The organism is Paraburkholderia sp. MPAMCS5, from assembly GCF_036016995.1.
GTDB lineage: Bacteria > Pseudomonadota > Gammaproteobacteria > Burkholderiales > Burkholderiaceae > Paraburkholderia.
The window spans coordinates 401,434-457,744 of record NZ_JAYXBK010000003.1 but is presented as its reverse complement, the minus strand read 5'-3'; the positions used below and the strand labels follow the sequence as shown (position 1 = coordinate 457,744).

At 62.6% G+C, this 56,311-nt stretch carries 51 protein-coding genes and 3 pseudogenes (2 of these 54 running past the window's edge); 38 read left to right on the top strand and 16 right to left on the bottom strand.

Annotated elements, in window-relative coordinates:
• The 4 genes from hscB to iscX all read left to right on the top strand — a co-directional run.
• Positions 1–399: the 3' portion of a Fe-S protein assembly co-chaperone HscB gene (gene hscB / locus VOM14_RS09600; RefSeq protein WP_327628464.1), read on the top strand. 129 nt of this gene lie to the left of the window's left edge; 399 of the gene's 528 nt are visible here — the last part of the coding sequence; its start codon lies beyond the left edge, outside the window; it ends in the stop codon at positions 397–399.
• A 103-nt stretch (positions 400–502) separates the two neighbouring features.
• Complete coding sequence (hscA, locus tag VOM14_RS09595; protein ID WP_327628463.1) at positions 503–2,374, top strand: Fe-S protein assembly chaperone HscA; 1,872 nt, start codon at positions 503–505, stop codon at positions 2,372–2,374.
• Between the two features lie 117 nt (positions 2,375–2,491).
• Positions 2,492–2,833, top strand: a complete 342-nt coding sequence (gene fdx / locus VOM14_RS09590; RefSeq protein ID WP_175160925.1) for an ISC system 2Fe-2S type ferredoxin — start codon at positions 2,492–2,494, stop codon at positions 2,831–2,833.
• 15 nt (positions 2,834–2,848) lie between these two features.
• Positions 2,849–3,046 carry a Fe-S cluster assembly protein IscX gene (gene iscX / locus VOM14_RS09585; RefSeq protein WP_013588918.1) on the top strand — a complete coding sequence of 66 codons (198 nt, stop codon included), beginning with the start codon at positions 2,849–2,851 and terminating at the stop codon, positions 3,044–3,046.
• Between the two features lie 102 nt (positions 3,047–3,148).
• On the opposite strand, the gene VOM14_RS09580 is transcribed toward iscX, so the two are convergent.
• From VOM14_RS09580 to VOM14_RS09560, 5 genes are all read right to left on the bottom strand, one after another.
• Positions 3,149–3,964 carry a glycine zipper 2TM domain-containing protein gene (locus VOM14_RS09580; protein ID WP_327628462.1) on the bottom strand — a complete coding sequence of 272 codons (816 nt, stop codon included), beginning with the start codon at positions 3,962–3,964 and terminating at the stop codon, positions 3,149–3,151.
• A gap of 242 nt (positions 3,965–4,206) precedes the next feature.
• Complete coding sequence (gene lysS / locus VOM14_RS09575) at positions 4,207–5,733, bottom strand: lysine--tRNA ligase (protein WP_327628461.1); 1,527 nt, start codon at positions 5,731–5,733, stop codon at positions 4,207–4,209.
• Between the two features lie 118 nt (positions 5,734–5,851).
• A protein-coding gene (gene prfB / locus VOM14_RS09570; protein WP_327628460.1) for a peptide chain release factor 2 occupies positions 5,852–6,956 on the bottom strand; the annotation gives its coding sequence in 2 pieces (ribosomal slippage) (positions 5,852–6,874 and positions 6,876–6,956; 1,104 coding nt in all).
• 170 nt (positions 6,957–7,126) lie between these two features.
• A complete protein-coding gene (gene recJ, locus VOM14_RS09565; protein ID WP_327628459.1) occupies positions 7,127–8,833 on the bottom strand; it encodes a single-stranded-DNA-specific exonuclease RecJ in 1,707 nt (568 codons plus the stop codon).
• A gap of 28 nt (positions 8,834–8,861) precedes the next feature.
• A complete protein-coding gene (locus VOM14_RS09560; protein ID WP_327628458.1) occupies positions 8,862–10,031 on the bottom strand; it encodes a regulator in 1,170 nt (389 codons plus the stop codon).
• A gap of 475 nt (positions 10,032–10,506) precedes the next feature.
• Between VOM14_RS09560 and VOM14_RS09555 the strand changes: the two genes are divergently transcribed.
• The 6 genes and pseudogenes from VOM14_RS09555 (at position 10,507) to VOM14_RS09530 (ending at position 18,173) form a co-directional block, all read left to right on the top strand.
• Positions 10,507–11,760 (top strand): lipoprotein-releasing ABC transporter permease subunit, encoded by a 1,254-nt coding sequence (locus VOM14_RS09555; protein ID WP_327628457.1) that lies wholly within the window; start codon positions 10,507–10,509, stop codon positions 11,758–11,760.
• Positions 11,753–12,496, top strand: coding sequence for a lipoprotein-releasing ABC transporter ATP-binding protein LolD (gene lolD, locus VOM14_RS09550; RefSeq protein WP_327628456.1), 744 nt, complete (start codon positions 11,753–11,755; stop codon positions 12,494–12,496). Before VOM14_RS09555 ends, lolD begins: the two co-directional genes overlap by 8 nt.
• 48 nt (positions 12,497–12,544) lie before the next feature.
• Positions 12,545–13,333: a TatD family hydrolase gene (locus VOM14_RS09545; protein ID WP_327628455.1), complete on the top strand. Its 789-nt coding sequence runs from the start codon at positions 12,545–12,547 to the stop codon at positions 13,331–13,333.
• Between the two features lie 113 nt (positions 13,334–13,446).
• Positions 13,447–14,310, top strand: a pseudogene (locus tag VOM14_RS09540) (ComEC/Rec2 family competence protein); the annotation flags it as partial.
• 130 nt (positions 14,311–14,440) lie between these two features.
• Positions 14,441–16,198 (top strand): restriction endonuclease, encoded by a 1,758-nt coding sequence (locus VOM14_RS09535; protein WP_327628454.1) that lies wholly within the window; start codon positions 14,441–14,443, stop codon positions 16,196–16,198.
• On the top strand, positions 16,104–18,173 hold the full coding sequence (locus VOM14_RS09530) for a type ISP restriction/modification enzyme (RefSeq protein WP_327628453.1): 2,070 nt from the start codon (positions 16,104–16,106) through the stop codon (positions 18,171–18,173). The genes VOM14_RS09535 and VOM14_RS09530 overlap by 95 nt, the downstream gene beginning before the upstream one ends.
• A gap of 329 nt (positions 18,174–18,502) precedes the next feature.
• Here the strand turns inward: VOM14_RS09530 and VOM14_RS09525 are convergent, their stop codons facing one another.
• Positions 18,503–19,243, bottom strand: a complete 741-nt coding sequence (locus VOM14_RS09525; protein ID WP_327628452.1) for a hypothetical protein — start codon at positions 19,241–19,243, stop codon at positions 18,503–18,505.
• Between the two features lie 784 nt (positions 19,244–20,027).
• Here VOM14_RS09525 and VOM14_RS09520 point away from each other — a divergent pair.
• Positions 20,028–20,201 carry a hypothetical protein gene (locus tag VOM14_RS09520; protein WP_327628451.1) on the top strand — a complete coding sequence of 58 codons (174 nt, stop codon included), beginning with the start codon at positions 20,028–20,030 and terminating at the stop codon, positions 20,199–20,201.
• Between the two features lie 341 nt (positions 20,202–20,542).
• On the opposite strand, the gene VOM14_RS09515 is transcribed toward VOM14_RS09520, so the two are convergent.
• The 4 genes from VOM14_RS09515 to VOM14_RS09500 all read right to left on the bottom strand — a co-directional run bounded on the left by VOM14_RS09515 (position 20,543) and on the right by VOM14_RS09500 (position 24,162).
• Entirely contained in the window at positions 20,543–21,262 is a 720-nt protein-coding gene (locus tag VOM14_RS09515) for a hypothetical protein (protein WP_327628450.1), read from the bottom strand.
• Positions 21,263–21,283: 21 nt separating this feature from the next.
• Complete coding sequence (locus VOM14_RS09510; protein ID WP_327628449.1) at positions 21,284–22,306, bottom strand: hypothetical protein; 1,023 nt, start codon at positions 22,304–22,306, stop codon at positions 21,284–21,286.
• Positions 22,307–22,534: 228 nt separating this feature from the next.
• Positions 22,535–23,200, bottom strand: coding sequence for a hypothetical protein (locus VOM14_RS09505; protein WP_327628448.1), 666 nt, complete (start codon positions 23,198–23,200; stop codon positions 22,535–22,537).
• Positions 23,201–23,250: 50 nt separating this feature from the next.
• A complete protein-coding gene (locus tag VOM14_RS09500) occupies positions 23,251–24,162 on the bottom strand; it encodes a restriction endonuclease (RefSeq protein ID WP_327628447.1) in 912 nt (303 codons plus the stop codon).
• A 224-nt stretch (positions 24,163–24,386) separates the two neighbouring features.
• On the opposite strand from VOM14_RS09500, the pseudogene VOM14_RS09495 reads away from it, so the two are divergent.
• Positions 24,387–24,950 (top strand): annotated as a pseudogene (locus tag VOM14_RS09495) (recombinase family protein); the annotation flags it as partial.
• Positions 24,951–25,139: 189 nt separating this feature from the next.
• Here VOM14_RS09495 and VOM14_RS09490 read toward each other — a convergent pair.
• Together VOM14_RS09490 and VOM14_RS09485 are read right to left on the bottom strand one after the other, a co-directional pair.
• Positions 25,140–25,334, bottom strand: coding sequence for a helix-turn-helix domain-containing protein (locus tag VOM14_RS09490; RefSeq protein WP_327628446.1), 195 nt, complete (start codon positions 25,332–25,334; stop codon positions 25,140–25,142).
• Positions 25,331–25,561 carry a recombinase family protein gene (locus VOM14_RS09485; RefSeq protein WP_327628445.1) on the bottom strand — a complete coding sequence of 77 codons (231 nt, stop codon included), beginning with the start codon at positions 25,559–25,561 and terminating at the stop codon, positions 25,331–25,333. The genes VOM14_RS09490 and VOM14_RS09485 overlap by 4 nt, the downstream gene beginning before the upstream one ends.
• A 73-nt stretch (positions 25,562–25,634) precedes the next feature.
• Here VOM14_RS09485 and VOM14_RS09480 point away from each other — a divergent pair.
• From VOM14_RS09480 to ftsB, 6 genes and pseudogenes are all read left to right on the top strand, one after another.
• Positions 25,635–27,464: pseudogene (locus VOM14_RS09480) on the top strand (DNA internalization-related competence protein ComEC/Rec2); the annotation flags it as partial.
• A 192-nt stretch (positions 27,465–27,656) separates the two neighbouring features.
• Positions 27,657–28,460 (top strand): alpha/beta fold hydrolase, encoded by an 804-nt coding sequence (locus VOM14_RS09475; RefSeq protein ID WP_327628444.1) that lies wholly within the window; start codon positions 27,657–27,659, stop codon positions 28,458–28,460.
• A 120-nt stretch (positions 28,461–28,580) separates the two neighbouring features.
• On the top strand, positions 28,581–30,254 hold the full coding sequence (locus VOM14_RS09470) for a CTP synthase (protein WP_327628443.1): 1,674 nt from the start codon (positions 28,581–28,583) through the stop codon (positions 30,252–30,254).
• Positions 30,251–31,105: a 3-deoxy-8-phosphooctulonate synthase gene (gene kdsA, locus VOM14_RS09465; RefSeq protein ID WP_327628442.1), complete on the top strand. Its 855-nt coding sequence runs from the start codon at positions 30,251–30,253 to the stop codon at positions 31,103–31,105. Before VOM14_RS09470 ends, kdsA begins: the two co-directional genes overlap by 4 nt.
• 181 nt (positions 31,106–31,286) lie before the next feature.
• The gene (gene eno / locus VOM14_RS09460; RefSeq protein ID WP_327628441.1) at positions 31,287–32,570 is read left to right on the top strand and encodes a phosphopyruvate hydratase; all 1,284 of its coding nucleotides are present in this window, start codon (positions 31,287–31,289) and stop codon (positions 32,568–32,570) included.
• A gap of 115 nt (positions 32,571–32,685) precedes the next feature.
• Positions 32,686–33,117 carry a cell division protein FtsB gene (gene ftsB, locus VOM14_RS09455; RefSeq protein WP_327628440.1) on the top strand — a complete coding sequence of 144 codons (432 nt, stop codon included), beginning with the start codon at positions 32,686–32,688 and terminating at the stop codon, positions 33,115–33,117.
• Between the two features lie 111 nt (positions 33,118–33,228).
• Here ftsB and VOM14_RS09450 read toward each other — a convergent pair whose 3' ends face one another.
• From VOM14_RS09450 to VOM14_RS09440, 3 genes are all read right to left on the bottom strand, one after another.
• Complete coding sequence (locus VOM14_RS09450) at positions 33,229–33,609, bottom strand: hypothetical protein (RefSeq protein WP_327628439.1); 381 nt, start codon at positions 33,607–33,609, stop codon at positions 33,229–33,231.
• 109 nt (positions 33,610–33,718) lie between these two features.
• Positions 33,719–34,669: an Hsp33 family molecular chaperone HslO gene (gene hslO, locus VOM14_RS09445; RefSeq protein WP_327628438.1), complete on the bottom strand. Its 951-nt coding sequence runs from the start codon at positions 34,667–34,669 to the stop codon at positions 33,719–33,721.
• A gap of 74 nt (positions 34,670–34,743) precedes the next feature.
• Entirely contained in the window at positions 34,744–35,268 is a 525-nt protein-coding gene (locus VOM14_RS09440) for a gamma carbonic anhydrase family protein (RefSeq protein ID WP_327628437.1), read from the bottom strand.
• Between the two features lie 229 nt (positions 35,269–35,497).
• On the opposite strand from VOM14_RS09440, the gene VOM14_RS09435 reads away from it, so the two are divergent.
• The 10 genes from VOM14_RS09435 to VOM14_RS09390 all read left to right on the top strand — a co-directional run bounded on the left by VOM14_RS09435 (position 35,498) and on the right by VOM14_RS09390 (position 44,741).
• Complete coding sequence (locus tag VOM14_RS09435; protein WP_327628436.1) at positions 35,498–36,424, top strand: ferritin-like domain-containing protein; 927 nt, start codon at positions 35,498–35,500, stop codon at positions 36,422–36,424.
• 81 nt (positions 36,425–36,505) lie between these two features.
• Positions 36,506–37,390: an alpha/beta fold hydrolase gene (locus VOM14_RS09430; protein WP_327628435.1), complete on the top strand. Its 885-nt coding sequence runs from the start codon at positions 36,506–36,508 to the stop codon at positions 37,388–37,390.
• Positions 37,391–37,520: 130 nt separating this feature from the next.
• The gene (locus VOM14_RS09425; protein ID WP_327628434.1) at positions 37,521–38,351 is read left to right on the top strand and encodes a 3',5'-nucleoside bisphosphate phosphatase; all 831 of its coding nucleotides are present in this window, start codon (positions 37,521–37,523) and stop codon (positions 38,349–38,351) included.
• Between the two features lie 159 nt (positions 38,352–38,510).
• On the top strand, positions 38,511–39,146 hold the full coding sequence (locus tag VOM14_RS09420) for an L-threonylcarbamoyladenylate synthase (protein ID WP_327628433.1): 636 nt from the start codon (positions 38,511–38,513) through the stop codon (positions 39,144–39,146).
• Positions 39,147–39,193: 47 nt separating this feature from the next.
• A complete protein-coding gene (locus tag VOM14_RS09415) occupies positions 39,194–39,856 on the top strand; it encodes a site-2 protease family protein (protein WP_327628432.1) in 663 nt (220 codons plus the stop codon).
• Positions 39,857–39,862: 6 nt separating this feature from the next.
• Positions 39,863–41,065, top strand: coding sequence for a tryptophan--tRNA ligase (locus VOM14_RS09410; RefSeq protein WP_327628431.1), 1,203 nt, complete (start codon positions 39,863–39,865; stop codon positions 41,063–41,065).
• Between the two features lie 17 nt (positions 41,066–41,082).
• Entirely contained in the window at positions 41,083–41,694 is a 612-nt protein-coding gene (locus VOM14_RS09405; RefSeq protein ID WP_327628430.1) for a class I SAM-dependent methyltransferase, read from the top strand.
• Between the two features lie 43 nt (positions 41,695–41,737).
• Entirely contained in the window at positions 41,738–42,685 is a 948-nt protein-coding gene (gene dapA, locus VOM14_RS09400; protein ID WP_327628429.1) for a 4-hydroxy-tetrahydrodipicolinate synthase, read from the top strand.
• A 135-nt stretch (positions 42,686–42,820) separates the two neighbouring features.
• Complete coding sequence (gene bamC / locus VOM14_RS09395) at positions 42,821–43,960, top strand: outer membrane protein assembly factor BamC (RefSeq protein WP_327628428.1); 1,140 nt, start codon at positions 42,821–42,823, stop codon at positions 43,958–43,960.
• A 7-nt stretch (positions 43,961–43,967) separates the two neighbouring features.
• The gene (locus VOM14_RS09390) at positions 43,968–44,741 is read left to right on the top strand and encodes an MBL fold metallo-hydrolase (protein WP_327628427.1); all 774 of its coding nucleotides are present in this window, start codon (positions 43,968–43,970) and stop codon (positions 44,739–44,741) included.
• Positions 44,742–44,882: 141 nt separating this feature from the next.
• Here VOM14_RS09390 and VOM14_RS09385 read toward each other — a convergent pair whose 3' ends face one another.
• Complete coding sequence (locus VOM14_RS09385) at positions 44,883–45,581, bottom strand: Bax inhibitor-1/YccA family protein (protein ID WP_327628426.1); 699 nt, start codon at positions 45,579–45,581, stop codon at positions 44,883–44,885.
• A 347-nt stretch (positions 45,582–45,928) separates the two neighbouring features.
• Between VOM14_RS09385 and ndk the strand changes: the two genes are divergently transcribed.
• The 10 genes from ndk to hflX all read left to right on the top strand — a co-directional run.
• Positions 45,929–46,354: a nucleoside-diphosphate kinase gene (ndk, locus tag VOM14_RS09380; protein ID WP_134455646.1), complete on the top strand. Its 426-nt coding sequence runs from the start codon at positions 45,929–45,931 to the stop codon at positions 46,352–46,354.
• A 160-nt stretch (positions 46,355–46,514) separates the two neighbouring features.
• Positions 46,515–47,666, top strand: coding sequence for a 23S rRNA (adenine(2503)-C(2))-methyltransferase RlmN (rlmN, locus tag VOM14_RS09375; RefSeq protein ID WP_327628425.1), 1,152 nt, complete (start codon positions 46,515–46,517; stop codon positions 47,664–47,666).
• 190 nt (positions 47,667–47,856) lie between these two features.
• Positions 47,857–48,945, top strand: a complete 1,089-nt coding sequence (locus tag VOM14_RS09370; protein ID WP_327628424.1) for a helix-turn-helix domain-containing protein — start codon at positions 47,857–47,859, stop codon at positions 48,943–48,945.
• Positions 48,946–49,031: 86 nt separating this feature from the next.
• Positions 49,032–50,348, top strand: coding sequence for a flavodoxin-dependent (E)-4-hydroxy-3-methylbut-2-enyl-diphosphate synthase (gene ispG / locus VOM14_RS09365; protein WP_327628423.1), 1,317 nt, complete (start codon positions 49,032–49,034; stop codon positions 50,346–50,348).
• Positions 50,349–50,369: 21 nt separating this feature from the next.
• Positions 50,370–51,710, top strand: a complete 1,341-nt coding sequence (gene hisS / locus VOM14_RS09360; RefSeq protein WP_327628422.1) for a histidine--tRNA ligase — start codon at positions 50,370–50,372, stop codon at positions 51,708–51,710.
• Positions 51,711–51,776: 66 nt separating this feature from the next.
• Positions 51,777–52,406 carry a YfgM family protein gene (locus VOM14_RS09355; protein ID WP_327628421.1) on the top strand — a complete coding sequence of 210 codons (630 nt, stop codon included), beginning with the start codon at positions 51,777–51,779 and terminating at the stop codon, positions 52,404–52,406.
• Positions 52,407–52,482: 76 nt separating this feature from the next.
• Complete coding sequence (gene bamB, locus VOM14_RS09350) at positions 52,483–53,628, top strand: outer membrane protein assembly factor BamB (protein WP_327628420.1); 1,146 nt, start codon at positions 52,483–52,485, stop codon at positions 53,626–53,628.
• 470 nt (positions 53,629–54,098) lie between these two features.
• The gene (gene der, locus VOM14_RS09345; RefSeq protein ID WP_327628419.1) at positions 54,099–55,436 is read left to right on the top strand and encodes a ribosome biogenesis GTPase Der; all 1,338 of its coding nucleotides are present in this window, start codon (positions 54,099–54,101) and stop codon (positions 55,434–55,436) included.
• A 143-nt stretch (positions 55,437–55,579) separates the two neighbouring features.
• Positions 55,580–55,816: an RNA chaperone Hfq gene (gene hfq, locus VOM14_RS09340; protein WP_006051315.1), complete on the top strand. Its 237-nt coding sequence runs from the start codon at positions 55,580–55,582 to the stop codon at positions 55,814–55,816.
• Positions 55,817–55,873: 57 nt separating this feature from the next.
• Positions 55,874–56,311: the 5' end (the start) of a GTPase HflX gene (gene hflX / locus VOM14_RS09335; protein WP_327628418.1), read on the top strand. The gene runs 750 nt beyond the window's last position; 438 of the gene's 1,188 nt are visible here — the first part of the coding sequence; the start codon lies at positions 55,874–55,876; its stop codon lies off the right edge, out of view.

Below are 56,311 nucleotides of genomic sequence, written 5' to 3'. Positions count from 1 at the left end.
GCGGGCGACGCGCAAAAGCGCATCGCGATGCAGTGGGCGACGCGGGCGAACGAGGCGTATCAGACGCTGCGCGATCCGCTAAAGCGCGCTACATATCTGCTGCATGTGCGCGGCATCGACATCGGCGTGCACGACAACACGGCGATGGAGCCGGCGTTTCTCATGCAGCAGATGGAGTGGCGCGAAGGCATCGAAGACGCCGCGGCCGCGAAGAACGTCGACGCGCTCGACGCGCTGCTCGCCGAATTGCGGGACGAAGAGCGCGTGCGCTTCGAGAAGCTCGCCGCGTTGCTCGCGAGCGGCGCGAATCAGGCGGCGGGCGAGGCGGTGCGGCAGTTGATGTTTATCGAACGCGTGGCGGCGGAGATCGGCGCGCAGATCGAGCGGCTCGAGAACTAGCCCGGCTGGCCGCGTCGTTCGAGCACGAGTACGAGCGCGGCCCTCGCACACCATCCAGCAACGCAAATTCAGGACGGGGCCTCGCGGCCCCGAGAAGATCCAGATGGCCCTACTGCAAATTTCCGAACCCGGCATGGCGCCGGCGCCTCATCAGCGGCGTCTGGCGGTCGGTATCGACCTCGGCACGACCAACTCGCTCGTCGCCGCCGTGCGCAGCGGCGTGCCCGACGTGCTGCCTGACGAAGACGGCCACGTGCTGCTGCCGTCGGTGGTGCGTTACCTCGCCAAGGGCGGCCGTCGCATCGGCCGCACGGCCAAGGCGGAAGCGGCGACCGATCCGCGCAACACGATTGTCTCCGTCAAGCGCTTCATGGGCCGCGGCAAGGCGGAAGTGGAAGGCGCCGAAAACGCGCCCTACGATTTCATCGACGCGCCCGGCATGGTGCAGATCCGCACCGTGGACGGCGTGAAGAGCCCAGTCGAGGTGTCGGCGGAAATTCTCGCCACGCTGCGCCAGCGCGCGGAAGACACGCTCGGCGACGAGCTGGTCGGCGCGGTGATCACGGTGCCGGCTTACTTCGACGAAGCCCAGCGCCAGGCGACCAAAGATGCCGCGCGTCTCGCCGACCTGAACGTGCTGCGTCTGCTGAACGAGCCGACCGCGGCCGCGATTGCCTACGGTCTCGATAACGGCTCCGAAGGGTTGTACGCGGTCTACGATCTCGGCGGCGGCACCTTCGACCTGTCGATCCTGAAGCTCACCAAGGGCGTGTTCGAAGTGCTGGCGGCGGGCGGCGACTCCGCACTCGGCGGCGACGATTTCGATCACGCGCTGTATCGCCACGTACTGCACGAGGCGGGCATCGAGCCACATTCGCTCGCGCCCGAAGACGTGCGCCTGTTGCTCGACAGCGTGCGCTCGACCAAGGAGGCGTTGTCGGACGCGCCCGAGGCTACCCTTGCCGCGACGCTCTCCAGCGGCGCCAGGATCGATCTGACGATCGCTGAAGCCACTTTCGAGGCTATCACCCAGGCGCTCGTGCAACGCACGCTCGGCCCGACGAAGAAGGCGCTGCGCGACGCGAAGGTCACGACCAAAGAGATCAAGGGCGTGGTGCTGGTCGGCGGCGCGACGCGCATGCCGGTGATTCGCCACGCGGTCGAAGCGTTCTTCGGCCAGCCGCCGCTCACCAATCTCGATCCGGATCGGGTCGTCGCGCTGGGCGCGGCGATCCAGGCGGATCTGCTCGCGGGCAACCGCGGCGCGGAAGGCGACGACTGGTTGCTGCTCGATGTGATTCCGCTCTCGCTCGGCGTCGAGACAATGGGCGGCCTGACCGAGAAGATCATTCCGCGCAATTCGACGATTCCGGTCGCGCGCGCGCAGGATTTCACCACCTTCAAGGACGGCCAGACCGCGATGGCGATCCACGTCGTGCAAGGCGAGCGCGAGCTTGTCAGCGACTGCCGCTCGCTCGCGCGTTTCGAGCTGCGCGGCATTCCGCCCATGGCGGCGGGCGCGGCGCGCATCCGCGTGACCTATCAGGTGGACGCGGACGGCCTGTTGTCCGTGTTCGCGCGCGAGCAGGGCTCGGGCGTGGAGGCGTCGGTGGTGGTGAAGCCATCCTATGGTCTCGCCGACGACGACATCGCCCGCATGCTGGAAGATAGCTTCACGACCGCCGAAGTCGACATGCGCGCCCGCGCGCTGCGCGAGGCGCAAGTCGAAGCGCGGCGTCTCGTCGAAGCCACCGACGCGGCGCTCGCCGCCGACGCCGAACTGCTCGACGACGGCGAGCGCGCGGAACTCGACGCGCTGCTGAACGCTTTGCGCAATGTCGCGCAAAGCGACGACGTGAACGCGATCGAAGCCGCGACGAAAACGCTCGCCGAAGGCACCGACGAATTCGCCGCCCGCCGCATGAACAAGGGCATTCGCCGGGCGCTGGCCGGCCGCAAGCTGGACGAGATCTAGGCGCCGCGCCGAGCGCACGCTCTCAACGCGACGCGTGGACTTAAAAACTCCGCGCGTCGCCAGTAAAATGGTGCGTAGCCTGTTTGAGGCCGCGCCTCAGACCCAAACGGAAAATGTATGCCTCAAATCGTTGTGCTGCCTCACGTCGAACTGTGCCCCGAAGGCGCGGTGATCGATGCCGTGCCCGGCAAGAGCATTTGCGACAATCTGCTCGAGAACGGCATTGAAATCGAGCATGCCTGCGAGAAGTCGTGCGCATGCACGACCTGTCACGTGATCGTGCGTGAGGGTTTCGCCGCCTTGACGCCGTCCGAGGAAGACGAGGACGATCTGCTGGACAAGGCGTGGGGGCTCGAACCGGCTTCGCGTCTGTCGTGCCAGGCGATGGTGCCGGCGGAGCAGGATCTGGTCGTCGAAATCCCGCGTTACTCGATCAATCACGCGAAGGAAAACCACTAACAGGAGGACGCAGCCATGAAGTGGACCGATACGCAAGACATCGCGATGGCCCTGACCGACAAGCATCAGGACGTCGATCCGCAGCAGGTGCGCTTCACCGACCTGCATCGCTGGGTCACGGAACTGGAAGGATTCGACGACGATCCCAACCGGTCGAACGAAAAGATCCTGGAGGCGATTCAGGCTGCATGGATCGAAGACGCGGATTACTGAGTTGAGTTTGCTGCGGTAAAGAAAAAGGCGATTCCATTGGAATCGCCTTTTTTATTGCTCGCGGGCAATCAGAGGCTGGCAACACTTCGTTTCGGCGCGTGCTTACCCCGCGACGAGCGTGCCGCGCTCAACGTGCACGCGCTCGCCTTGCTGGAACGGCGGCGTTTCATGGTACGTGAAGTAGCGCGTCTTGCCGTTTTCCATCCGCACGCGCACCGAATACGACGTGGTGCTACGGATATGCTTTTCGACTGCATTGCCGGCCAGGCCGCCGCCGAGCGCGCCAAGCAGGGTCATCGCGGTGCGGCCGCCGCCGCTGCCGAACTGGTTGCCGACCACGCCGCCGGCCACCGCGCCGCCGACCGCGCCAATGCCGGTGCCGTGACCCTCCTGACGCACAGCGGAAATCCCGACGACCGTCCCGCACGAGGCGCAATGGGCGGGCTGCGTCGGCTGTTGCTGCGCGTATTGCGGCGTCGGTTGTGCCTGTTGCGATTGCGCCTGTTGCTGTTGCGCCGGGTAGGGCTGTTGAGCGTACTGTTGCTGGGCGAGCGTTGTGACCGGTTGCGGTTGCGGCGGTTGCGCGGCTTGCTGCGCCGCCTGTTCGGCCACTTGGGGGGAATTCTGTTGCGCCGACGGATTAGCCGGCGCCGCCGAATCGACCACGGCCGGCTGGTCCGTTTGCGGCAGGACTCGCGCGGCCTGCGTCTGATTGGTGGTCGCGCCGTTGCTGGACGCCTTCGGGAACATGCCGGTGATCGCCGCCGTCGCCACGAGGCTCGCGACGAGCACCGCACCCGCAGCAGTCGCGACAAGCGGATGAAGCCGCCGCGACGAGGTCGGCGGTACCGGCGCGGCGGGCCGAGTGGACGGCTGAGTGCCAGGCTGAGTGGCGGGTTGCGTGTCGGGGTGATCCATGTTGGCCTCCGTCTTCGGCAGAGTGACTGTTGTGAGACCCAGTCTCCTGCAAATCGATCCCGGAGACATTTCAAAATGTAACGATTTGCCGACAGCCCCACGTCGGCCGCGCGAGCGGCGCGCGGGTTTTACCGATGGTTACACCCTATTAATGCTCGCCGGCGTTTTTGCGTCGAGGAAAACAAAACGCCCGGCGGGAAAGCCGGGCGCTGATGGCATAACGTGGCGCGAACCACGCAGTTTTAGTCTTCGCGACGCAGATGCGGGAACAGAATCACGTCGCGGATGCTCGGGCTGTCGGTCAGCATCATGACCAGACGGTCGATGCCGATACCGCAGCCGCCCGCCGGCGGCATGCCGTATTCGAGCGCGCGAATGTAGTCGGCGTCGTAGAACATGGCTTCTTCGTCGCCGGCGTCTTTCTGGTCGACCTGCTTCTTGAAGCGCGCGGCCTGATCTTCCGGATCGTTCAGCTCCGAAAAGCCGTTGGCGATCTCGCGGCCGGTAATGAACAGCTCGAAACGCTCGGTGATGCCGTCCACCTTGTCCGACGCGCGCGCGAGCGGCGACACCTCGACCGGATAGTCGATGATGTACGTCGGCTCCCACAGTTGCGACTCGGCGGTTTCTTCGAACAGCGCGAGTTGCAGCGAGCCCACGCCCGCGTTCAGGAACTGCGGCTGCGACGCATCGACGCCGAACTTTTTCAGCTCGGTGCGCAGGAACGCGCTGTCGGCGAGCTGCTCGTTCGTGTATTGCGGCGCGTACTTCTGGATGGCTTGAGTAATCGTCAGGCGGTGGAACGGCTTGGCGAGATCCAGCTCGCGGCCCTGATACGTGATCGTGGCGGTGCCCAGCGCGTCGATCGCGGCCTGACGGATAAGCTGCTCGGTGAAGTCCATCAGCCACTTGTAGTCGGTGTAGGCCGCGTAGAACTCGATCATCGTGAATTCCGGATTGTGACGCACGGAGACGCCCTCATTGCGGAAGTTACGGTTGATCTCGAACACGCGCTCGAAGCCGCCCACTACCAGCCGCTTCAGATACAGCTCCGGCGCGATGCGCAGGAACATCTGCATATCGAGTGCGTTGTGATGCGTGGTGAACGGCTTGGCCGCCGCGCCGCCCGGAATGGGGTGCAGCATCGGCGTTTCGACTTCCATGAAGTTGGCGTCGGACATGAATTTGCGGATCGACGAAATCGCCTTCGTGCGCGCGACGAAAGTCTTGCGCGTTTCCGGCGTGACGATCAGATCCACATAGCGCTGGCGATACTTCATTTCCTGGTCCGACAGACCATGGAATTTGTCCGGCAGCGGACGCAGCGACTTCGACAACAGCCGCAGTTCGGTGCAACGCACCGACAGTTCGCCCTTGTTCGTGCGAAACAGCACGCCGCGCGCCGCGACGATATCGCCCATGTCCCACTTCTTGAAGGCGTCGTACGTTTCCTGACCGACATCGGCCGGCGTGATGAAGAACTGGATCTGACCCGAGCCGTCGCGCACGGTCGCAAAGCTCGCCTTGCCCATCACGCGTTTGAGCATCATGCGGCCGGCGAGGGCGACTTCGAGCGGATTGGCTTCGAGCGCTTCCTTGTCGGCGTGTTCGTACTGCTCCTGCAGATCTTCCGCGTGATGCGTGGGACGGAAATCGTTCGGATAGGCGACGCCTTGCTCGCGCAACTCGCGCAGCTTTTCGCGGCGCTCGGTCATGATCTTGTTGTCGTCCACCTCGGGCACGACGGGCGATTGGATCGGTTCGTTCATGATGGTTTTGGTGTTCTTGGTCCGCGCGGGTTGATCCGTTCGCGAACAGCCAGTCGGTGAAAAACCTCAGGCAATAAAAAAGATGCGGCGCGGCTTTGCTTGCCGCGCCGATGGTCGCTTAGACGCCTTGCTTCAGGCTCGCGCTGATAAACGGATCGAGATCGCCGTCGAGCACGCTCTTCGTATTGCTGATTTCGACGTTGGTGCGCAGATCCTTGATGCGGCTGTTGTCCAGCACGTACGAGCGGATCTGATGACCCCAGCCCACATCGGTCTTGCCGGCTTCGAGCTTGTCCTGCTCTTCCTGACGCTTGCGGATTTCCGCTTCGTACAGACGCGATTTCAGCATGGCCATGGCTTCGGCGCGGTTGCGGTGCTGCGAGCGGTCGTTCTGGCACTGCACGACGATGCCCGACGGCATGTGCGTGATACGCACGGCGGAGTCGGTCTTGTTGATGTGCTGACCGCCCGCGCCGGATGCGCGGTACGTGTCGATACGCAGATCGGCCGGATTGATGTCCACTTCGATCGAATCGTCGATTTCCGGATACACGAACACCGACGAGAACGACGTATGGCGGCCGCCCGACGAATCGAACGGCGACTTGCGCACGAGCCGGTGCACGCCCGTTTCGGTGCGCAGGAAACCGTACGCGTATTCGCCCTCGATCTTGATCGTGGCGTTCTTGATGCCCGCGACGTCGCCGTCGGTCTGTTCGAGCACTTCGGTCTTGAAGCCCTTGCGTTCGCAGTAGCGCAGATATTGGCGCAGCAGCATGGACGCCCAGTCGCACGCCTCGGTGCCGCCCGCGCCCGCCTGGATGTCCAGGAACGCGTTGTTCGGGTCGGCCGGATTGGCGAACATGCGGCGAAATTCCATGTCGGCGACGCGCTGCTCCAGCCCTTGCGCGTCGGTTTCGCAGGCGATCAGCGTTTCGTCATCGCCTTCTTCGCGCGCCATCTCGAACAGGTCTTGCGCGTCACGCAAGTCGTTGCCGAGCGACGTGAGTTTGCCGACCGTGTCGTCGAGCAGCTTCTTTTCCCGGCCAAGCGCCTGGGCGTGTTTCGAGTCGTTCCAGACGTTCGGGTCTTCGAGTTCCCGGTTGACTTCGATCAGACGCAGTGATTTGTCGTCGTAGTCAAAGATACCCCCGTAGGTCGGCCGCGCGCGTGCGCAGGTCCGCCAGAGAGGCTTCGATCGCGTTGAGACGTTCCGCTTCCATGTCGATCTTTTATAGCTTCGTAAAAAGGGGAAATTATAGCCGATCGGCGTGCCGCGCCGACGCCTCTTCAGCGATCCGGCGCGGGTTTGGGATTGATTTTGCGGAGTTTTTCGCCGCTGCGGCGAGTTCGCACGCGGTTCGCGCGCGCCGCACGCAAGCTCGCGCGGGCGCTAGCCCGCCGCGTGCTCGACGATCAGCTGCACGCGCGAGACGCCGTTCCATGTGTCGCTCGCGAGCCGGTAAGCGACCGTGGTGCGCGCGGGCAGCGTGTCGGTGTGATTGAACCAGATCGCGTTGAAGCGCTGGCGGCCGCGCAGGAGTTGCAGCTTCAGGTGCTTGTCCTTCACGAGCGCCTGCGATGCCACTTCGAATTCGCCCGAGAAAACCGGCGCCGGAAAACCCTGGCCCCAGACGGCGGCGTCGAGCATTTCGACGAATTGCGGCGTGAAGTACGCGTCTTCGAGTTCGCCGTCGGTTTCGACGGTGCGCGACAGCGCGTCGTCGGTGAGCCACGCGCGGCCGACCGCTTCGAAGGCCGCCGTGAAGCGCGGCACGTCGGCGGTGGCGAGCGTGAGGCCCGCGGCCATTGCGTGTCCGCCGAATTTGACGATGAGGCCGGGCTCGCGCTTCGAGATCAGATCGAGCGCGTCGCGCAGATGAAAGCCCGCAATCGACCGTCCCGAGCCTTTGACGAGCTGGCCGCCGTCGTCGGCGAGCGCGAACGTGAACGAAGGCCGGTGGAATTTTTCCTTAAGCCGTCCCGCGACGATGCCGATCACGCCCTGATGCCAGGCCGGATTGAACAGCGTGATGGTGGTTGCGCCGTGGGGGTCGACCGCGGAAAGGCCGTCAAGCGCCTGTTGCTGCATGCCCGCTTCGATTTCGCGGCGCTCGCGGTTCATGGTGTCGAGTTGCTGCGCGAGTTCCCATGCGCGGCCGACGTCGTCGGTGGTCAGGCACTCGATGCCGAGCGACATGTCCGACAGCCGTCCCGCCGCGTTCAGCCGCGGCCCGAGCGCGAAGCCGAGGTCGAAGCCGGACGCGTTGCGGGCGTCGCGCGCGGCAGCGCGAAAGAGGGCGGCGATGCCAGGCTGCATCTTGCCTTTGCGGATGCGCTGCAAGCCTTGCGCGACCAGTACGCGGTTGTTGCCGTCGAGCTTCACGACGTCCGCGACGGTGCCGAGCGCGACCAGATCGAGCAGGCCGTCCAGACGCGGTTCGGGAAAGGCGTCGCCGAACGCGCAGCGGCGGCGCAACTCCGCGCGCAGCGCGAGCAGCACGTAGAACATCACGCCCACGCCCGCGATGCACTTGCTCGGAAACTCGCAGCCCGGCTGATTCGGATTGACGATCGCGCGCGCGGCGGGCAATTCGTCGCCGGGCAAGTGGTGATCGGTGACGAGCACGTCGATGCCGAGCGCGTTGGCCGCTTCCACGCCGTCCACGCTCGCGATGCCGTTATCGACGGTGATCAGCAGTTCCGGCTTGCCCGAGGCGCTGCGCGCGGCGAGCGCGACGATTTCCGGCGTGAGGCCGTAACCGTATTCGAAGCGGTTCGGCACCAGGTAGTCGATCCGGGCGCCGAACATGCGCAGCCCGCGCACCGCGACCGCGCAGGCGGTGGCGCCGTCGCAGTCGTAGTCGGCGACCACCAGCATGCGGCGCTTGTGCTGGATCGCGTCGGCGAGCAGCGCGGCGGCGCCGTCGCAGCCTTTCAGCGCGGCGGGCGGCACGAGGCGCGCGAGGCCGGTTTCGATTTCGTCGGGCAGACACACGCCGCGCGCCGCATACAGGCGCGCGAGCACAGGATGCAGGCCGTGGCGGACGAGGACTTCGGCGTCGGCGGGGGAACACGCGCGCGTAACGATTCGGGTCATTCGGAAAGGCCGTGGATCTTGGTACACATCATTCGATGAAGAGCGACGCGAGCACGCGCCGCCGCCAGAATTTGCGCAAATCGCCGCGCGTGATGGTGAGCGTGACCGAGCCGGTATCGCCGCACAGGGTCAGGCCGAGTTCGCCGAGCGCGCCGGATTCCAGCGCGTCGAGCGCCGGTTCGAACCAGTCGCCTTGCAGCGCGGCGAAAGCGGCGTTCCAGCGCGCCCAGTCCTGTTCGATGTAGGGCGCGGAAAACGGATCGAGCTCGACGAGCGCGGTGTCGTTCGACGCGGCGTTTGCCGACGTCCGCCGAGCGCCCGCCAGCGCGGCCAGCGCGCCGAACGACGCGGCCAGCGCGCCGAACGACGCAGGCGGCGCGGCGGTTTGAACGCCCGCCGAGATCGCGAGGCCGCGTGTCGCGGCGGCGTCCGAGAACACGCGGGCAAACGGACTGCGCACCGGCCGCGCTGCGCCCTGCGCGTGAAACCAGATCGAATTGACGGCCGGCAGGCCGCGCGACTCGCGCGCTTCGTTCACGGGATGCTCGAACCAGGCCATCTGCACTTCGTTCTGGAGTTTCATCCACGCTCGCGAGCGCTCGCCGGAATGCGCTTCGTGCGGCAGCCAGATTTCGATGTTGCGTCCGCTCGCGCGCAACGGCGACGCGCCCGCGAGCGTGCCGAAGCCTTCGCCCGACAGATACCAGCGCGCGGGTTTCGGCGCCTCGATGCGCACGCCGAGTTCCTCGATCAGCGGCCGCGCCACCGCGAGCAGCGCGGCCGCTTCCTGGTCGGAGAGTTCGAGCGATGCCGGATCGATCAGCACCAGATGGTCATGCGCGATGCGCACGTGCACCGGCTGAACGCAGGCCCACGTGGCGTCGCCGGGTTCGCCGCCGTCGGCGCGCAGCATGTAGGGCGCGAGCGGCGCTTCATCCGCGGCCGCGGTGCGAGGCGCGCGGATCGTGTCGCTCGCCGCGCTCGGGAGCGCGCCGAACTGCCGCGCGATCCAGCGCTCGTGCGGCAGTGTGCGCTGAAAATCTTCGCCGATCACACGCTCCACCAGCGTGCCGCGCGCGACCAGCCGGTCGAGCGCGGGACTGCGGATATCGTGCAAGGCGGTGGAGGCATCGGCTGCGGCGGGCAGCGCGAACGGAAGCAGAAGATGAAGTCGGTGGGCGTGCATGATGCTGCGCATTGTAGGGCAAAGCGCGGCGCGGTTTCGCCCGGATCGGCGCGGATCGCGGCGCGGCGGGACCGTTGCCGGACGCGTTCGCGGGCCAGAAACTGCCCAGCCGCCGCCGAGCAACCGCCGAGCAACCGAGCCACAATCGGCGAGCAATTGGCGACCAACCAGGCCGCAAGCTGGCCGCAACCGGCCAGCCGCCGACGATCAACCGCCCCGCACACCCGCCCATTCGGCGGCGGCGCGGCATTGTATGGCACACTTCGCGCTTGGTTGACGGTGGCGGCATCGGCAAAGCGGGGTGGATCGCGGTCAGGAAGTTCGCCCTGACCCCGGACCGGAACCATCCGGATCGCCGCGACACCAATGATCAGGACACTCGGGCCGCACGCGTGGCCGAATCGCGAACCCGGCGCCGCACCCGGCGCCGAACCCAACGGCGCGGCACGCCGGTCCGAGTGGCCGAAGAACGCAGAAAAGGACTCGCTTGAAATTTCCCTACGAATGGCAGATCGGCTGGCGCTACACACGCGCCGGCAAACGCACGACCGGCAACGGCTTCATCTCGTTCATCGCGCTGGTTTCGATGTCGGGCATCGCGCTCGGCGTCGCGGCGCTGATCGTCGTGCTGTCGGTCATGAACGGCTTCCAGAAAGAGGTGCGCGATCGGATGCTGTCCGTGCTCGCGCACGTCGAAATCTTTTCGCCGACCGGCTCGATGCCCAACTGGCAGCTCACCGCGCAGGAAGCGCGACAGAACAAGGAAGTGATCGGCGCGGCGCCCTATGTCGAAGCGCAGGCGCTGCTCACGCGCCAGGACGCCGTGAGCGGTGTGGCGCTGCGCGGCGTGGAGCCGAGCCTCGAGCCGCAGGTGTCCGACATCGGCAAGGAAATGAAGGGCGGCAAGCTGACCGACCTCGTGCCGGGTGACTTCGGCATCGTGCTAGGCGCCGACCTCGCGACCAACCTCGGCGTCGCGGTCAACGACAAGATCACGCTCGTCGCGCCCGAAGGCACCATCACGCCGGCCGGCATGCTGCCGCGCCTGAAGCAGTTCACGGTGGTGGGCATCTTCGAGTCGGGGCATTACGAGTACGACAGCACGCTCGCGCTCATCAACATCAAGGACGCGCAGGCGCTCTTCCGGCTGCCCGCGCCGACCGGCGTGCGGCTGCGCGTGACCGACATGCAGCGCGCGCCCGAAGTCGCGCATCAACTCGCGCGCAGTCTCTCCGGCGATCTGTATATCCGCGACTGGACGCAGCAGAACAAAACCTGGTTCTCGGCCGTGCAGATCGAAAAACGCATGATGTTCATCATCCTCACGCTGATCATCGCGGTGGCGGCGTTCAATCTGGTGTCGTCGCTGGTCATGACGGTGACCAACAAACAGGCCGACATCGCGATTCTCCGCACGCTCGGCGCGCAGCCCGGTTCAATCATGAAGATTTTCGTCGTGCAAGGCGTGACGATCGGATTTATCGGCACGGCGACCGGCGTCGCGCTCGGCTGCCTGATCGCGTGGAGCATCCCGTGGCTCGTGCCGATGATCGAGCATGCGTTCGGCGTGCAGTTTCTGCCGCCTTCGGTGTATTTCATCAGCGAATTGCCGTCCGAACTGATTCCCGCCGATGTCGCGCGAATCGGCGTCATCGCGTTCCTCATGTCGGCCGTCGCGACGCTTTACCCGAGCTGGCGCGGCGCCCGCGTCCGTCCGGCGGAGGCGCTGCGCTATGAATGACCGCTCCGCAAATCTATCCATGGCCGCTCAGGAAATGATGCCGCATCCCTTCGTGCTGGAAGCGACCGGCATCTCCAAGTCGTTCGTGCAGGGCGGACTGAACGTGGCGGTGCTGAACAACACCGAATTGAGCGTGCGGCGCGGCGAGAAACTCGCGATCGTCGGCGCGTCCGGTTCGGGCAAGAGCACGCTTTTGCACGTGCTCGGCGGTCTCGACGATCCGAGCGCCGGCCACGTCTCGGTCATGGGCAAGCCGTTCACGCAGCTTTCGGAACGCGAGCGCAACGACTTGCGCAATCGCGCGCTGGGTTTCGTGTACCAGTTCCATCATCTGCTGCCGGAGTTTTCGGCGCTCGATAACGTCGCGATGCCGCTGCGGATTCGCCGCATGACGACCGAAGCCGCGCGCCGCGAAGCGCTCGACGTGCTGGAGCGCGTCGGCATGGCGCATCGCGCGAAACATCGGCCGGGCGAGCTGTCGGGCGGCGAGCGTCAGCGTGTCGCGATTGCGCGCGCCCTGGTCACCAAGCCGGCCTGTGTTCTCGCCGACGAACCGACCGGAAATCTCGACGGCGGCACCGCCGACACGGTCTTCAACCTGATGCTCGAATTGTCCCGCACGCTCGAAACGAGCTTCGTGATCGTCACGCACGACCCGGAACTGGCGGGGCGGTGCGACCGCATCATGCGGCTACGCGAAGGCGTTCTGCACGAAGAGCCGCCCGTGCCGGTGTGACGGCGCGCGGCGCGACGAGCCGAAGCTAATCTCCTCGCGAGGAAAGTCATGTGGATCGACACGCATTGCCATCTCGACGCTTCCGAATTCGACGCCGACCGTCAGCATGTCGCGGCAGCCGCAAGGAGCGCGGGTGTGGAGCGTATCGTGATCCCCGCGATCGGCCGCCAGAACTTCGCGGCGGTGCGCGAGCTGGCGCACAGCTTCGAGGGCGGCGCCTACGCGCTCGGCATTCATCCGCTCTTCACGCCGTCCGCGCAGGAACACGATCTTGAACTGCTGCGCAGGGAAATTCAGGCGAGTCTTGACGATCCGCGTTTTATCGGCATCGGCGAAATCGGGCTGGATTATTTCGTCGACGGACTCGACGACGCGCAGCAGCAATTCATCTACAACGGCCAGCTGGAAATCGCGCGCGAGTTCGATCTGGCGGTGATCTGCCATGTGCGCAAGTCGCAGGATCAGGTGATCAAGGGGCTGCGCCGGCATCAGATTCATCGCGGCATCGCGCACGCATTCAATGGCAGTTTCCAGCAGGCGCAGGCTTTCATCGATCAGGGCATGCATCTCGGCTTCGGCGGCAATCTGACCTTCGAGCGCGCGCGGCAGATTCGCCGGCTCGCGGAGCAACTGCCGCTCGACGCGCTCGTCGTCGAGACCGACGCGCCGGACATTCCGCCCGCCTGGATTTACAGGCAGCGCAACTCGCCCGAGCAGATTCCCGGCATCGGCGCGGGCCTCGCGCAACTGCGCGGCCTCGCCGTCGACGAAGCCGCCCTACGCACAACGGCCAATGCGCTCGCCGCGCTGCCGCGGCTCGCTCTTTCTTCTGCATAATCAAACTGATTGATTTTCAGTGGTTCGCGCCGGGCGAGATCCACGTCCGGCGGCCTGCTGACGCCTTGCGCGCCGTGCGTCGCTTCGTCTCGCGCGCGGCGGGTGGAGGGCGGATGCGGACATGGTGGTGTGGATTTGCATTGGGCGTGATCTGGCTGCAGCAGCAGGCGGCGCTGCTGGGCTTGGGCGCGGGGTGTGCGGTGATGTCGCTGGGTTTGGCGGCGTTGGCTGTGGCGATCTGGCTGTTGCGCGACCGTTCTTCTATTGAGAGCGGCTGTCACGCGGCGCATGAAAACGACAGGGCGCATTCTCATTGGACGCCTCGACGCTTGCGTTCATTCGCGGGCTGGGGCGCGCTCTGGTGCGCGGCCCTGTGCGCCGGCTTCGTCTTTGCCGCGTGGCGCGCCGACATGCGGCTCGCGACGAGCCTGCCGCTCGAGTGGGAAGGCCGTGACGTCGAGGTCACCGGCAGCATCCAAGGCCTGCCTGCACGCGAGGACAACGGCGCGCGTTTTCTTTTCAATGTGGAGTCCGTTCACGCGCCAGGCGTCGAGCCGGACGCGCGCGGGCCGGTCAACTTTCCGCGCGTGATCCAACTGTCATGGAGCGCCGACGAAGCGCCGCCGCCGCTCGAACCTGGCGATCGCTGGCGTTTGCGTGTGCGTCTGAAGCGGCCGCACGGCAATGCGAATTTCGGCGTGCGCGACGCGGAAGCCGCCTTGCTCGCGCGCAATGTGCGAGCCACCGGTTATGTGAGCACGGCGACGCAAGGCGGGCGGCTGCGAGAAAGAGCGCACGGTCTCGGCGTGACCGTGGATCGCTGGCGCGCCGCGCTGCGCACGCGGATCGACGCGGTGCTGGCGAGCGCGCCGCATCGCGGCATCGTCGTCGCGCTGGCGATCGGCGCGCAGGACGAAGTGAGCGCCGCCGACTGGCAACTGATGCGCGCCACCGGCACGAGTCATCTGGTGGCGATAATGTGGTGAAGAACACACATATTTCGGCCCATGCTCGTCCGACTCATTCCGGTAGGTGTGAACCGATTGACCGAAAGGCATAATGTCGGCTTCGTGGCTGAAACGCCATAACCGCAAGCAACAAGCACACATGACCGCTCTCGAAAAACTACTCGATACATTCCGCCATGCCGCCGTTACGGAACGGGAGAAGGGAACGTACTTCGAAGAGTTGATCGTCACCTATTTGCGGAACGAAGCCGACTATCGTGACCGGTACAGCGACGTGTGGACCTATGCGGAATGGGCTGATCTGCAAGGGCTGGACAAGCGGGACACCGGTATCGATCTTGTAGCGAAGACGCGTGGCACGGATGAAATCCATGCGATCCAGTGCAAGCTGTATGCCCCGGACTATAAGGTCCAGAAAGGCGACATCGACAGCTTCTTCACGGCATCGGGCAAGAAGCCTTTCTCGCGGCGGATCATCGTCGCTACGACGGATCATTGGAGCGAACACGCCGAGGATGCCCTGCTGGATCAGCAGCCGCCCGTCAGCAAGATCGATCTGACCGCCCTTGAAGAGAGCCAGATCGATTGGTCGAAGTACCAACCCAAGGCCGCACCGGTCATCAAGGCGAAGAAGCAACTGCGCCCCCACCAGACCAACGCACTGAACGCGGTGGTTCATGGTCTGGCGGACGCTGACCGTGGCAAGCTGATAATGGCCTGTGGTACGGGCAAAACGATGACCGCGCTGAAGATCGCCGAAACGATGGGCGGTGCTGGAAAGCGGGTTCTGTTCCTTGTACCGAGCCTTTCACTGCTTTCCCAGACCCTTACAGAATGGACACAAGAGAGTGAAACGCCGCTTCATAGCTTCGCTGTGTGCTCGGATAGCGACGTTGGCAAGAAGCGCAAGAAAGAAGACGACATGGTGCAAACCTTCGTCCATGAACTGCGCTATCCGGCGACCACGAATTCGGCACGACTAGCGGAAGAAGTGGCGAAGCGGCACGACGCATCGCACATGAGCGTCGTTTTCAGCACCTATCACTCCCTCGATGTAATCAGCCGCGCGCAGAAGGACTTCGGACTGGCGGACTTCGACTTGATCGTCTGCGACGAAGCGCACCGCACAACCGGCGCGACCTTCGGCGACGATGACGAAAGCACCTTCGTTCGGGTCCACGATGCCGACTACATCCGCGCCGCGAAGCGCCTGTACATGACGGCGACGCCGCGTATCTACGGGGATTCAGCCAAGGCCACGGCTGAACGGGACAACGTGGCGCTTTGTTCGATGGACGACACGGCACTGTACGGTGACGAACTGTTCGTCATCACCTTCTCGGAAGCCGTGAAGCGCGGGTTGCTGGTCGATTACAAGGTGATCGTGCTGGCGGTCGAAGAGACGCACGTCAACCGGCGTCTGCAAGACCTGCTGAAGGACGATAACAACCAGTTGAAGGTGGACGATGCTGCCAAGATCGTCGGCTGCTGGAAGGCCCTATCGAAGCAGGGGTTGACCGAAGACTTGGTTGGCGACGGCGATCCCATGAGCCGTGCGGTGGCCTTCTGTCAGGTCATCGAGGTCTCGAAGGGGGCGAAGACCCACAAGGTCAGTTCGAAGCAGATCGCGGGAATGTTCCAAGCGGTCGTCGAGGCGTATCAGGAGTCTGAAGAGGCGGAAGAGTTCGAACAGGTGGCCCGACTTCACTGCGAAGCCGAACACGTTGATGGCGGCATGAACGCCAGTGAGAAGGAAGCGAAGCTGGCATGGCTATTACATTGCGTGTATCAACATCGAAGCCGTGTATCACGGGACTGTCGGCGGCAAGTATCAGCCGTTCGAAGGCATCTGTCTCGCCGATACCTTTCAGCTTTACGAAAAGGAAGACTTGGTTGATGCCTTGCAGGCAAGCAACAGCGCCCGCCGTAAGCGCCAGAAGAAGCTGGACATCCGGGTCATCTTCGGGAACCCCCCCTATTCAGTGGGTCAGGCGAGCGCCAACGACAACAACCAGAACGTCCCTTATCCGCATTTGGATAACCGGATCGCCGAAACCTACGCCGCGCAGTCGGCTATGACGTCGGTCAAAAATCTGTATGACAGTTACATTCGAGCGATTCGGTGGGCTAGCGACAGAATCGGCGACAGCGGAGTGATCGGGTTTGTCACGAATGCCGGATTCTTGGAAGCAGGTTCGTCAGATGGTCTACGGAAGTGCTTGGCGGACGAGTTTTCTAACATATATGTATTCCACTTGCGGGGTAATGCTCGTACGTCTGGCGAACAGCGTCGTAGGGAAAAAGATAATGTATTTGGTATAGGCAGCCGCGCTCCGGTAGCTATCTCGGTCTTGGTGAAAAATCCCAACGAGAAGTCACGTGGTCAGATTTATTTTCACGATATTGGTGATTATCTCAGTCGGGATGAAAAACTCGACAAGATCAGCGCGTTCGGAAGTATTGCCGGGATAGCAGCAATAGACGGCTGGCAGCCAATTACGCCTGATACCCACGGTGACTGGCTCAACCAGCGCGATGTAAGTTTCAACGACTTTGTAGTATTGGGCGACAAGAAGGGTGGTGCAGACAAGCTGTTCGCTAACTTCTCATTGGGTATCGGGACAAATCGCGACGCGTGGTGTTACAACTCGTCGAAGGCCACTGTCGCAGCGAATATGGATCGCACAATCCGTTTTTATAACGGACAGGTGCGCGGGTTTGGGTCAGCGCACGGTGGGCTGAGCAGAAAGGAGCGGGAAGCGAAAGTCGCGGGATTCATCAGCACCGATTCCACTGAAATCAGTTGGTCAAGCAGTCTCATCCCTGCCCTGATCGCCGGGAAGGAAGGGCAATTCGACGATGCACGTATTGTTCAGAGTCTGTATCGACCGTTTAACACGCAGTGGCTGTACTACGATGACATGTTCAACCACCGAGTTGGACAGATGCGGCGGATTTTCCCGCACGCGAACTCCGAGAATCTTGTCATTGGGTTTTCGGCCCCAAGCGACCGCAGCGCCATTTCTACTTTGGTGACGGACCGCGTGCCAAGTCTCCATGCTACGGATATGGTCGGGTCGCAATACTTCCCGCTTTACCTGTACGACGTGACTGACCACGCGGCTGATAGTGCTACCGTTGATCTGTTTAGTCAGTCAGTGGATAAGGAAACGCCGCGCCGTGACGCAATTACCGACGCAGGATTGGCGCACTTCCAGTCCGCGTATCCGGGTGAACAGATCAGCAAAGAAGACATCTTTTACTACATCTATGGACTGCTGCATTCGCCCGACTATCGCGAACGCTATGCGGACAATCTGTCCAAGGAGTTGCCGCGTATTCCGTGCGTGCAGACTGCTGCTGACTTCTGGGCGTTTTCGAAAGCTGGTCGGAAGCTGGCGGACCTGCATGTCAATTACGAGACGGTCGAGAAGTACCCGTTGCAGATCGAAGGCGGTGGATTGCTTTTGACCGACGCGGACCACCGTGTCGAGAAGATGAAGTACGGCAAGAACGGCAAAGGCAAGGACCTTACGACGTTGATCTACAACGACAAGATCACGGTGAAGGGCATACCCCTCGAAGCCTATGAGTATGTTGTGAACGGCAAGCCAGCATTGGATTGGGTAGTCGAGCGCCAGTGCGTCAAGGTGGACAAAGATAGCGGTATTGTCAACGACGCGAACGACTATGCCATCGAGACTATGCACAATCCGCGCTACCCACTGGAACTGTTTCAGCGGGTCGTCACTGTCAGTCTCGAAACCATGAAGATCGTGAAGTCATTGCCGAGTCTGGACATTCAGCAACCGGGACCGACTGTCGGACTGTTGGTCGGCGCGAGCGGCACGTCGGATGCGATGACTGTGTGATTGGCTTGCATTGGTCGGCGAGTGCAATCGTAAGCGCCGACCATTGTTTCATTGCTGGCTGCAATCATGCATTCCTCACATTCGGGGCTATTGCATTGCTGCTTCCAATGGCGGTAATGCTGCAATGTCCTCGACTGTAGTGCCCACGAGTGTAGCATTGCGCGTTCTGGTTCGGCGTTCTGGTTCGGCGTTCTGATTCGGACAGTCGGCAGCAACGATCCGTCCAATGGTTCAGGGCAACGGTGACGTTCGTGTCCGATACTGGTTTAACAGTGGTTGGTCAGCTATCGTCAATCGTATTTGCATGGTGACCGTTGCCGATAGGGGAGTTACTGTTGCGTTTCGTTATTCGAATGGATTTGATCCGTTTCAGTGGTTGTTTCCGTTCCTAATGAATTGGAATGGCGTTCATAACAAGGTTGGCCGGTCAATGGAAGTGCGCGGACGAACTTGAACGTTTCACCCAAGTAGTCTTTCCTTGTTGAATCTGCGATGAATTGTAGGTCTTTCGTGAAGGTTTGATTGTTTGCTAAGATGCCGCGCTCATACAGGAAATTTTCAAGCGCCTTTCGCTTTCGTGCTCGATCTGTTGAATGCATGGTGGGATTCTCGTAGTCGATCCACCGATTAAGTGCCGTTTCTAGATCAACGGCCAATCCGCCGCGCGTGTTTCGAAGCCTGAGAATGTAGCGAACGAAATCTCGCTTTCCGGGCGGGCATGACTGAATGATTGATTGGATTAGAATCATCCCCAATGATTTTGAATGGCCTACTGTGATACCGTGTTCCTGAGCTTGTTTCTGGGTGAAAAGTTCACCCGTTTTCTTGTCTACCCAGAGAGATGATTCGGGGCATGTGATTGGTGGCGCGTTTTTCGGGCGGTTCCATCCTATGAATTTCAATTCTGAATCACGGAACGGCTTGTGTTTCAACGAGAAAAGCTCAAGTTCCGGTTTCGAGTTTTTGGATTCGGGTTGTTCTTGATGTGATTCGCTTGGGGTGTTGAAATTGGTAATGGCGGTCGCTTCGGCTTCTGCCAATGCAATGAATTCGGTGGCGCTAAACTGCATGTGAGTTTGGGGCGATGAAATCATCGCCGCTAACAATGGATTATTCGTTGTAAGTTGGTGGTGGAATTGGAATCGGCTCGGATTTGGCTCCGAATGCCGAGCAATCTAGTGCAGAAAACTGCGGTAATACCGCAATTTTCTGGATAAAAAATCTTTATTAATCAGTGCCTTACTGACTTCCTTAGTAATACTTAAGCACGGTGATGAAAACCGCGCGATGATGTCGTCTAGCTGCGGTGACTGGTCTAGTTCTATTGATCTGGCGCAACCAGTTCCTCGTGATGGCCGAAGCGCAGCGAAGGCCAGCGACGACTCGGACGCGCAGCGGACGAGTGAGATTTGTTCCAGATGAAGACCAGATTGAAATGACATCCAGACCTGATGGGTGTTCATCTACCTCGGTCTGCGACCTCGGTCGAATCGCCGCCACTTCGTGCCGTCGAATTCGATAACTGGTTCAGGTGGTGAAGGAAGACGCCATTCGTTTTCTTACTTATCTCTGACCTTCATCCGTCAAGATCGGACCTCATGCAGCGACATCTCATCTACAGCAGACTTCGGCCTACGGCCTCAGTCGAATCGCCGCGACTTCGTCCCGTCGAATTCGACAACTCGTTGACCTGAAGAACAAGACCGGGTTGTTTTTTTGCTGCTTCCATCTTCATCGGCCAAGATGGGTTCTTGCTTGTCACATCCCTTCATGCAATCCGGTGCCTACGGCCCCGGTGAATCGCCGCCCCTTCGGGTCGTCGAATTCGGTAACTGGCTGATATGACATGCCGTCATGAACAAGACCCGGTGTTCCCCGCTGGTTTCCTTCATCGATGAGCCACGACCAGACCTAATCGGCTTCGTGGTGCATGACCGGGTGCGCTTGCACTCATCGCTTTGGCCTTCGGCCTTGGTGCTGGCCAGTGTCATCGCAACCAGCGACTCGTCGCTGATCGCGAACCAGTGACCTGATTGGTGACTGATCTGGACCGGTGATGACACACGAAATCCGATCAAGCGCGGTTGTGGCGCGAAGATCAGGTGACGGGTAAGGCGTCGTGGAAGACTGCGGATGTGATTGCAGCCGTGGACTACAGGCGGGTCAACTTAACGCACCAGTGAAATCTGGTAGGTCGAAATTGAGATCGCATTATATCACAAATGTCAAGTCCTTGTCCATGCCTACTTCACGGCGAGTCGATTGATCCGCCCTGATGTTCCGAGTAGCGACGCGACCTGCGGTCGCGATTCACGATGTTCAACTGGTTCTGCTTGGTCCCGCTGCCGGACGGGCGACCGGCAGCAGTGTCAGCAGTTGAGGATGTAGCCGTCAGCAATCGTCCACGCCGTTGTCAACAGCTTGACCGCATCTGCCTCAGGGACGACTTCTGGTTCTCCGTGGCGCGTTGCTTGCGCCGCCCTTTCTAGTAGCCGTGTTGCGGATTCGTCGCAACCCGCGATTTCACGAAGGGTCTTCCATTGCGTCGCCTTGTCTTTCGGGTCCAGTGATCGAGTGGCAATGCAATGCTGCCGCAGCGATTCGACAGCACGGTAGCAGTGGAATGCAACGTCGTCCGGTTCCTTCATCGCGGTGATAAGGTCGCGCAAGCAACGATGAAGGAAAACCCCAGATTCGCCCTGAAGCTTTGGGCGCATGGCCGCGATTCGTGTGTTGAGATCGACCCCGCGATGTAGTTCCGTGATACACGGCACGTTGATCCCGAAGACCTGATCGAAGCCAACCTCCGGGCAAATCGCGCGCCGGATTTCGACATCGTAGGTGTGGCCCAGAACGTAGCCCACCATGTCCATCTCCAACTGAACAAAGTACCTGACAGCGTTTCTTAGGTCTAGCGGGTTCCACTCAACGTCGGTTTCGACCCAGACGGCAACCTGATTCAGGATGATTCGAACGTCAGCTTTAGCATCGATGCCAGACGCTGCGTGCAAGAATTTCGCCGAGATGCGGTGATCCGGTATCTGGGCGCGTTCGGGATGGACCATGCCATCAAGGAAGTATCGATACATAGTTTGTGCTTCCCCGCGTCGTCATTCGGTCTTCACGGCGTCTGGTGGGGCGACCGATTCCCATTCGCACGCGCGACATACCGTTACATAGGGCGGGTCCGATTGAAGCTCGGGGGCATAGAAGCTGGCGAGTTGATAGGACGAACAACGTGGGCACCGGTCGGGCCGTGCAGATTCCTTCCTCACGACGGCAGCAGAGAACACTTCAAGCACATGATGCGTCGCGTCCATCGCCAGTTCAGCATCGATGGTGACCGCATTGGACGTGTGCGTAAGCCAGTTCACCAAGCCCCATGCCGAAGCTGACAACTGCTTCAGATACACGCGAATGTACTTCGAGTGTTCACCCGGTGCTGACCAGTTCGCGATCAATTCCGCCCACTCTTTGAAGTTCCCGCGCTGTGGAAGCGCGGCACCGTCGGGCAGTTCGACGTACTCGGGCGCACTAGCGACAAACGTCAACAGACATTCGCGGCACTTCATTCCGACCGCTTGAAGGTCTTCGGCTTCCGACGCGTTGTCGATGGCTGACGCCGCTTGTTCCCATCGTCGCCATGCTGCGGCGAATCGATCCTGAGTGGGTGTTCCGGCCTTGCGGGCGTCGCGCGATGCAACGCGGGCCATCAGGCCAATGTGGAAGGACAGCAGGTAGTCGAGACTCGGGAATTCGGTCTGCGAATACAGGTTTGTCGGGTTCGTCACGATCCACCATCGCCCATCCGTCGCGTGGACATCCCATACCGCATACTTTCGCCCGAAGACGACTTCGGTCTTCATCTTCTCCAAATGGCGCACCGTGATCGAGTCGCCGTCGTCGCGCCCCTTGTTCGACTGCCACTCGAAGTAATCGATGATCTCTGTTTCTTCGCGTTCCGACCGTCCCAAGACTGTTTCGCGCAGCTTGTCGGTGTTCGGGCGGATCGGCAATGTGCACTCGTCTGTGGATGGCATCAGTTCTTCATCGTTATTCCCGGACATGTCGGCCCCGCCTTTCGTATGCGTTGTCAGAAGAATAGCGGATCGGTTCAGCATGCGGTGGTTCACGACAGGTGTGCTGTAAGCGAACCGGTGCAGTCCCGGTTCGGAGAGCGCGATCTTTCAGCCTCAACCGAACCGGATCATGCGAACTACCCAATCAGGGATGCGACCGGTACGCCTGCGACGGGTCGTTTTGGTAGCCGGTGTTGCTGCCGCACTGTCGTGCGCCATCGACGGCGAGTAGGGACCATGCGCGCGGATTTCCTACTTCGATCTGAGCGGCTTGTTGGTTTTCTACGATTGATGCAGTGCTTGCCGAAGCGGCTGGAAGTATTTCCCGCCACCATCGCCCCGGAAGAAGCGGATGTGCTTGCAGACGTATGCATCGGCAGTTCCACCGAACCTCCAATTCACGGTCCCGAGTCTCGGTTGTTTCACCAGTTCGTTGAACGGCTGCCCGCTACGCAACTCAGGCGCATACCGCTCCGTGAATACTTCGTATGACCGTTTTCCGTGGAGAAGGACCAGCGATGGGCGGAATGCCTTCACGACTTCGTCGAACACCCACATCGACTGGTCAGTCTTCGACAGCTTCGCCCACGCGGTCTCACTCTCTGTAGGGCGGGGCGATATGTTGCTGTCCACGACAGGCGAGAAACCATGTGCCGTCAACCATGCCGAAGCCGTATCCAGCCCAATTCGTGTGTTGCTGCGTCTCGGCTTTCCACGCGCGGTCCGAACCGCATCGTAAATCGGTAGAAAGTTTTCAATGTTCAACAGGCTGGATGCGTAATCATCGAACTGGATGCCGTCCTCGGCGGTGATCGGCGTGGCCGGATTCACTCCAACGATCATCGCGCCGCCTGTGGAAAGCGGCCCGCGACACACGAACGGACGCAGATACGGGCCATCGACGTTGGTCGGCGTGCATAGGCGGATCAGTGCCTCGTTAGTAAACATGTCATTCGATCCAGCGCCAAAGGTGAAACGGTCAGTGTCGCTGAAGATAGCTACAGGGCGTCGCCTTCGAAGTAGTCGGAATCGAGCTTCTTGACGTGGAAGGTGCTTACCGTCGAGACACCGACATTGTGATCTACCATCAACTGCACCAGTTGATCGCCATCGACGAGGATGATCTTCGATGTGATCGAGTTGGCGAAGTCCTTCGCTTCGCGCGTGAACGTAGATGTAGTGATGAAAACACCCTTGTTCGCTCGCTGGCCCTGCAATGCACCGGCAAACTTCTGTATTTCCGGGCGGCCAACCGTGCCTTCCCATTTCTTAGCTTGCACGTAGATAACATCCAACCCGAGCCTGTCTTCTTTGATCGTGCCGTCGATTCCGCCGTCGCCGCTCCGTCCGATGACGCTCCCAGCATCTTGACGAGAACCGCCGTATCCCATAGCAACCAGCAGATCGATCACTAGCCGTTCGAAAAAGCTGGCTGTCGAAGCTTTGACTTGGTCTAGCAAGTCGGCTTCGAGATTGGTCCGTAGTCGCTGGTATGCCTGTGCAAACGATTCTTCGGGCGTTGATTCATCAATTTCAGGCGCGGTTACGCCGGTCAGCGCCATCGGCGTCACCGTGGCCTGCACGTCACCGGTCTTCTTCTGCCGGAATGTCGCGAATTCCGGGTATTGATCGAGCGTGCGGTTATCGATTCGGTCGGGATTTTGTGCAAGCAGGGCTTTGCCGCGTTCAGTGATATTGAAGTAGCCACGCTTTCTGGATTCAACCACGCCCGCTTGCTTCAAGTAAGTTCGCGCCCAACCTACCCGATTGTCGAATAGCGGTGCGGTGCCACTAGGGAGAAGCGTGTTCCGTTCTTCGTCGGTAAGCTGATATTGGTCCGCTAGCGTCTCGACGACATCGCGGAATCGATGTTCTTGTTCATCGGCGACAGCACGCAAGACGGGCAGCATGAGTGTCTGGTAATCCGGGATTGGCATCGCGTTGTTCTTTGCTCGATTGGTCTGCGTTGGATGCTACCGGACTACTCGCAAGATTTCACGTCTTCGGTGCTTCGGAGGTGTCCGAAATCGAGCACTGACGTACACCCCGCCATAGCGTGTACGAAAATTAGCTTGTAAACATATCGTACAGATGCTAACATCCGTACTCCCATTTCGGACATATCAAGGTGCCAATGACGAGAATCTTCGCTTACTGCCGGGTATCAACCGCCGACCAGACCACTGACAATCAAGTACAAGAAATCGAAGCAGCCGGGTTTGCAGTAACGAAGCAACGCGTCATCTGTGAAACGGTTTCCGGGTCAGTGCCAGCACTGGAACGCAAGGGCTTCGCGAAGCTGCTGGATCGTCTTGAAGACAACGACGTTTTGATCGTCACAAAAATGGATCGGCTCGGCAGAAACGCCATCGATGTGCGGTCCACGGTCGAACGGCTGGCATCCATCGGGGTTCGTGTTCACTGCCTTGCCCTTGGCGGTGTAGACCTGACCAGTCCTGCCGGAAAGATGACGATGGGCGTTATCAACGCTGTCGCCGAATTCGAGCGTGATCTCCTGATCGAGCGTACTCAAGCCGGTCTTCGTCGGGCGAAGTCGGAAGGGAAGACGTTCGGGCGTCCGTCCGCACTCTCCGAAGCGCAGCGTGCGGCGGTCATCGAGCAACTGAAGGCTGGTGTCGCTGTCGCTCAAATCGCACGTGACATGAAGACCAGCCGTCAGACCATCATGCGTGTCCGCGCCGGTTCGGCTGCGGAGGATGAATCAATCGAACAAGGCCAGCTTGGCCCCGATGGCATGCCCTGTGCTTTGATCGAATGGCCAGATCGTCGTAGGTCGCGCGGCGCATGAAGGCCAGCCGTCAGACCATCATGCGGGATCGGTCGTCGGCAGCCGCGAAAACGGTGGCTGTTTCATAATCCCGGTCAGCTAACCCGACACTTCGTCCAAGAAGGCGATGACCTTGGCGCGTTGCTTCTTATTCAGGCGGTGAAACTTCAGAAGCAGATCGGCTTCGTCGTCATCGACTGAATGAAGGTAGGCGACCGGGACGCCCAACACCGCTGCGATTCGCTCGACCAGCGGTGCGTCGGGTACGCGGTTTCCTTGCTCATAGCGGTTCATCCGCGCGCTGGCCGACATCGGATCAAGCCCGGCTTCGATGCCGAGACGTTCCTGAGATAGGCCGGTGCGTACGCTGACACTCCAAGGTCGTGAAAGGTCAGCGTGGTGTCCAGCGTCAGACCGTTCTCGCGGGCATACGCTTCGCTCAGGGCCTGTTGTCGTCTGAGCGAGTCGCCCTTGCTTTGTTCGGGGGTGGAGAAGCGGACGTAGCTGTAGGCGGTCGGCATTAACGTTGATCCAGCGTATGGCAGAAAAGCTTCGGATTGTAGCAAGCTGATATGTGTTCATAACCGCAAATTTGCGATTTCGGGTCTGCATATCGGCTTTGCCGCGAGTCTCGCGGCCTGGCTCGCGGGCGCCTTCTGGCGGCGCTCGGGCTGGGTCGGTCGCAACTGGCCGCTGTGGCTGCCCGCGCAGATCGTCGCGGTGATGGCCGGCACGTGCTTTGCCGCATTGCATGCCGCGTTGGCCGGCTTCAACGTGCCCGTGCAGCGCGCATTGTGGATGGCAGGCGTCGTCGCGCTCGCCTATGTGAGCGGGCGCAATCTCGTGCGCTCGGCCGTGCTTGCGTGGGCGCTCGGGCTCGTGCTGCTGATCGATCCGTGGGCGGTCGTGTCGGCGGGATTCTGGTTGTCGTTCTGCGCGGTGGCGGCGATTCTCTTTGCCACATCGGGACGGCCGCGTGCGCAGAATCACGAACAACACACGCAAGCGCGCGACGAAACCGGCGCCGCGCCCGGCGCTCTGTCGCGGTTGAGCGCACATGCAATGCGCGGCGCGCGCGCGTTCGTCGAACGTCTGCGCGGCGCGGCGCACGTGCAGCTCGCGGTGACGCTCGCGCTCGCGCCGCTCACCGCTTACTGGTTCGCGCAGATTCCGCTGATCGGGCCGCTTGCGAACGCCTTCGCGATTCCGTGGGTGAGCCTGCTCGTGACGCCGTCGGTGCTGGCGGGCGTCGTGTTGCCCGCGCCGCTCGATGCCGACGCGTTGCGACTAGCCCATGCATTGCTCGACATGATGCTCGCAGCGTTGCAGACGATGTCGGGGCCGCGCTGGTTGCTCTGGTGGCTGCCGCAACCGGACGCATGGACGCTGGCCGCCGCCGCGGCCGGCGTGCTCTGGTGCCTCGCGCCGCGCGGCTGGCCGCTGCGCTGGGCCGCGCCGCTCACCTGGTTGCCGCTCGTCGCGCCCGCGCCGTCCGGGTTGTCAGCGGGCGGTTTCCGGCTGACCGCGCTGGACGTCGGCCAGGGCACGTCGGTGCTCGTGGAGACGGCGCATCACGTGCTGCTGTTCGACACCGGGCCCGGGCCGGAATCCACTCACGCGGGCGAGCGGGTGGTCGTGCCGTTTCTGCGGGCGCACGGCGTGAACGCGCTCGACACGCTGGTCGTCAGTCATGCCGATTCCGATCACTCGGGTGGCGCGCCGGCGGTGCTGGAGGCTATCGAGGTTCGTCAGATGGTGGCGGCGTTGCCGCCGGCCAATGCGCTGTGGACGAATGCTCGGCAACATGGTGCCGAAACGCTGCCGTGCGCGGCGGGGCAGCGCTGGCAGTGGGACGGCGTCGAGTTCGCCATGCTCTGGCCCGACGCCGGGCCGCTGCAAGGCAAGCCGAATGCGCATTGCTGCGTGCTGCGCGTGAGCGCGTTGCCGGGCGTGGGGTCGGCCACGCAGTCGGTCACGGCCACAGCCACGGCGTCGGCCGGGCGTGACGAGTCGAATCGTGAACCCGCAGGCACACGCGTCGCCGCGCTGCTGACCGCGGACATCGAGGCGCCCACCGAACGCGTGCTGCTCGCGCGCGATCGCGAGAGCTTGCGCGCGCAGGTGCTGGTCGTGCCGCATCACGGCAGCAAGACCTCATCGACCGAGCCGTTCCTCGATTCTATCGATCCGCTCGTCGCGCTATTTCAGGTAGGCTATCGCAACCGGTTTCATCACCCTAGTGCGGGCGTGTGGGCGCGCTATTCGGCGCGGCGGATCGAACTGGGGCGCAGCGATGCCGACGGCGCCGTGCGCGTCCAGATCGATCCGGATTTCGCCGCCCGGCGAAGCGCGCAGACGCCTCGCGCCGCGCTTACGATCGAGCGCTATCGCGACACGCACCGGCGTTACTGGATGGATCGTTGAACCGGTTGCGGATCGCGTCCGCACAGAAAGAAGCCAAAGAAAAAAGCCAAAGAAAAAGCATGAAGAAAGCGCGCGCGGCACGAGGCAAAACCGCTGACGGCATCGGAACAGAAAGAGCGCCGCAAAGCGCGAGGCCAACACTGCAAAGCTTCGCTCGCCGCCGCGCGATAAACAGAACGGAGATAACCGCAGTTGAAAAATATCATTCACTTTTCGCACGCCAACGGCTTTCCGGCGTCGACTTACCGGACGATCTTCGCGGAACTCTCCGACGACTACGAAGTGCGTCACATCGAACGCATCGCGCACGACCCGCGCTATCCGGTCACGCAGGACTGGCCGCATCTCGTGGAGCAATTGCTCGACGACATCGGCCGCGCGTATGAGCAGCCCGTGTGGCTCGTCGGGCATTCGCTCGGCGGTTATCTGTCGCTGATGGCCGCGCTGAAAAAACCGCAGTGGGTGAGGGGCGTGGTGATGCTCGATTCGCCGGTAATCGCCGGCTGGCGCAGCAGCATGCTGCGCGTGTCGCAATGGACGGGACTCGATGAGCGGCTTTCGCCCGCGGCCGCTACCCGCACGCGACGCACGCAGTGGGCGAGCCGCGACGAAACATGGCGCCATTTCCATTCCAAGCCGGCGTTCGCGCGCTGGGACGAACGCATGCTGTCCGACTACATTGACTTCGGCATTCCGCAGGTGTCGCACGACGGCGCGCGAAGTCTCGCGTTCGATCGCCGCACCGAATATCAGATCTACCGGACCTTGCCGCACACGCTCGGTTCGCGGCTGGCGCGCGGCGCGCCGGTGCCGGTCGGGTTCATCGCCGGCACGCGCTCGAAGGAAATCCGTCAGGCCGGTTTGAGCGCCACGCGCCGCGCGACCGGCGGCCACGTCGAATGGATCGAGGGCAGCCATCTCTTTCCGATGGAAAAGCCGATCGAGACCGCGCGCGCCGTGCAGCGGATGTTGCGCGAACTGGAGCGCCGTACCTGACGCTGCGCCCGACAATCACGGCTGATCTGGACGGCGGGCAGGCGCGCCGGGCCGCTCGCATTTCGCTGGGTTGAGACCCTGCTTTACGGTATAATCCGTTTTTCCCGCGAGCATCCAGCGATGACCAAATATGTTTTCGTCACCGGCGGCGTAGTATCTTCCCTCGGCAAGGGTATTGCCGCCGCTTCCCTCGCCGCGATCCTCGAATCGCGCGGTCTTAAAGTCACCCTCCTCAAGCTCGATCCGTACATCAACGTCGACCCCGGCACGATGAGCCCGTTCCAGCACGGCGAAGTGTTCGTCACGGAAGACGGAGCGGAGACCGACCTCGACCTCGGCCACTATGAGCGCTTCATCAGCACGAAGATGCGCAAGGCCAACAACTTCACTACGGGCCAGATTTACGAATCGGTGATCCGCAAGGAACGCCGCGGCGATTATCTCGGCAAGACGGTGCAGGTGATCCCGCATATCACGAACGAAATCCAGGCGTTTGTCGAGCGCGGCGCGGCTTCGGCCACGTGCGGCGAGCCGGATGTCGCCATCGTCGAAGTGGGCGGCACGGTGGGCGACATCGAGTCGCTGCCGTTCCTCGAGGCCGCGCGTCAGATGAGCCTGCGCATGGGCCGCAACAGCGCATGCTTCGTGCACCTCACGCTGGTGCCCTGGGTCGCCACGGCCGGCGAACTCAAAACCAAGCCCACGCAACACAGCGTGCAGAAGCTGCGCGAAATCGGTATTTCGCCGCACGTGCTGCTGTGCCGCGCCGACCGCCGCATTCCGGACGACGAGCGCGCGAAGATTTCCATGTTCTCGAACGTGCCGGAAGACGCCGTGATCTCCGTGTGGGACGCGGACAGCATCTACAAGATTCCGCAGATGCTGCACGATCAGGGTCTCGACGCGATCATCTGCGAAGAACTCAAGCTCACGCCGAAGGCTGCGGACCTCACCATGTGGTCCGATCTCGTCGAGAAGCTGGAAAATCCGAAGCACGAAGTCACCATCGGCATGGTCGGCAAATATGTCGATCTGACCGAGTCGTACAAGTCGCTGATCGAAGCGCTGCGCCACGCGTCCATGCATACGTCCACGCGCGTGAATATCGAATACATCGATTCGGAAGAGATCGAGGCGCACGGCGTCGAAAGTCTCAAGCATCTCGACGCGGTGCTCGTGCCGGGTGGCTTCGGCCGTCGCGGCACCGAAGGCAAGATCGCCGCGATCCGCTATGCGCGCGAAGCGCAAGTGCCGTATCTCGGCATCTGCCTCGGCATGCAGCTCGCCGTGATCGAATTTGCACGCGACGTGGTCGGTCTCAAGAACGCGAACAGCACCGAGTTCGATCAGGAAACCGAAAACCGCGTGGTCGCGCTGATCACCGAGTGGTACGACCGCGAAGGCCGCGTCGAAAAGCGAACGGAAGAATCGGATCTTGGCGGCACGATGCGCCTCGGTTCGCAACGTTGCCCGATCAGGCCCGGCACGATGGCCGAAGAAATCTACGGTAAAGATGTGAACGAGCGTCACCGTCACCGTTATGAAGTCAATAACCGCTTCGTGCCCCAACTCGAAGCGGGCGGCCTTATCATCAGCGCCCGTACCCCGAGTGAAGATCTGCCGGAAATGATGGAACTGCCGCGCAGCATGCACCCGTGGTTCGTCGGCGTGCAGTTCCACCCGGAATTCACGTCCACGCCGCGTGACGGCCATCCGCTGTTCAAGTCGTTCGTCGAGGCAGCGCTCGCGCATCAGCAGTCGCGCGTCGCGAACGAAGTCGGGGAGAAAGCATGAAACTGGGCGATTTCGAAATCGGGCTCGACAAGCCGTTTTTCCTGATCGCGGGCACCTGTGTCGTCGAATCCGAACAGATGACGATCGACACGGCCGGCCGCCTGAAGGAAATCTGCGCGAAGCTGAACATTCCGTTCATCTACAAATCGTCGTACGACAAGGCCAATCGCAGCAGCGGCAAGTCGTTCCGCGGTCTGGGCATGGACGAAGGTCTGCGCATTCTGTCGGAAGTGAAGCGTCAGCTCGGTTTGCCGGTGCTGACCGACGTTCACGCCGAGCACGAAATCGAACAGGTCGCCTCGGTGGTGGACGTGCTGCAAACGCCTGCGTTCCTGTGCCGTCAAACCGACTTCATTCATGCGTGCGCGCGTTCGGGCAAACCGGTCAACATCAAGAAGGGCCAGTTTCTCGCGCCGCACGACATGAAGAACGTGATCGACAAGGCGCGCGACGCGGCACGTGAAGCGGGTCTCTCCGAAGACCGCTTCATGGCGTGCGAGCGCGGCGTGTCGTTTGGCTATAACAATCTCGTGTCGGACATGCGGTCGCTCGCGATCATGCGCGAAACCAGCGCGCCGGTCGTGTTCGACGCCACGCATTCGGTGCAATTGCCGGGCGGCCAGGGCACGAGTTCGGGCGGTCAGCGCGAATTCGTGCCGGTGCTGGCGCGTGCGGCAGTGGCGGTCGGCGTCGCGGGTCTTTTCATGGAAACGCATCCGAATCCGGCGCAGGCCAAGTCGGACGGCCCGAACGCCGTGCCGCTGCACCGCATGGCCGACCTGCTCGAGACGCTCGTCACGCTCGATCAGGCCGTCAAGCGCGCGCCGTTCCTCGAAAGCGATTTCAACTGATTCAACGCATTCGCGGCGTGTCATGGCCCGCGCGCATAATGAGCGCGGTCACTGCGGCAAGCACGCGGCGAATGTGCGCAGGAGTCGTCGAACGTATCGGCGCGCAAGCAGTTGGCCGGGGAGACCGGCTAGTGCCGTACGTGTCACAGTAAAGAATTTATCGTCATTTCTTGAGGAAACCATGAGTGCTATCGTAGATATCATCGGTCGGGAGATTCTCGATTCGCGGGGCAACCCCACCGTCGAATGCGACGTGCTGCTCGAGTCGGGCACGATGGGCCGCGCCGCGGTGCCGTCGGGCGCGTCCACGGGTTCGCGCGAAGCGATTGAACTGCGCGACGGCGAAACCGGCCGCTACAGCGGCAAGGGCGTGTTGAAAGCCGTCGAGCACATCAACACCGAAATCTCCGAGGCGATCATGGGCCTCGACGCTTCCGAGCAGGCTTTCCTCGACAAGACGCTGCTGGAACTCGACGGCACCGACAACAAGTCGCGCCTCGGCGCGAACGCCATGCTGGCGGTTTCCATGGCCGTCGCAAAGGCCGCCGCTGAAGAAGCCGGCCTGCCGCTGTACCGCTACTTCGGCGGCTCGGGCGCGATGCAATTGCCGGTCCCGATGATGAACATCGTCAACGGCGGCGCGCATGCGAACAACAGCCTGGACATCCAGGAATTCATGATCGTGCCGGTCAGCCAGCCGACCTTCCGCGAAGCGCTGCGCTGCGGCGCCGAAGTCTTCCACGCGCTGAAGAAAATCCTGTCGGATCGCGGCATGAGCACGGCGGTGGGCGACGAAGGCGGCTTCGCGCCGAACTTCGGCAGCAACGACGAGTGCCTGTCGACCATCCTGCAAGCCATCGAGAAAGCCGGCTACCGCGCTGGTGAAGACGTGCTGCTCGCGCTCGACTGCGCGGCCAGCGAGTTCTACCACGACGGCAAGTACCAGTTGGCCGGTGAAGGCCTGCAACTGTCGTCGGCCGAGTTCGCCGACTACCTCGCGACGCTCGCAGACAAGTTCCCGATCGTTTCGATCGAAGACGGCATGCACGAGTCCGACTGGGCAGGCTGGAAGCTCTTGACCGACAAGCTCGGCAAGAAGGTCCAACTCGTGGGCGACGATCTGTTCGTCACCAACACGCGCATCCTGAAGGAAGGCATCGAGAAGGGCATCGCCAACTCGATCCTCATCAAGATCAACCAGATCGGCACGCTGACGGAAACTTTCGCGGCAATCGAAATGGCCAAGCGCGCGGGTTACACGGCCGTGATCTCGCACCGCTCGGGCGAAACCGAAGACTCGACCATCGCGGACATCGCCGTCGGCCTGAACGCCGGCCAGATCAAGACGGGTTCGCTGTCGCGTTCGGACCGCATCTCGAAGTACAACCAGCTGCTGCGTATCGAAGAAGACCTCGGCGATATCGCCAGCTATCCGGGCAAGTCGGCGTTTTACAATCTGCGCTAGGTTGTCGGTGGCCAGTTGGCCAGCGCTGACCGATGAGCCGGTTATCCTTCGTTTCTGATTGACCTCGCCGCCCTGCGTTTAGCGCAGGGCGGCGCGTATTTATTGTGCTTACTTCATGCGGCTCGTCACTGCTGTCCTGATCGTTCTGCTGGTGTTGATCCAGTACCCGCTCTGGTGGGGCCACGGCGGCTGGTTGCGCGTGCACGAGCTGCAGCAGCAACTCGCTCAGCAGGTGCAAAAGAATGCCGACTCCAAGGTGCGCAACGAGCGCATTCAAGGCGAAGTGCAGGACTTGCAGAACGGCACCGCTGCCGTCGAAGAACGTGCCCGATACGAAATGGGCATGGTCAAAGACGGCGAGGTGTTCGTGCAGTTCGTGTCGCCGAACGCACCGTTGCCCACCGCGAATGCGCCTTCCACGACCACATCTACGCGCGGCGAAGTGTCGGCTGCGCCGCTGCATATGGTGCCGAATCCTGAATCGCGCGCGAAGCCCGAGCGCAAGCACGGCGGCAAGGCTGCGAAGGACAAAAAGCCTGCGCACTGAATCCGAAAGCGATTCAATGCGCAGGCGCAAAAAAGGCGCGGTCTTCCGATCGCGCCTTTTTTCATATGAAGTGTTGGACTTCTGTTTGCGAGGATTCGCCCGCTCAGCCCATCACCAGCCCCAGTACGGCCCGTAACCCACGCCGACTCCCGTACCCCAGCCGTGTCCCCATCCGCCGCCGTAATAGCTGCCGTATACCGTGACGGGCGGGCTGTAGTAGCGCGACCACGCTTGCGCGGCGTTTTCGGCGGCAATGGCCTGATTCTGCTCGGCCATGACCTGCTGGTCGATGGCGTCATAGCGCTGGCGCTCGGCTCGCGTGAGTGGCTGAGCGGCGCTGCTCATGCCCGACTGATCGGCGGGCAGGCGGCTATAGATGGGCGACGGCCCCGGCGGGTCCATCATGCAGCCCGTCAACGCAGTGATCCCGGCGAGTGCCGCCAGCACGGCAAACGTGCGTGCTGGACGCCGCAGCGAAGTAGGAGTGCTCATGTTCGGCCTCGATCGGTCGGATGCCTAAATAAAACGTGGATTGCATAAAACGTGGACTGCAACAAATGCGGCGCGCACCGGCAGGTGCACGCCGCACGCAAGCCGCGCTCTAGTGCCGCTGCTCCGCAGCCGGCGTCACACCCTGTGAGAGTGCGTTGGCGAGAAAAAGTTGCGCCACGTCGACCGGGTCGAACTCGTACCGCTGGTTACAGAACTCGCAGTGAATCTCGACGTGGCCGCGCTCTTCGAGCACGCCGTCCACTTCGTCGCGGCCGAGCATTTTCAGCATGGAGCCGACCTTTTCGCGCGAGCACGAGCATTCGAAACGCGCGGTGGCCGGCTCGAAATGCTGAACGTTTTCCTGCCAGAAAAGACGGCGGAACACCGTTTCCGGCTCTTCCTTCAGCAACTCGTCTTGCGACAGCGTGCCGCCGAGCGTGCAGACGCGCTCCCACGTATCCGCATCCAGTTCGCCCGGATGAGGGAGGATGCCGCCGTCGCCCGGCAGCTTTTGCAGCAGCATGCCGACCGCGCGCTCGGAATTCGCCGCGAGCCACAGACGCGTGTCGAGCTGCTCCGAGTGATGCATATAGTGCTCGAGCACTTCCGCCATCGAGTTGAGCGGACCATTCGCGCCCGAGAGCGGCACGATGCTCTGGTAGGGCTGCTGGCCCGGCTTCTTGTCGCGCGGGTCGAGCGTGATCACGCAGCGGCCGTGGCCGCTCGCGTTGATCAGTTCGATCATCGAGGACGTGTCGTCGATCATCTGTCCGTCTTCGCCGGACAGCTTGGCGGTGGCGCGCATCGAAAGATCGGAGCTGCATTGCACCACCAGCATCTTGGCCGGGCCGTCGCCGAAAATCTGCATGACCAGCGTGCCGTCGAACTTGAGATTCGCCGACAGCAGCGCGCACGCGGCCATCATCTCGCCGAGAATCGTCCGCACTGGCGCCGGATATTCGCGGCGGGTCAGCACTTCCTGCCAGGTATTGCGCAGGGAAACGATTTCACCGCGCACCGGCGCCGCGCTGAACATGAATTTTTGCAACTGGTCACTCACAACTTTTCCTCTCTCGAATGGCGCGGCCCGGCAAAATGCCGTGCACGCGCCGTGCGCGCCGCGCGCCCGGCCGATCAGCCGATGCGTACGAGCTGCGCCTTGAAATACTCGCGGCGCTCGGCATAACTTGCCGTGCCGCGCTGCATATTGGCGATATCCGTCTCGGTCAATTCGCGCACCACTTTTGCGGGCGCGCCGAGGATCAGCGAATTGTCGGGAAACACCTTGCCTTCGGTCACGATGGCGCCCGCTCCGACCAGACAGTTGCGGCCGATAACCGCGCCATTCAAGACCACCGCCTGAATTCCGATCAACGAGCCTTCCTTGATCGTGCAGCCGTGCAGCATCACCTGATGGCCGACAGTCACGTTCGGCTCGATCGTCAGCGGAAAGCCGGGGTCGGTGTGCAGCACCGCGCTTTCCTGCACATTGCTGCCCGCGCCCAGCATGATCGGCTCGTTGTCGCCGCGCAGCGTCGCGCCGAACCAGACGCTTGAGTTTTCCTCCAGCGTCACGTTGCCGATGATCGTCGCCGAATCCGCGACGAACACGCTTTCATGGATGGTCGGGGCGGCGTCGCCCAGCTTGTAAATGGTCACGGTGTCTCCTCTTGATGGTCGCCGGACGTCGGTGAGCGCCGGATTGCGCCGGATTGCGCCGGTTTGTGCGGCTTCGTCTGCCTGTCGGCCGCCCTGAATGGTCGAATCGAGTATTGTAAACGGTTGTGTGGTTGTGCCGCTCGCCGCGGAATAGCGTGCCGCCGCTAACATCGTGGCTAACATTCGCCGCTAACACGTCCTTTTACTGGCTTCGCCGATTTTGCCTTCCATGATGTCTGCCGCTTCACCTGCTTCCTCTGCGTCGTGCGCTTTGTCGGCTCCGTCCGTGCCTGAAGCGGCGAGCCAGCCGCTCTGCGCGCGCACGGCCGCCTTGGCCGCGTTGCGCGAAGTCGATCCTGTTGCCAAGGCGAGCGCGGCGCGCGCGCTGTACCCGGCCGTGCTCGACGGCAGCTTTGCGTGTCCCGCAGATGTCGTGCTCGATGAACCGCCGGGACTGCCGGGCCGGCCCGCGCGGCCGGAACTGGTCGAGCCGCGCCGGCTCGGGCGGCGCAGCATGCAGTCGCCGCAAGGGCGCGCGGTCCTGCTGCACGCGCTCGCGCACATCGAATTCAACGCGATCAACCTCGCGCTCGATGCCGTCTGGCGCTTCGCCGGCATGCCCGCTGCTTTCTATACCGACTGGCTAAAAGTCGCCGCCGAAGAGGCGTATCACTTCTCGCTGCTGACCGCGCGGCTCGCTGAATACGGTCACGCGTACGGCGATTTTGCTGCCCACGACGGCCTCTGGGACATGTGCGAGCGCACCAGTGGCGACGTGCTCGCGCGCATGGCGCTCGTGCCGCGCACGCTGGAAGCGCGCGGCCTCGACGCGTCGCCGCCCATCCGCGCGCGTTTGCAGCAGGCGGGCGACCTTGCATCGGCGGACATTCTCGACGTGATCCTGCGCGACGAAATCGGCCATGTGCTGATCGGCAATCGCTGGTTCCGCCATCTGTGCGAGAAGGCCTGCGTCGATCCGCACCTCACCTACACGCGTCTCGCCGCGCAGTATCACGCGCCGAAACTGCGCGGCCCGTTCAATTTCGAAGCGCGCCGCGATGCCGGCTTCGACGAGACCGAGCTTGCCGAACTCGTGGCGCGCGCCGGTCTCGACAGCGACAGCGACAGCGCAGCGCCTTCCGCCGCGACGGACTGAGACTTTGCTCGGCATCCGCCGTCGCGCGGCGCTTCCTTATCTCGTTATAATCGAACGACCATTCTTTTTGTGCGTCCGATCATGAATACATCCCGGTCTGAATTCGTTGCCGTGCGCGGCATCCGTCTGCATGTCCGGCGCTGGGGCAATCCCGATGCGCCGATGCTGTTCATGCTGCATGGCTGGATGGACGTCGCGGCGTCGTTCCAGTTCGTCGTCGATGCGCTCGGCGGCGACTGGCAGATCGTCGCGCCGGATCTGCGCGGCTTCGGCCTGTCGGACTGGCCGGTCGCGCAAAGCGGCGGCGGCAACTACTGGTTCCAGGACTACTTCGCCGATCTCGAAGCGTTGCTCGATCACTATGCGCCGAGCGGCCAGGTGAACCTGGTCGGTCATAGTCTCGGCGCGAATATCGTCTGTCTGTATGCGGGCGCGCGGCCGGAGCGGGTGCGGCGCGTGGTCGATCTGGAAGGTTTCGGACTCGCGCCGTCGCATCCGGCGCAGGCACCGAGGCGTCTGCAAAACTGGCTCGACGAATTGCGCGAGCCGCCGCGACTGAGGCACTACGCGTCGCTCGACGACGTCGCCGCACGCCTGATCAAGACCAATCCGCGGCTCGCGCCGGCCCGTGCGCAGTTTCTCGCGCAGCACTGGTCGAAGCCGGACGGCGAGGGGCGTCTCATGTTGCTAGCGGACCCGGCGCACAAGCTGCGCGGCCCAACGCTCTATCGGCTCGACGAGGTGATGGCTGTGTGGCGCAAGGTCAGCGCGAAAGTGCTGCACGTGGAAGCCGCGCATTCGCCGACACTCGCCATGCTTGCCGGCGAGATTCCGCTCGATGAATTCAAGGCGCGTTTCCAGGCGTTCCCGGATTGGCGCGAAAAAATCATCGAGGAAGCGGGGCATATGGTGCATCACGATCAGCCGGAGCAGGTGGCGGCGCTGATCGAGGGCTTCTGCGCGTAGCAGCCGGAAAAACGCAAGCGGAGAAGCGCCGGCGGGGAGAACCCCGGCCCGGGAAGTCGCGGCGAGAGATTGCCCTGCGGTCACTTACTGCGTTGCAGTAAAATGGCTGCAGAACTTTCTCCACACGATGATGAACGCCGATCTCCACTGTCATTCCACCGTTTCCGACGGCCAGTTTGCGCCGGCCGATGTCGCGCGCCGTGCGCATGCCGGGGGCGTGACCTTGTGGGCGTTGACCGATCACGACGAACTCGGCGGCCAGCAGGAAGCGCGCGGCGCGGCCGGGGAACTCGGCATGGACTACCTGAGCGGCGTCGAAATTTCGGTGACGTGGGCGGCGCGCACGGTGCACATCGTCGGGCTCGGCATCGATCCGACCAGTTCCGTGCTGATCGACGGGCTCGCGCGCACGCGTAACGGGCGCGCCGCTCGCGCCGAAGCGATCGGCGAGCAACTGGCCACGCTCGGCATTCCCGACGCGTATCAAGGCGCGCTGAAATACGTGTCGAATCCGGACATGATTTCGCGCACGCATTTCGCGCGCTTCATGGTCGAAAACGGCTACGCCAGTTCCACGCAAGACGTGTTCAACCGTTATCTCGGCGACGGCAAGCCGGGCTACGTGTCGCACCGCTGGTCCAGGCTCGCGGACGCCGTCGGCTGGATCAAGGCCGCGGGCGGCGAGGCGATCATTGCGCACCCTGGCCGTTACGCGTATTCGCCGGTCGAGTTCGACGCGTTTTTCGCCGAATTTATCGACCTCGGCGGCAAGGCGATCGAAGTCGTGACGGGCAGCCACACGCCCGACCAATACCGCGAATACGCCGACGTCGCGCGCCGCTTCGGCTTCGAGGCATCGCGCGGGTCGGACTTTCACGCGCCCGGCGAGGGCCGTGTCGAACTCGGCTCCCTGCCGCCGCTTCCCGCCGATCTCAAGCCCGTCTGGGAACGCTGGCTGTGAACGCGCGCCGTGCCGACGCGGCACGTCACGCGCGAAGGCCGCGCGTTCGCGCGCGCGTCGTGCGCTCATTCATCCCATGTCAGGTCCGGGTGCTTGCAAGGCCGGCTGCGCGGGTTCACTTGCCGTTCGTCCGTAGTCACCGATAGACCGATAGCCGCCATGTCCCAATACTTTCGGCTTCATCCCGACAATCCGCAGCCGCGCCTCGTCAAGCAGGCCGTGCAGATCATCAACGACGGCGGCGTAGTCGCGTTGCCCACCGATTCGAGCTACGCGCTCGCCTGCCATCTCGACGACAAGCAGGCGGTCGAGCGGCTGCGCCGGATTCGCGGGCTCGACGAAAAGCAGCTGCTGTCGCTGCTGGTGCGCGATCTGTCGGAGCTGGCGAATTTCGCGATGGTGGACAACCGCCAGTACAGGCTGATCAAATCGGTGACGCCGGGGCCGTACGTGTTCGTGCTGCAGGCGACCAAGGAAGTGCCGCGGCGCCTGTCGCATCCGTCGCGCAAGACGATCGGTCTGCGCGTGCCGGACCACGCGATCACGCTCGCGATTCTCGGCGAACTCGGCCAACCGCTGCTCGGCTCCACGCTGATCCTGCCGGGCGAAACGGCGCCGCTGAACGATCCCGAGGACATCCGCGAGCGTCTGGAAAAGCAACTGGATCTCGTGATCGACGGCGGCGCTTGCGTGTGCGAGCCTTCCACGGTGATCGATCTGACCGGCGAGCAGCCGGTGCTGGTGCGGGCAGGGCGCGGTTCTCTCGCGCCATTCGGTCTCGAAGAGACGGCATGAGCGAAAGCGGACAGATGGACGCAATCGCATTGTTACAATAGCGAGTTATGGATTCTTCCCTGATACAAACCATCGCGGTGTACGCGTTGCCGGTGATTTTCGCGATCACGCTGCACGAGGCCGCGCATGGTTACGTCGCGCGCTGGCTCGGCGACAACACCGCCTACGTGCTCGGGCGCGTGTCCATCAATCCGATGCGGCATATCGATCCGCTCGGCACGATCGCGATTCCGTTGCTGCTTTACTTCGCCACCAGCGGCGCGTTCATGTTCGGCTACGCCAAGCCGGTGCCGGTCGCCTTCGGCAACCTGCGCAATCCGCGCTGGGGCAGCCTGTGGGTTGCCGCAGCGGGTCCGGCGTGTAATTTCGTGCAGGCGCTCATCTGGGGCCTGTTCGGCGTCGGGCTCGCCGTCATGGCAGTCGACGAACCGTTCTTCACGCGCATGGCAGCGGCGGGCGTGGGCGTCAACCTCGTGCTCGGCGTGCTCAATCTCTTTCCGCTGCCGCCGCTCGACGGCGGCCGCGTGCTGATGGCGCTTTTGCCGCCGCGGCAAGCCATCACGCTGTCGCGCCTCGAACCGTATGGCTTTTTCATCGTCATGGCGCTGGTCATGACGGGCACGCTGACGCGCTACTGGCTGAGCCCGCTCGTCATGCTCGGCTACCGCGCGATCACCGCAATTCTGACTCCACTTGTTTCGCTTTTCTAAATAACCATGTTCCCAGACCGTATCTTCTCCGGCATGCGGCCCACCGGGTCGCTGCACCTCGGCCACTATCACGGCGTGCTGAAAAACTGGGTGCGGCTCCAGTCCGAATACCCGTGCTTCTTCGCCGTCGTCGACTGGCACGCGCTGACAACGCACTACGAGACGCCCGAGGTCATCGAGAAAAACGTCTGGGAAGTGCTGATCGACTGGCTCGCGTCGGGCATCGATCCGGCGCAGGCCACGCTGTTCATCCAGAGCCGCGTGCCCGAGCATGCGGAACTGTCGCTGTTGCTCGGCATGAGCACACCGCTTGGCTGGCTCGAACGCGTGCCGACCTACAAGGAGCAGATGGAGAAGCTGAAGGAGAAAGATCTCTCCACCTACGGCTTTCTCGGTTATCCGGTGCTGATGGCGGCGGACATCCTGCTGTATCGCGCGTCGCTCGTGCCGGTCGGCGAAGACCAGGTGCCGCACGTCGAAATGACGCGTGAAATCGCGCGCCGTTTCAACTACCTGTATGGCCGCGAACCGGGCTTCGAGGAGAAGGCGAACGAAGCCGCCAAAAAGCTCGGCGGCAAGCGCGCGAAGCTGTATCACGAGTTGCGCAACGCGTACCAGCAGGAAGGTGACGACGAAGCGCTCGAACAGGCGCGCGCGATGTTGCAGGAATCGCAAAGCCTGTCGATGAGCGACCGCGAGCGGCTCTTCGGCTACCTTGAAGGCTCGCGCAAGATCATTCTGGTCGAGCCGCAGGTCCTGCTGACCGAAGCGTCGCGCATGCCGGGGCTGGACGGCCAGAAAATGTCGAAGTCGTACGGCAATACGATCGGTCTGCGCGAAGATGCCGAGACCATCACGAAGAAAGTGCGCACCATGCCGACCGATCCGGCTCGGGTGCGCCGCACTGATCCGGGCGACCCGGACAAGTGCCCGGTGTGGCAACTGCATCAGGTCTACACGGACGAAACCACCCACGAGTGGGTTCAGAAGGGTTGCCGCTCGGCGGGCATCGGCTGTCTCGAATGCAAGCAGCCGGTGATCGAAGGCATTCTGCGCGAGCAGCAGCCGATGCTGGAGCGCGCGCAGAAGTACATGGACGACCCGTCGCTGCTGCGTGCCATTGTCGCCGACGGCTGCGACAAGGCGCGCCGCTTCGCCACGGAAACGATGCGCGACGTTCGCGAGGCAATGGGTCTGTCGTACAACTGAGCGGCCGCTCGCACGCCATGAGCACTGCCGCCGCCTCACTTCACGGACTGGGCGAGCCGTCGCGCTGGGTCCGTCATTGGGCGCATCTCGTCGCGGCCGGCGGCGCGGTGCTCGACGTCGCGTCGGGCGCGGGGCGGCACGCACGGTTCTTTGCGTCGCGGGGTCATCCCGTGACGGCGATCGACCGCGACGCGGCGGCGCTCGGCGCGCTTGCCGGCGAGCCGCTGCTTACGCCGCTGATCACGACGCTCCTCGCCGATCTTGAAGGCGCGCCGTGGCCGATGCCCGCGCACGCGCGGTTCGCCGCCGTGGTCGTCACGAACTACCTGCATCGGCCGCTCTTTCCGCAGTTGATCCGCTCGCTCGCGCCCGGCGGCGTACTGGTTTACGAGACGTTCGCGCAAGGAAACGAAAGGGTCGGCAAGCCCTCTAATCCCGCGTTTCTGCTCGCGCCCGGCGAACTGCTCGACGTCGTGCGCGGCCACTTGCGGGTGGTCGCGTTTCAGGACGGCTTTCTCGCGCAGCCACGCCCGGCTTACGTCCAGCGCATCTGCGCGGTTCTGGAGGTGGAGCGTTCAGCCGACCCCGCGCAGGCGGCCCCCCCGCCTTGTTACGAGTTGGCTGGCTAATCCGCTACAATCGCGGTTTACCTGTTCAAATTCATGGCGTTTCATGACTAACGGCATCCAGTCCGGCACTCAAGCCGGCACCCCGCGCGGCAACTCGGCCAACGACGGCGTTCAGATTCGCGGCAGCATTCCTGCCATCATCACTCCGATGCTCGAAGACGGCAGCCTCGATCTGCCGGCGTTCCGCAAACTGATCGACTGGCATATCGCCGAGGGCACCAATGCGCTCGTCGTGGTCGGCACGAGCGGCGAGTCGGCCACGTTGTCGGTCGAAGAACACGTGCTGATGGTCAAAACCGCGGTCGAGCACACGGCGGGCCGGATTCCGGTGATCGCCGGCTCGGGTGGCAATTCGACCACGGAAGCAATCGAACTCACCCGCGAGGCGAAGGAAGTCGGCGCCGACGCCACGCTGCAGGTCGTGCCGTACTACAACAAGCCGACCCAGGAAGGCATCTATCGCCATTTCGCGAAGATCGCCGAAACCGTCGATCTGCCGGTGATTCTGTACAACGTGCCGGGCCGCACGGTCGCGGACATGAGCAACGAGACGATTCTGCGTTGTGCGCAGGTGCCGGGCATCATCGGCGTGAAGGAAGCAACCGGCAATATCGATCGCGCCGCGCATCTGATCAAGTCGGCGCCCGCGCACTTCGGCATCTACAGCGGTGACGATCCCACGGCGATCGCGCTTATGCTGCTCGGCGGCCACGGCAACATTTCGGTCACCGCGAACGTCGCGCCGCGTGCCATGAGCGAACTCTGCAAGGCCGCGCTGGCGGCGGACGCAAAGACCGCGCGCGAGATTCATCTGAAACTCCTGTCGCTGCACAAGAACCTGTTCGTCGAATCGAATCCGATTCCGGCGAAATGGGCACTGCAGCAACTGGGTCGTGTGCAGGGCGGAATCCGCCTGCCGCTCACGCCGCTCGACGCGCAATACCACGAAGTGGTGCGCGGCGCGTTGCGCGAAGCGGGTCTGCTCGGCTAGGCGGGCGCAGCGCTGCTCCGTCAGCGCTCGCGTCGCCACTCGCATTCCCTTCGCATTCCCTTAACCGACGTCGATCCAGCCCACGTTCCCGGCACACAGAACCAGGCACCGCGTTCCAGCATCACGAAGGACCTCATGAAACGTTCCGCACTTTCCCTCCACGCAACCCGCATGGCGGCGCTGACGCTTGCCCTGGTGACGCTCGCCGGCTGTGACACCCTGAACGACTGGTTCGCCTCCGATCGCGTGAACTACAAGGGCGCGGGCAGCGCGCCGCCGCTCGCCGTTCCCGGCGACCTGACCACCACGCCGACCGACCAGCGCTACGTCGCGCCGCCGGCCAATCTGGCGCTGGGCGGCGCCACGCAGCGCGCGGTCACGGCCGCCGGCAACTCGACGGAAGGCCAGCCGAACGCGCAGGACCCGTATGGCATGCACATCGAGCGCGACGGCGATCGCCGCTGGCTGGTGGTCGACGGCCGTACGCCGGAACAACTGTGGCCGCAATTGCAGGAGTTCTGGCAGGAAAACGGCTTCGCGCTGAAGACCGACGCGCCGGCCACCGGCATCATGGTGACGGACTGGGCTGAGAACCGCGCCAATATTCCGGACGACTGGTTCCGCCGTACCGTGGGCAAGGTGATCGACTTCGCTTATTCGTCCGGCACGCGGGACAGTTTCCGCACGCTGGTGTCGCGTGGTCCGTCGGATACGACGGACATTTCTGTCTCGCACAGCGCAATGGAAGAAATGCTGACCGGGCAGGACAAGACGTCGTCGCGTTGGGAAGAGCGTCCGCGCGATCCGGCGCTGGAGGCGCTGTTCCTCGCCAAGTTGATGGAAAAATTCGGCCTGACTGAAAAGCAGTCCAAGCAATTGCTGACGGAAGCGCGCTCGGCTACGGCGCCGGCCAAACTCGAGCAGAACGCGGGCGCTTCCACGCTCGATCTGCAGGAATCGTTCGATCGTGCATGGCTGCGCGTGGGCCTGGCGCTCGACCGCACCAACTTCACGGTCGACAACCGCGATCGCGCGAAGGGCATCTACTACGTGCGCTACGCGGATTCGATGCAGGAATTGAAGAAAGAAGGGCTTCTCGGCAAGCTGTTCTACAGCGGCAATTCGTCGAAGAAACCGGGGCAGGAGTTTCTCGTGAACGTCCGGTCGAAGGGCGAAACAGTTACGCAGGTCGCCGTGCTCGACGCAAACGGGCAGATCGACAATTCGACAGACGCGCAGCGCATCGTGACGCTCCTGCACGCGCAACTGAACTAAGCAGGCTGTGCGATTCGCAAGTCTTGGCAGCGGCAGTGAAGGCAATGCCCTGGTGGTGGAGGCGCAGAGTGGCGCGACCACCACGAGGGTGCTGCTCGACTGCGGCTTTTCGGCCAAGGAAGTCGAGCGGCGCCTGACGCGCCTCGGTGCGAGCGTCGAAGGCCTCGACGCTATTCTGATCACCCACGAACATAGCGACCACATTGGCAGTGCGCTGACGCTGGCCCGCAAGTGGTCGATTCCGCTGTACATGAGTTGGGGCACCGCCCGCGCGGTGGGCGCCGACGAAGCCGATGTCGATCTGCAAGTGCTGTGGGGCGACGAAGCGGTGGCGATCGGCGACCTGAGCATTCTTCCGTACACGGTTCCCCACGACGCCCGCGAGCCGTTGCAATACGTGTTTTCGAATGGCGCAAGCCGCCTTGGCGTATTGACTGATGTGGGCACGTCCACACCGCACATCAGCGCCGTGCTGAGCGGCTGCGACGCGTTGGTGCTCGAATGCAATCACGATCTGCGGATGCTGGCCGGCAGTCGCTATCCGCAATCGCTCAAGGCGCGCATCGGCGGCAATCATGGGCATTTGAACAACGACGCGGCGGCTGAAATTCTGGCCTCGCTCGATCGCTCCCGTCTGCGCCATCTCGTTGCCGCGCACCTGAGCCAGCAGAATAATCTGCCCGAACTGGCGCAGGCAGCGGTGGCCGGGGTGCTAGGCGCCGCGCCGACCGAAGTGGTGGTGGCGTCGCAAGCGGATGGTTTTGCGTGGTTGAGCCTCTGAACGTCCGCGCAGCGGTGCCTTGACGCTTCAGGCGGCGGCGCAACAAAAAAAAGCCCATAACGACTGCTCGTTATGGGCTTTTTTTCCACGCGACGGGCGTTTTGCAACGCCGCGTCCGCCTTCCGGCTTCAGATGTCACACTTAATTGCGATTGCCGCCGAAAATGCCGAGCAGCGCGAGCAGGTTGACGAACACGTTGTACAGGTCAAGATAAATCGCAAGCGTAGCCGTGATGTAGTTCGTCTCACCGCCGTTCACGACGCGCTGAACGTCGAACAGCATGTAGGCCGAGAAGATCACGATCGCCATGACGGAAACCGTGAGCATCAACGCCGGCAGATGCAGGAACACGTTCGCCACCGAAGCCAGCAGCAGCACGACCACGCCCATGAACAGCCACTTGCCGAGGCCGGAGAAGTCGCGCTTGCTGACCGTGGCGATGGTCGCCATGGACGCGAAGATCACACCGGTGCCACCAAACGCGAGCATGATGAGCGACGGGCCGTTGGAGAAACCCAGCACGAAGCCCAGAATGCGCGACAGCATCAGGCCCATGAAGAACGTGAAGCCGAGCAGCACGAACACGCCTGCAGAGCTGTTCTTGGTTTTTTCGATGGCGAACATGAAGCCGAAGGCGATCGCGAAGAACGCCAGCAGGCTCATGGCGGGACTGGTGGCGGCGAACAGCGTGAAACCGGTGGTGAGGCCCACCCAGGCGCCGAGCACGGTCGGAATCATGGACAGCGCCAGCAGCCAGTAGGTGTTGCGTAGCACGCGGTTGCGCGTTTCGACCGTGCTGACCGCGCCAGTGCGGCCAAAGCTATACGGATGATCGTTCATGGTCTCTCCTTACGTCAGAAGCGTGTTGCGTGAAGTTTTCAGCGGGTTATCCAGCGTGCGCGCGGCGGGCCGCGCTGAAGGCTTTTTTGGGCGCCGTCTTGCCGCTCGTCGCGGACTACTCGTTCCTAAGATTGGCGCGGCGGGTGAGAGTTTCAATGCCCCTCGTAGACGGAAACATGCATTGAGAGATGCTTTGAAAACGCCCACACGACCTACGCTACCAGCATTCAAAAACTCCTGCCTGGAGTCTTTCAGTGCTGTAAGGGTTCAATCGCAATCATACACGGGAACATGCTACAATAGCGGATTCATTTGAATCTGTAACCTCTTAATTTTTTGGAGTTTTTATGGCGATCGAACGCACCCTGTCCATTATCAAGCCGGACGCAGTGGCCAAGAACGTGATCGGCCAGATCTACAGCCGTTTCGAAAACGCTGGTCTGAAGATCGTGGCTTCGCGCATGGTCCATCTGTCGCGCGCCGACGCTGAGAAGTTTTACGCCGTGCACGCCGCGCGTCCGTTCTTCAAGGATCTGGTTGAATTCATGATCTCGGGTCCGGTGGTCGTGCAGGCGCTGGAAGGCGAGAACGCGATCCTGAAGCACCGCGATCTGATGGGCGCAACGGACCCGAAGAAGGCAGAAAAGGGCACGATCCGCGCCGACTTCGCTGACAGCATCGACGCCAACGCGGTTCACGGTTCGGACGCGGCTGAAACGGCTGCTGTCGAAATTGCGTTCTTCTTCCCGCAAGTGAACGTTTATTCGCGCTAAGTCGCGATTGCCGCGGCGATTGGTGCAGCCGATCCGTTTTATCGCACGAATCGCCGGGCAAAGTAGTAAGGTAAAAGCAGCAGGAATGGGCGCGAACGGCATTGCGTGCATGCAGCTTGTTGCATGAACTCAGTCTCGCACTGAAATGGCAGGATTCGATATGACGAGCAGTCCCTCCGTCAACCTTCTCGATCTCGACGCCCAAGCGCTTGTCGCCTATTGCGACAGCCTGGGCGAGAAGCCGTTTCGCGCCAAGCAACTGCAGCGCTGGATTCACCAGTACAACGCTCCCGACTTCGACGGCATGACCGATCTCGCGAAGTCCTTGCGCGAAAAGCTCAAAGGTCGCGCCACGATTACGATGCCCGGCATCGTCAGCGACCACGTTTCTACCGACGGCACACGCAAGTGGCTGATCGACGTCGGCAACAGCAACGCAGTGGAAACGGTGTTCATCCCCGAGGAAACGCGCGGCACGCTGTGCGTTTCATCGCAGGCGGGGTGCGCGGTGAACTGCCGTTTCTGTTCGACCGGCAAGCAAGGTTTTTCCCGCAACCTGACAACGGGCGAAATCATTGGCCAGTTGCGCATGGCCGAATTCGCGCTGCGCGCGTCGCTTGGCGCGGCCGGCGGCCGTGCAATGGGCGGCGACGGCAAGGGTGAGCGCGTCGTCACCAACGTCGTGATGATGGGCATGGGCGAGCCGCTTTTGAACTACGACGCGGTCGTGCCCGCCATGCGCCTGATGCTTGACGACAACGCCTACGGCCTGTCGCGTCGGCGCGTCACGCTGTCCACCTCGGGCGTCGTGCCCATGATGGACCGGCTGGGCGCCGATCTTCCGGTTGCGCTGGCGGTTTCGCTGCATGCGCCGAGCGATCCGCTGCGCGACATGCTGGTGCCGCTCAACAAGAAATACCCGCTGCGCGAGTTGATGGCAGCTTGCCAGCGTTATCTGAAAGTCGCGCCGCGCGACTTCATTACCTTCGAATATTGCATGCTCGACGGCGTGAACGATAGCGAAGCGCAAGCGCGCGAACTGCTGGCGCTCACGCGCGACGTCCCCTGCAAATTCAATCTGATTCCGTTCAACCCGTTCCCCGAATCGGGCCTCATCCGCTCGAAGCCGGAACAGATCAAGCGGTTTGCACAGGTGTTGATCGATGCGGGCGTCGTCACCACAGTGCGTAAAACACGCGGCGATGATATCGATGCTGCCTGCGGTCAGTTGGCCGGAGCGGTGAAAGACCGCACGCGCCTTGCTGAGCGCACCGGGAAGGCGGCGAAGGTCATCGAGGTTCGAGCCGTGTAGCCGGCGGGCGGCGCACCGAGGCGTTCGAACGCGTCCAGCGTCACCGGTGGTGGAAAAGAAAGTTTGCAGAATCGATCAGAAGCGGCACACGGGGCCGCGCATTTTGTTATAAACGGTCTGCAATTCGGACATGAGGTTTGGACCGGTCCGGTTGCACAAGTGAAAAAGAATCGACGCGAAAGGATTTGGGATGAGTGAGCCGCAGCACCCGCAGCCGCAGGACACAGACACGAACGAAGGCCGTCCGTCGCCAGTCGCGCGGGCGGTGGTGCAGCCTGTTGTGCAGCCGGGGCCGGACTCGCTGGCGTCGGTTGGCGCGCGCTTGACGCAACTGCGCGAATCGAAGGGTTGGTCGATCGAAGACGTATCGGCTCGTCTCAAAGTCGCGCCCGTCAAACTGCGCGCGCTCGAATCGGGCGACATCAGCCATCTGCCGGATACGACCTTTGCGCTCGGCGTGGTGCGCAGCTACGCGAAGATGCTTGGCGCCGATCCCACGCCGTTTACCCAGGTGTTGCGCCGCGAGAAGGGCGTGCCCGCGCCGGATCTGTCCATGCCGGCGTCGTCGGGCAAAGATTTGCCGCGCGGCCGCGTGTCCCTGTCGCTCGGCGGCGGCGCGCAACGAAGCCGCTCGTGGTTGTGGGGTGTTGCAGCGGTGATCGTCGCGGTGATCGCGCTTGCCATGTGGCATACCAATGGCGGCGATTCGAACGCGTGGCTCGCGCGTCTGAAGGCGAGCGCCAATGGTGGCGCGGGTAACGCCACGGGCGCATCAGGTGCGGTCTTGCAAGGTCCGTCAGCGGGCTCGGAGGCCGTCGCGGAAGAAGCCGCGTCCTCGCCCGACGCGCAAGCCGTGGCGCAAAGCGCCGCATCCGCCACGCCGATGCCCGTGCCGCTAGGGGCCGGCACCGCCCCGGCTTCCGGGCCGCCTGTCACGGCGGGGCCCGCAGCGGCCGCTGCACCCGCGCCAGCCGCGAGTGCCCCGGCTGTGGTCGCGAATGCCTCGGCGGCGGTGGCCGCGCCGGCCGCGGGTTCGGCAATCGTCGCACTGCGCGTGAAGCAGGATACGTGGTTCAGCGTTCGCGGCAAGGATGGCAAGGAAGTGTTTTCCGGCCTCGTGCATGCGGGCGATTCAAAGGAAGTAACGGGCGAGGCGCCTCTCAAGGTCACGGTCGGTAACAAGGCCGGTCTTGAATCGCTCACGCTCAATGGCCAGCCGGTCGATGCGTCGAAGTATTCGGCGGCGAAGGGTAACGTGGCGCGCTTCGCGCTGCCTTGATAGAGACGGTGTGCGCCGCGGCCGACCGGACCGCGGCGCTTTTTCAATTCAGGCGTCACATTTTTTGTGTGGCGCGTGCGGCGTAAATGGGTTTTTCGATGCAATCCGAAGCTCAATCCCAATCTGGTAGCAAGATCGTGTCTAACGAGCCGGTATTCGGCGGTCAGGCTGCGCGGCGCAGGTCGCATGCGGTCAACGTTCGTTGGGGCGGCCAGCTCGTCACGATCGGCGGCGACGCGCCCGTGCGCGTCCAGTCCATGACCAACACGGACACCGCGGACGCCATCGGCACCGCGATCCAGATCAAGGAACTGGCGCAGGCCGGTTCGGAACTGGTGCGTATCACGGTCAATACGCCGGAAGCGGCCGCGGCCGTGCCGGCGGTGCGCGAGCAGCTCGACCGCATGGGCGTGTCGGTGCCGCTCGTCGGCGATTTCCATTACAACGGCCATCTGTTGCTGCGCGACTATCCGGCGTGCGCCGAGTCGCTGTCGAAGTACCGGATCAATCCAGGCAACGTCGGCCACGGCGCGAAGCGCGACACGCAATTCGCGCAGATGATCGAAGCAGCGGTGAAGTACGACAAGCCGGTGCGGATCGGCGTCAATTGGGGCAGTCTCGATCAGGACCTGCTCGCGAAAATGATGGACGAAAACGCCTCGCGTTCCACGCCATGGGAAGCGCAGAGCGTGATGTACGAAGCGCTGATCCAGTCGGCCATCGGCTCGGCGGAGCGCGCGGTCGAACTCGGCCTCGGGCGCGACAAGATCATTCTGTCGTGCAAGGTGAGCGGCGTGCAGGACCTGATCGCCGTGTACCGCGAACTCGCCCGCCGTTGCGAATTCGCGCTGCATCTCGGCCTGACCGAAGCGGGCATGGGCTCGAAGGGCATCGTCGCATCGACGGCGGCGTTGTCGGTATTGCTGCAGCAGGGCATTGGCGACACGATCCGTATCTCGCTCACGCCGGAGCCGGGCGCGTCGCGCACCGGCGAGGTCATCGTCGGCCAGGAAATTCTGCAGACCATGGGCCTGCGCTCGTTCACGCCGATGGTGATCGCGTGTCCCGGTTGCGGCCGCACGACGAGCACGTTGTTCCAGGAACTCGCCTCGCAAATTCAGACGTATCTGCGCACGCAGATGCCGGTGTGGCGCGATCAGTATCCTGGCGTCGAAAAAATGCACGTTGCGGTCATGGGCTGCATCGTCAACGGGCCGGGCGAGTCGAAGCAGGCGAATATCGGCATCAGCCTGCCGGGTTCGGGCGAAAACCCGGCCGCGCCGGTGTTTATCGACGGTGAGAAGGTCAAGACGCTGCGCGGCGAAAATATCGCGCAAGAATTCCAGCAAATCGTGAGTGACTATGTCGAGCGCCGCTACGGCCGCGCCGAGGCGCTCAACTAAATACCGGCTATCGAAACACAGATGACTGAACAGAAGAAAAGGCTCGAAAAACTGTCCGGCGTGAAGGGCATGAACGACATCCTTCCGCAGGACGCCGGGCTGTGGGAGTTTTTCGAAACCACCGTCAAGTCGATGCTGCGTTCGTACGGATACCAGAATATTCGTACGCCGATTGTCGAACATACGCAGTTGTTCACGCGCGGTATCGGCGAAGTGACGGACATTGTCGAGAAAGAGATGTACAGCTTCACCGACGCATTGAACGGTGAAAATCTGACCATGCGCCCGGAAAATACCGCAGCGGTCGTGCGCGCGTCGATCGAACACAACATGCTGTACGACGGCCCGAAGCGGCTGTGGTACATCGGTCCGATGTTCCGTCACGAGCGTCCGCAGCGCGGCCGTTATCGCCAGTTTCATCAGGTCGGCGTGGAAGCGCTGGGCTTTGCCGGTCCGGACGCGGACGCTGAAATCATCATGATGTGCCAGCGGCTGTGGGACGATCTCGGCCTCACGGGCATCAAGCTCGAAATCAACTCGCTGGGTCTCGCCGAAGAGCGCGCGGCGCACCGTGTCGAGCTGATCGCGTACCTCGAAAAGCACATGGATGTGCTCGACGAAGACGCGAAGCGCCGTCTCTACACGAACCCGCTGCGCGTGCTCGACACGAAGAACCCGGCGCTGCAGGAAGTCGCGCAGAACGCGCCGAAGCTGATCGATTTTCTAGGCGAGGAATCGCGCGCGCACTTCGAGGGTTTGCAGCGCATTCTGAAGGCGAACAATATTCCGTTCACGATCAATCCGCGGCTTGTGCGCGGTCTCGATTATTACAATCTGACCGTGTTCGAATGGGTGACGGACAAGCTCGGCGCGCAGGGCACCGTCGCGGCGGGCGGCCGTTACGATCCGCTGATCGAGCAGCTCGGCGGCAAGCCCACGGCGGCGTGCGGCTGGGCAATGGGCATCGAGCGGATTCTCGAACTGCTGAAGGAAGAAGGGCTCGTGCCCGAGGCCGAAGGTTGCGACGTGTACGTGGTCCATCAGGGCGACGCCGCGCGCGAGCAGGCCTTCATCATCGCGGAGCGGCTGCGCGACACCGGTCTCGACGTCATCCTGCATTGCAGCGCGGACGGTCAATCGGCGAGCTTCAAATCGCAAATGAAGCGCGCCGACGCGAGCGGCGCGGCCTTTGCGGTCGTGCTCGGCGAAGACGAGATCGCCAACGGCACAGTCGGGGTCAAGCCGCTGCGCGATACAAATGCTAACGGTGGTAAAAGCGAGCAACATAACGTGCCCGCCGAAGACTTGACCGAATTTCTAATCAATGCGATGGTTGCAACCGCCGAAGACGGCGACGACTGATCGCGATGTCGTCGAGCGCATGGGCTCGACACGCACACATAGCAAGCAAGAGGAAATCGCCGGGCAATGAGTTACCACGACGAACAAGAATCGATTGAAAGTCTGAAGGCTTGGTGGACGCAGTGGGGTAATGCAACCACATGGATCGTGCTGGTGGTGCTAGTCGCCGCAGCCGCCTGGAACGGCTGGAATTTCTGGCAGCGCCGTCAGGCCGCGGAAGCCGCTGTACTGTATGACCAGGTGCAGCAGGCCGTCGCCTCCGGCGACAAGGCGAAGATCACGCGCGTCGCCGCCGACATGGAAGACAAGTTCAGCCGCACGGCGTACGCGCAAATGACCGCGCTCGGCGCTGCCAAGGCGCTCTACGCAGCCGGCGACGAGGCCGCGGCCAAAGCCCAGTTGCAATGGACCGTCGATCACGCGAAAGACGACGAGTTCAAGCAGATCGCCAAGCTGCGCCTCGCTTCGTTGCTGCTCGACGAAAAGGCTTACGACCAGGGTCTCGCACTGCTCGCCGAGCCGCAGTCCGACGCGTTCAAAGGCATCGTGGCGAATGGCCGCGGCGACCTGCTCGCGGCTCAAGGCAAGCGTGACGATGCGCGCACGGCGTACAAGCTCGCGCTCGATTCGCTGCCGAAAAGCGACAGCTCCGCGCGCCAGTTGATCCAGTTCAAGCTGGACGCGCTGGGAGGCTAAGCGCCGCGCGCAGCGCGCCGTCTGCAACGACCAACCGGTCTTTCTTTAACCTAATTCCTGAATGCTTCGTCCACCGATGAATCTGCTGAAACGTTACGCTGCGCCCGTTGTCTGTGCGATGACCGTCCTCGCTCTCGCGGCTTGCTCATCCACGAAAGACGAGCGCCGCGTGCCGACGCCGCTCACCGAATTCAAACCCGTGCTGGACGTACAGCAAGCCTGGAAGACGAGCGTAGGGAAGGCAGGTCGTTATCTGTTCTCGCCGGTTGCTGTCGGCGACGCCGTGTACGCGGCAGGCGCGAACGGCTCGGTTGCGAAGATCGACGCGCAAACCGGTAAGGACATCTGGCGAATCAAGCTGCACGACGACATCTCCGCGGGTGTCGGCAGCGACGGCACGCTCACGGCCGTCGGCGGCCTGAAGGGCGACGTCTACGTGCTCGGCGCCGATGGCAAGCAATTGTGGACGGCCAAGGCGCCGGGCGAGATTATCTCGCCGCCGCTGGTCGGCAACGGCCTGGTGGTCGTGCGTACGGTCGACGGCCAGATCGTCGCCTTCAACGCGCAAACCGGCGAGCAGAAGTGGAACTACCGCAACCGCGCGGTGCCGCTGAATCTGCGTGTGTCGTCGGGCATGACGTTCGCGGGCGACGCCGCTGTGCTGGCCGGTTTTCCGGGCGGCGGGTTCGCCGCGATCAATCTGCAAAGCGGTGAGAATTACTGGCAAACGCCCGTGTCGTATCCGAAGGGCGTGACGGAAGTCGAGCGCATCAACGACGTGACGGGGCCGCCCACGCTGGTCGGTTCGGAAACCTGCGCGGTGACGTTCCAAGGCCAGATTGGCTGCTTCGACGCGAACTCGGGCCGCGCGTTGTGGGAAAAAGCGTTTTCGAGCGCGAGCGGTCTCGCGCAAGACGACCGTGCGGTCGTGGCCGCCGACGACTGGTCGGTCGTGTCCGCGTTCGACGTGACGAGCGGCGCGCAGCTCTGGAAAAACGACCAGCTCAAGAATCGCGAACTTGGCGTGCCGTTCATTCTCGGCCGCGCTGCGGTGCTGGGCGACTATCAGGGCTACGTGCACTTTCTGTCGCGCGAGGACGGCACGCTCGTCGCACGCGTGAAGACCGACGGCAGCGCAATTTCCGCGGCGCCTGTGCTGGCGGGCGAGACGCTCGTCGTGCAAACGCGTGACGGCGACCTGTACGGTTATCGTCCGCGCTAAGCGCGCAAAGGCAGTCGAGCGTGCAGGCCGGCTTTGCCGGCCGCGCGTTTTTGTAAGGCAGGCATAGTGCGGCGTCCGTTTCAAAAGCCAGCGTGATGCCGCAACGAAGCACAGTCAGTAAAAGAATTCGCCGGACTGGCTGGTCCGGCAAGTCGGACAAAAACGGCCGATTGGCCACCATATGACCGACCCGCAGCCAGGGTGGCGGCTCAAGGCGCCATCTTCGGCGGCATCGCAAGACGCGTTATGCGCCTCGCGAGCGAGCTGCCCGCAGGAAGGACTTGACCTCGCAGCCGGATGGCGCTGCGCATACAGCCAAACCCCCGTCCGCCCCGGCGCGCATATGGACAGCGCATCCGGGGCTGGCCGAATTCGTGATAATTTTCGTCAAACGCTGCCGTGTCGCGGCGCAATGGCGTCGCTTCGCGGACGGTCGATTCCGATCCGCGTTTCACCGTGAACAACATCTGATGAAACCCGTTATTGCCCTCGTCGGGCGCCCCAATGTGGGGAAATCCACGCTGTTCAATCGTCTCACGCGCTCGCGTGACGCTCTGGTTGCCGATTTGCCCGGCCTCACCCGCGACCGCCATTACGGCGAGGGGCGCACCGGCGAGCGTCCGTATCTGGTGGTGGACACCGGCGGTTTCGAGCCCGTCGCGAAAGACGGCATCCTGCACGAGATGGCGCGCCAGACGCGTCAGGCCGTGGAGGAATCGGACATCGTCGTGTTTATCGTCGACGGCCGCAACGGCCTCGCGCCGCAAGACAAGTCGATTGCCGACTATCTGCGCAAGACCGGCCGGCCGATTTTCCTCGTCGTCAACAAGGCCGAGGGGATGAAGTACAGCACCGTCGCCGCCGACTTCTACGAACTCGGCCTCGGCGACCCGCGCGCGATCTCCGCCGCGCACGGCGACGGCGTGACGGAAATGATCAACGAGGCGCTCGGCGTTGCGTACGCGGGCCAGCCCGAAGAAAGCGACGAGAACAAGGAAGCGCGCGGCGTGAAGATCGCGATCGTCGGCCGCCCGAACGTCGGCAAGTCGACGCTGATCAACGCGCTCGTCGGCGAAGAGCGCGTGATCGCCTTCGACATGCCGGGCACCACGCGCGATTCGATCTACGTCGACTTCGAGCGCCAGGGCAAGCCCTACACGCTGATCGATACGGCCGGCTTGCGCCGTCGCGGCAAGGTGTTCGAAGCGATCGAGAAATTTTCGGTGGTGAAAACGCTGCAGTCGATTTCGGACGCCAACGTCGTGATTCTGTTGCTCGACGCGCGCCAGGACATCTCGGAGCAGGACGCGCACATCGCCGGTTTCGTGGTGGAGCAGGGCCGCGCGCTGGTGGTCGGCGTGAACAAGTGGGACGGGCTCGATTCGCATGTGCGGGAGCGCACCAAAGCGGACCTCGAACGCAAACTAAAATTTCTCGACTTCGCCAAGTTCCATTTCATTTCCGCTGCGGAAAAGACGGGAATCGGCCCGCTGATGCGCTCGGTCGACGACGCCTACTCGGCGGCCATGTCGAAGCTGCCCACGCCGAAGCTGACGCGTGCGCTGATCGATGCCGTGGAGTTCCAGCAGCCGCGTCGCCGCGGTCCGGTGCGGCCGAAGTTGCGCTACGCGCACCAGGGCGGACAGAATCCGCCGATCATCGTGATTCACGGCAACGCGCTCGACGCGATCACCGATACGTACAAACGCTACCTCGAAAACCGCTTCCGGGAAACTTTCAAGCTGACCGGGACTCCATTGCGAATAGAGTTCAGATCGTCGACGAACCCTTACGCGGACAAAGGCTGAAACCCGCGTGTGCGTTGGGTTTCGCCGCCTCGGCAGGGGCCCCGCGCAAAAACGAAAATCGGCTATAGTGTAGCGGTTGACGGTAGATATCTTTTTCTTCTGTCGTCAATTCAGTCAACCTGCAAAAAAATACGGAGTTTGCTATGAGCAACAAAGGGCAATTGTTACAAGACCCGTTTTTAAACGCACTGCGTAAAGAGCATGTGCCGGTGTCGATCTACCTGGTCAACGGCATCAAGCTTCAAGGGAACATCGAATCGTTCGACCAGTACGTCGTGTTGCTCAGGAATACGGTCACCCAGATGGTCTACAAGCACGCAATCTCGACTGTCGTGCCAGCCCGTCCGGTGAATTTCCACCCGGATTCCGAACAGTCCTAACCCCCGTCGCGGCCGGCATAGCGTCGCCCGTTGGCGATCAATCCCGGCCGCTTCATTTTGATACCCTCCAATTTGATCAATGCAGCGCTTGTCGGCATCGACTTCGGTAAGATCGATTTCGAAGCCAGTCTCGAAGAACTCAGCTTGCTCGCGCAAAGCGCGGGCGCGAATCCCCTAGTCACCCTCACCGGGCGCCGGGCCAGCCCCGACGCGAAAATGTTCGTCGGCAGCGGCAAAGCCGACGAGCTGCGTCTCGCGTGTGAGGCGAACGACATTGAACTCGTCATCTTCAACCATGCGCTCGCGCCCGCGCAGCAGCGCAATCTGGAGCAAGCGCTTAATCGGCGCGTGGTTGACCGTACGAGTCTCATCCTCGATATTTTTGCGCAACGCGCTCGCAGCCACGAAGGCAAGCTGCAGGTGGAGCTGGCGCAATTGCAATATCTGTCGACGCGGCTGATCCGCGCGTGGACTCACCTTGAGCGGCAAAAAGGC

What these genes read in the sequence shown, in the direction of transcription:
- VOM14_RS09545 (WP_327628455.1), top strand. Translation starts at nt 12,545, where the DNA reads ATGTGGATCGACACGCATTGCCATCTCGACGCTTCCGAATTCGACGCC.
- VOM14_RS09520 (WP_327628451.1), top strand. Translation starts at nt 20,028, where the DNA reads ATGAACAAGACCCGGTGTTCCCCGCTGGTTTCCTTCATCGATGAGCCA.
- recJ (WP_327628459.1), bottom strand. Translation starts at nt 8,833, where the DNA reads ATGACCCGAATCGTTACGCGCGCGTGTTCCCCCGCCGACGCCGAAGTC.
- fdx (WP_175160925.1), top strand. Translation starts at nt 2,492, where the DNA reads ATGCCTCAAATCGTTGTGCTGCCTCACGTCGAACTGTGCCCCGAAGGC.
- VOM14_RS09355 (WP_327628421.1), top strand. Translation starts at nt 51,777, where the DNA reads ATGAGTTACCACGACGAACAAGAATCGATTGAAAGTCTGAAGGCTTGG.
- hscA (WP_327628463.1), top strand. Translation starts at nt 503, where the DNA reads ATGGCCCTACTGCAAATTTCCGAACCCGGCATGGCGCCGGCGCCTCAT.
- VOM14_RS09430 (WP_327628435.1), top strand. Translation starts at nt 36,506, where the DNA reads ATGAATACATCCCGGTCTGAATTCGTTGCCGTGCGCGGCATCCGTCTG.
- VOM14_RS09515 (WP_327628450.1), bottom strand. Translation starts at nt 21,262, where the DNA reads ATGTATCGATACTTCCTTGATGGCATGGTCCATCCCGAACGCGCCCAG.
- VOM14_RS09485 (WP_327628445.1), bottom strand. Translation starts at nt 25,561, where the DNA reads ATGCCGACCGCCTACAGCTACGTCCGCTTCTCCACCCCCGAACAAAGC.
- ftsB (WP_327628440.1), top strand. Translation starts at nt 32,686, where the DNA reads ATGCGGCTCGTCACTGCTGTCCTGATCGTTCTGCTGGTGTTGATCCAG.
- bamB (WP_327628420.1), top strand. Translation starts at nt 52,483, where the DNA reads ATGAATCTGCTGAAACGTTACGCTGCGCCCGTTGTCTGTGCGATGACC.
- VOM14_RS09415 (WP_327628432.1), top strand. Translation starts at nt 39,194, where the DNA reads ATGGATTCTTCCCTGATACAAACCATCGCGGTGTACGCGTTGCCGGTG.
- dapA (WP_327628429.1), top strand. Translation starts at nt 41,738, where the DNA reads ATGACTAACGGCATCCAGTCCGGCACTCAAGCCGGCACCCCGCGCGGC.
- bamC (WP_327628428.1), top strand. Translation starts at nt 42,821, where the DNA reads ATGAAACGTTCCGCACTTTCCCTCCACGCAACCCGCATGGCGGCGCTG.
- VOM14_RS09470 (WP_327628443.1), top strand. Translation starts at nt 28,581, where the DNA reads ATGACCAAATATGTTTTCGTCACCGGCGGCGTAGTATCTTCCCTCGGC.
- VOM14_RS09370 (WP_327628424.1), top strand. Translation starts at nt 47,857, where the DNA reads ATGAGTGAGCCGCAGCACCCGCAGCCGCAGGACACAGACACGAACGAA.
- VOM14_RS09410 (WP_327628431.1), top strand. Translation starts at nt 39,863, where the DNA reads ATGTTCCCAGACCGTATCTTCTCCGGCATGCGGCCCACCGGGTCGCTG.
- VOM14_RS09450 (WP_327628439.1), bottom strand. Translation starts at nt 33,609, where the DNA reads ATGAGCACTCCTACTTCGCTGCGGCGTCCAGCACGCACGTTTGCCGTG.
- iscX (WP_013588918.1), top strand. Translation starts at nt 2,849, where the DNA reads ATGAAGTGGACCGATACGCAAGACATCGCGATGGCCCTGACCGACAAG.
- hfq (WP_006051315.1), top strand. Translation starts at nt 55,580, where the DNA reads ATGAGCAACAAAGGGCAATTGTTACAAGACCCGTTTTTAAACGCACTG.
- VOM14_RS09490 (WP_327628446.1), bottom strand. Translation starts at nt 25,334, where the DNA reads ATGAACCGCTATGAGCAAGGAAACCGCGTACCCGACGCACCGCTGGTC.
- eno (WP_327628441.1), top strand. Translation starts at nt 31,287, where the DNA reads ATGAGTGCTATCGTAGATATCATCGGTCGGGAGATTCTCGATTCGCGG.
- VOM14_RS09580 (WP_327628462.1), bottom strand. Translation starts at nt 3,964, where the DNA reads ATGGATCACCCCGACACGCAACCCGCCACTCAGCCTGGCACTCAGCCG.
- hisS (WP_327628422.1), top strand. Translation starts at nt 50,370, where the DNA reads ATGACTGAACAGAAGAAAAGGCTCGAAAAACTGTCCGGCGTGAAGGGC.
- ndk (WP_134455646.1), top strand. Translation starts at nt 45,929, where the DNA reads ATGGCGATCGAACGCACCCTGTCCATTATCAAGCCGGACGCAGTGGCC.
- VOM14_RS09425 (WP_327628434.1), top strand. Translation starts at nt 37,521, where the DNA reads ATGAACGCCGATCTCCACTGTCATTCCACCGTTTCCGACGGCCAGTTT.
- der (WP_327628419.1), top strand. Translation starts at nt 54,099, where the DNA reads ATGAAACCCGTTATTGCCCTCGTCGGGCGCCCCAATGTGGGGAAATCC.
- VOM14_RS09435 (WP_327628436.1), top strand. Translation starts at nt 35,498, where the DNA reads ATGATGTCTGCCGCTTCACCTGCTTCCTCTGCGTCGTGCGCTTTGTCG.
- VOM14_RS09560 (WP_327628458.1), bottom strand. Translation starts at nt 10,031, where the DNA reads ATGCGCAGCATCATGCACGCCCACCGACTTCATCTTCTGCTTCCGTTC.
- VOM14_RS09420 (WP_327628433.1), top strand. Translation starts at nt 38,511, where the DNA reads ATGTCCCAATACTTTCGGCTTCATCCCGACAATCCGCAGCCGCGCCTC.
- VOM14_RS09525 (WP_327628452.1), bottom strand. Translation starts at nt 19,243, where the DNA reads ATGCAGTTTAGCGCCACCGAATTCATTGCATTGGCAGAAGCCGAAGCG.
- kdsA (WP_327628442.1), top strand. Translation starts at nt 30,251, where the DNA reads ATGAAACTGGGCGATTTCGAAATCGGGCTCGACAAGCCGTTTTTCCTG.
- VOM14_RS09385 (WP_327628426.1), bottom strand. Translation starts at nt 45,581, where the DNA reads ATGAACGATCATCCGTATAGCTTTGGCCGCACTGGCGCGGTCAGCACG.
- ispG (WP_327628423.1), top strand. Translation starts at nt 49,032, where the DNA reads ATGGGTTTTTCGATGCAATCCGAAGCTCAATCCCAATCTGGTAGCAAG.
- lysS (WP_327628461.1), bottom strand. Translation starts at nt 5,733, where the DNA reads ATGAACGAACCGATCCAATCGCCCGTCGTGCCCGAGGTGGACGACAAC.
- VOM14_RS09505 (WP_327628448.1), bottom strand. Translation starts at nt 23,200, where the DNA reads ATGTTTACTAACGAGGCACTGATCCGCCTATGCACGCCGACCAACGTC.
- lolD (WP_327628456.1), top strand. Translation starts at nt 11,753, where the DNA reads ATGAATGACCGCTCCGCAAATCTATCCATGGCCGCTCAGGAAATGATG.
- VOM14_RS09405 (WP_327628430.1), top strand. Translation starts at nt 41,083, where the DNA reads ATGAGCACTGCCGCCGCCTCACTTCACGGACTGGGCGAGCCGTCGCGC.
- rlmN (WP_327628425.1), top strand. Translation starts at nt 46,515, where the DNA reads ATGACGAGCAGTCCCTCCGTCAACCTTCTCGATCTCGACGCCCAAGCG.
- VOM14_RS09535 (WP_327628454.1), top strand. Translation starts at nt 14,441, where the DNA reads ATGACCGCTCTCGAAAAACTACTCGATACATTCCGCCATGCCGCCGTT.
- VOM14_RS09500 (WP_327628447.1), bottom strand. Translation starts at nt 24,162, where the DNA reads ATGCTGCCCGTCTTGCGTGCTGTCGCCGATGAACAAGAACATCGATTC.